47 protein-coding genes (2 of these 47 only partly in view) are annotated in these 57,671 nt (G+C 60.3%); 19 read left to right on the top strand and 28 right to left on the bottom strand.

The genetic code is table 11. From position 1 onward, the window contains the following. The 4 genes from AC0IYN_RS26745 to AC0IYN_RS26730 form a co-directional block, all read left to right on the top strand. On the top strand, positions 1-832 hold the 3' portion of the coding sequence (locus tag AC0IYN_RS26745; RefSeq protein WP_078048281.1) for a 2,5-dihydroxypyridine 5,6-dioxygenase. It extends 221 nt beyond the left edge of the window; only the last 832 of its 1,053 coding nucleotides appear in the window; the start codon falls outside the window, past its left edge; its stop codon occupies positions 830-832. Positions 833-992: 160 nt separating this feature from the next. Next, entirely contained in the window at positions 993-1,427 is a 435-nt protein-coding gene (locus AC0IYN_RS26740) for a MarR family winged helix-turn-helix transcriptional regulator (protein ID WP_471844117.1), read from the top strand. Between the two features lie 288 nt (positions 1,428-1,715). Then, on the top strand, positions 1,716-2,198 hold the full coding sequence (locus AC0IYN_RS26735; protein WP_471844115.1) for a (2Fe-2S)-binding protein: 483 nt from the start codon (positions 1,716-1,718) through the stop codon (positions 2,196-2,198). A gap of 5 nt (positions 2,199-2,203) precedes the next feature. Next, entirely contained in the window at positions 2,204-5,731 is a 3,528-nt protein-coding gene (locus tag AC0IYN_RS26730; protein ID WP_471844113.1) for a molybdopterin cofactor-binding domain-containing protein, read from the top strand. A gap of 121 nt (positions 5,732-5,852) precedes the next feature. Here AC0IYN_RS26730 and AC0IYN_RS26725 read toward each other — a convergent pair whose 3' ends face one another. Further along, the gene (locus AC0IYN_RS26725) at positions 5,853-6,500 is read right to left on the bottom strand and encodes a TetR/AcrR family transcriptional regulator (protein WP_458375198.1); all 648 of its coding nucleotides are present in this window, start codon (positions 6,498-6,500) and stop codon (positions 5,853-5,855) included. A 161-nt stretch (positions 6,501-6,661) separates the two neighbouring features. On the opposite strand from AC0IYN_RS26725, the gene ggt reads away from it, so the two are divergent. Further along, positions 6,662-8,386 carry a gamma-glutamyltransferase gene (ggt, locus tag AC0IYN_RS26720; protein WP_471844111.1) on the top strand — a complete coding sequence of 575 codons (1,725 nt, stop codon included), beginning with the start codon at positions 6,662-6,664 and terminating at the stop codon, positions 8,384-8,386. Between the two features lie 86 nt (positions 8,387-8,472). Beyond that, a complete protein-coding gene (locus AC0IYN_RS26715; protein ID WP_457249165.1) occupies positions 8,473-9,267 on the top strand; it encodes an exodeoxyribonuclease III in 795 nt (264 codons plus the stop codon). Here the strand turns inward: AC0IYN_RS26715 and AC0IYN_RS26710 are convergent. The 4 genes from AC0IYN_RS26710 to AC0IYN_RS26695 form a co-directional block, all read right to left on the bottom strand. Then, positions 9,264-10,769 (bottom strand): FAD-dependent oxidoreductase, encoded by a 1,506-nt coding sequence (locus AC0IYN_RS26710; protein ID WP_471844109.1) that lies wholly within the window; start codon positions 10,767-10,769, stop codon positions 9,264-9,266. The genes AC0IYN_RS26715 and AC0IYN_RS26710 overlap by 4 nt on opposite strands. A 69-nt stretch (positions 10,770-10,838) precedes the next feature. Further along, positions 10,839-11,360 carry an AAA family ATPase gene (locus tag AC0IYN_RS26705; protein ID WP_471844832.1) on the bottom strand — a complete coding sequence of 174 codons (522 nt, stop codon included), beginning with the start codon at positions 11,358-11,360 and terminating at the stop codon, positions 10,839-10,841. Further along, complete coding sequence (gene pnuC, locus AC0IYN_RS26700; RefSeq protein ID WP_252994129.1) at positions 11,357-11,920, bottom strand: nicotinamide riboside transporter PnuC; 564 nt, start codon at positions 11,918-11,920, stop codon at positions 11,357-11,359. Before pnuC ends, AC0IYN_RS26705 begins: the two co-directional genes overlap by 4 nt. Positions 11,921-12,068: 148 nt before the next feature. Continuing rightward, positions 12,069-13,703 carry a methyl-accepting chemotaxis protein gene (locus AC0IYN_RS26695; RefSeq protein WP_406599494.1) on the bottom strand — a complete coding sequence of 545 codons (1,635 nt, stop codon included), beginning with the start codon at positions 13,701-13,703 and terminating at the stop codon, positions 12,069-12,071. Between the two features lie 220 nt (positions 13,704-13,923). Here AC0IYN_RS26695 and AC0IYN_RS26690 point away from each other — a divergent pair, with 220 nt between their 5' ends. Beyond that, positions 13,924-14,754 carry an undecaprenyl-diphosphate phosphatase gene (locus AC0IYN_RS26690; protein ID WP_078050914.1) on the top strand — a complete coding sequence of 277 codons (831 nt, stop codon included), beginning with the start codon at positions 13,924-13,926 and terminating at the stop codon, positions 14,752-14,754. Continuing rightward, positions 14,751-15,134 carry a DUF1294 domain-containing protein gene (locus AC0IYN_RS26685; RefSeq protein ID WP_471844106.1) on the top strand — a complete coding sequence of 128 codons (384 nt, stop codon included), beginning with the start codon at positions 14,751-14,753 and terminating at the stop codon, positions 15,132-15,134. The genes AC0IYN_RS26690 and AC0IYN_RS26685 overlap by 4 nt, the downstream gene beginning before the upstream one ends. Before the next feature lie 550 nt (positions 15,135-15,684). Here AC0IYN_RS26685 and AC0IYN_RS26680 read toward each other — a convergent pair. The 3 genes from AC0IYN_RS26680 to AC0IYN_RS26670 all read right to left on the bottom strand — a co-directional run bounded on the left by AC0IYN_RS26680 (position 15,685) and on the right by AC0IYN_RS26670 (position 18,439). After that, positions 15,685-16,041 carry an MmcQ/YjbR family DNA-binding protein gene (locus AC0IYN_RS26680; RefSeq protein ID WP_406596596.1) on the bottom strand — a complete coding sequence of 119 codons (357 nt, stop codon included), beginning with the start codon at positions 16,039-16,041 and terminating at the stop codon, positions 15,685-15,687. Next, entirely contained in the window at positions 16,038-16,946 is a 909-nt protein-coding gene (locus tag AC0IYN_RS26675; protein ID WP_078050915.1) for a LysR substrate-binding domain-containing protein, read from the bottom strand. Before AC0IYN_RS26675 ends, AC0IYN_RS26680 begins: the two co-directional genes overlap by 4 nt. A gap of 113 nt (positions 16,947-17,059) precedes the next feature. Next, positions 17,060-18,439 (bottom strand): NAD-dependent succinate-semialdehyde dehydrogenase, encoded by a 1,380-nt coding sequence (locus tag AC0IYN_RS26670; RefSeq protein ID WP_406596595.1) that lies wholly within the window; start codon positions 18,437-18,439, stop codon positions 17,060-17,062. Positions 18,440-18,596: 157 nt separating this feature from the next. Between AC0IYN_RS26670 and AC0IYN_RS26665 the strand changes: the two genes are divergently transcribed. The 3 genes from AC0IYN_RS26665 to AC0IYN_RS26655 all read left to right on the top strand — a co-directional run bounded on the left by AC0IYN_RS26665 (position 18,597) and on the right by AC0IYN_RS26655 (position 21,540). Further along, complete coding sequence (locus tag AC0IYN_RS26665) at positions 18,597-19,523, top strand: AraC family transcriptional regulator (RefSeq protein WP_078048293.1); 927 nt, start codon at positions 18,597-18,599, stop codon at positions 19,521-19,523. Between the two features lie 160 nt (positions 19,524-19,683). Then, positions 19,684-20,295 carry an FMN-dependent NADH-azoreductase gene (locus AC0IYN_RS26660; protein ID WP_406596594.1) on the top strand — a complete coding sequence of 204 codons (612 nt, stop codon included), beginning with the start codon at positions 19,684-19,686 and terminating at the stop codon, positions 20,293-20,295. A 207-nt stretch (positions 20,296-20,502) separates the two neighbouring features. Further along, on the top strand, positions 20,503-21,540 hold the full coding sequence (locus AC0IYN_RS26655) for an alpha/beta hydrolase family protein (protein ID WP_078048295.1): 1,038 nt from the start codon (positions 20,503-20,505) through the stop codon (positions 21,538-21,540). On the opposite strand, the gene AC0IYN_RS26650 is transcribed toward AC0IYN_RS26655, so the two are convergent. The 3 genes from AC0IYN_RS26650 to AC0IYN_RS26640 all read right to left on the bottom strand — a co-directional run bounded on the left by AC0IYN_RS26650 (position 21,534) and on the right by AC0IYN_RS26640 (position 25,834). Then, on the bottom strand, positions 21,534-22,709 hold the full coding sequence (locus AC0IYN_RS26650) for an MFS transporter (RefSeq protein WP_406596593.1): 1,176 nt from the start codon (positions 22,707-22,709) through the stop codon (positions 21,534-21,536). The two genes, AC0IYN_RS26655 and AC0IYN_RS26650, sit on opposite strands and share 7 nt — an antisense overlap. 157 nt (positions 22,710-22,866) lie before the next feature. Beyond that, positions 22,867-24,453 carry an ABC-F family ATPase gene (locus AC0IYN_RS26645; RefSeq protein WP_406596592.1) on the bottom strand — a complete coding sequence of 529 codons (1,587 nt, stop codon included), beginning with the start codon at positions 24,451-24,453 and terminating at the stop codon, positions 22,867-22,869. 142 nt (positions 24,454-24,595) lie between these two features. After that, positions 24,596-25,834 carry an MFS transporter gene (locus AC0IYN_RS26640; RefSeq protein WP_457238500.1) on the bottom strand — a complete coding sequence of 413 codons (1,239 nt, stop codon included), beginning with the start codon at positions 25,832-25,834 and terminating at the stop codon, positions 24,596-24,598. A gap of 154 nt (positions 25,835-25,988) precedes the next feature. Between AC0IYN_RS26640 and AC0IYN_RS26635 the strand changes: the two genes are divergently transcribed. After that, positions 25,989-26,801, top strand: coding sequence for a class I SAM-dependent methyltransferase (locus AC0IYN_RS26635; protein WP_471844100.1), 813 nt, complete (start codon positions 25,989-25,991; stop codon positions 26,799-26,801). Positions 26,802-27,072: 271 nt separating this feature from the next. On the opposite strand, the gene AC0IYN_RS26630 is transcribed toward AC0IYN_RS26635, so the two are convergent. After that, on the bottom strand, positions 27,073-27,459 hold the full coding sequence (locus tag AC0IYN_RS26630) for a TIGR03067 domain-containing protein (protein WP_406596590.1): 387 nt from the start codon (positions 27,457-27,459) through the stop codon (positions 27,073-27,075). A gap of 367 nt (positions 27,460-27,826) precedes the next feature. Between AC0IYN_RS26630 and AC0IYN_RS26625 the strand changes: the two genes are divergently transcribed. Then, the gene (locus AC0IYN_RS26625; RefSeq protein ID WP_406596589.1) at positions 27,827-29,143 is read left to right on the top strand and encodes a Wzz/FepE/Etk N-terminal domain-containing protein; all 1,317 of its coding nucleotides are present in this window, start codon (positions 27,827-27,829) and stop codon (positions 29,141-29,143) included. A 252-nt stretch (positions 29,144-29,395) separates the two neighbouring features. Further along, complete coding sequence (lpxO, locus tag AC0IYN_RS26620) at positions 29,396-30,295, top strand: lipid A hydroxylase LpxO (protein ID WP_406596588.1); 900 nt, start codon at positions 29,396-29,398, stop codon at positions 30,293-30,295. A gap of 15 nt (positions 30,296-30,310) precedes the next feature. On the opposite strand, the gene ligD is transcribed toward lpxO, so the two are convergent. Both ligD and ku read right to left on the bottom strand, forming a co-directional pair. Continuing rightward, positions 30,311-32,797 (bottom strand): DNA ligase D, encoded by a 2,487-nt coding sequence (gene ligD / locus AC0IYN_RS26615; RefSeq protein ID WP_471844097.1) that lies wholly within the window; start codon positions 32,795-32,797, stop codon positions 30,311-30,313. A gap of 3 nt (positions 32,798-32,800) precedes the next feature. Further along, positions 32,801-33,634 carry a non-homologous end joining protein Ku gene (gene ku, locus AC0IYN_RS26610; protein WP_099491154.1) on the bottom strand — a complete coding sequence of 278 codons (834 nt, stop codon included), beginning with the start codon at positions 33,632-33,634 and terminating at the stop codon, positions 32,801-32,803. A 186-nt stretch (positions 33,635-33,820) separates the two neighbouring features. Here ku and AC0IYN_RS26605 point away from each other — a divergent pair, with 186 nt between their 5' ends. Together AC0IYN_RS26605 and AC0IYN_RS26600 are read left to right on the top strand one after the other, a co-directional pair. Beyond that, positions 33,821-34,135 carry a hypothetical protein gene (locus AC0IYN_RS26605; RefSeq protein WP_406596586.1) on the top strand — a complete coding sequence of 105 codons (315 nt, stop codon included), beginning with the start codon at positions 33,821-33,823 and terminating at the stop codon, positions 34,133-34,135. Between the two features lie 12 nt (positions 34,136-34,147). Beyond that, positions 34,148-35,305 (top strand): PQQ-dependent sugar dehydrogenase, encoded by a 1,158-nt coding sequence (locus tag AC0IYN_RS26600; RefSeq protein ID WP_406596585.1) that lies wholly within the window; start codon positions 34,148-34,150, stop codon positions 35,303-35,305. A gap of 71 nt (positions 35,306-35,376) precedes the next feature. Here AC0IYN_RS26600 and AC0IYN_RS26595 read toward each other — a convergent pair whose 3' ends face one another. Then, on the bottom strand, positions 35,377-35,856 hold the full coding sequence (locus AC0IYN_RS26595) for a nuclear transport factor 2 family protein (RefSeq protein ID WP_078048375.1): 480 nt from the start codon (positions 35,854-35,856) through the stop codon (positions 35,377-35,379). Positions 35,857-35,910: 54 nt separating this feature from the next. After that, a complete protein-coding gene (locus AC0IYN_RS26590) occupies positions 35,911-36,474 on the bottom strand; it encodes a TetR/AcrR family transcriptional regulator (protein ID WP_471844093.1) in 564 nt (187 codons plus the stop codon). Between the two features lie 125 nt (positions 36,475-36,599). On the opposite strand from AC0IYN_RS26590, the gene pssA reads away from it, so the two are divergent. Together pssA and AC0IYN_RS26580 are read left to right on the top strand one after the other, a co-directional pair. Beyond that, positions 36,600-37,943 carry a CDP-diacylglycerol--serine O-phosphatidyltransferase gene (gene pssA, locus AC0IYN_RS26585; protein WP_406596583.1) on the top strand — a complete coding sequence of 448 codons (1,344 nt, stop codon included), beginning with the start codon at positions 36,600-36,602 and terminating at the stop codon, positions 37,941-37,943. A 272-nt stretch (positions 37,944-38,215) separates the two neighbouring features. Further along, the gene (locus tag AC0IYN_RS26580; protein ID WP_471844090.1) at positions 38,216-41,311 is read left to right on the top strand and encodes a hypothetical protein; all 3,096 of its coding nucleotides are present in this window, start codon (positions 38,216-38,218) and stop codon (positions 41,309-41,311) included. 51 nt (positions 41,312-41,362) lie between these two features. Here AC0IYN_RS26580 and efeO (AC0IYN_RS26575) read toward each other — a convergent pair whose 3' ends face one another. The 5 genes from efeO (AC0IYN_RS26575) to AC0IYN_RS26555 form a co-directional block, all read right to left on the bottom strand. After that, positions 41,363-42,181 (bottom strand): iron uptake system protein EfeO, encoded by an 819-nt coding sequence (gene efeO / locus AC0IYN_RS26575; RefSeq protein WP_025854632.1) that lies wholly within the window; start codon positions 42,179-42,181, stop codon positions 41,363-41,365. 28 nt (positions 42,182-42,209) lie between these two features. Further along, a complete protein-coding gene (gene efeB, locus AC0IYN_RS26570) occupies positions 42,210-43,514 on the bottom strand; it encodes an iron uptake transporter deferrochelatase/peroxidase subunit (protein WP_078050918.1) in 1,305 nt (434 codons plus the stop codon). A 14-nt stretch (positions 43,515-43,528) separates the two neighbouring features. Then, positions 43,529-44,731 (bottom strand): iron uptake system protein EfeO, encoded by a 1,203-nt coding sequence (efeO, locus tag AC0IYN_RS26565; RefSeq protein WP_457248261.1) that lies wholly within the window; start codon positions 44,729-44,731, stop codon positions 43,529-43,531. Positions 44,732-44,741: 10 nt separating this feature from the next. After that, entirely contained in the window at positions 44,742-45,587 is an 846-nt protein-coding gene (efeU, locus tag AC0IYN_RS26560) for an iron uptake transporter permease EfeU (RefSeq protein ID WP_457238439.1), read from the bottom strand. A gap of 106 nt (positions 45,588-45,693) precedes the next feature. Then, positions 45,694-47,088 carry a J domain-containing protein gene (locus AC0IYN_RS26555; RefSeq protein WP_471844086.1) on the bottom strand — a complete coding sequence of 465 codons (1,395 nt, stop codon included), beginning with the start codon at positions 47,086-47,088 and terminating at the stop codon, positions 45,694-45,696. 130 nt (positions 47,089-47,218) lie between these two features. Between AC0IYN_RS26555 and AC0IYN_RS26550 the strand changes: the two genes are divergently transcribed. Then, a complete protein-coding gene (locus AC0IYN_RS26550; protein ID WP_471844084.1) occupies positions 47,219-48,235 on the top strand; it encodes an AraC family transcriptional regulator in 1,017 nt (338 codons plus the stop codon). Between the two features lie 19 nt (positions 48,236-48,254). Here the strand turns inward: AC0IYN_RS26550 and AC0IYN_RS26545 are convergent, their stop codons facing one another. The 7 genes from AC0IYN_RS26545 to mexE form a co-directional block, all read right to left on the bottom strand. Continuing rightward, the gene (locus tag AC0IYN_RS26545) at positions 48,255-49,466 is read right to left on the bottom strand and encodes an MFS transporter (RefSeq protein WP_471844082.1); all 1,212 of its coding nucleotides are present in this window, start codon (positions 49,464-49,466) and stop codon (positions 48,255-48,257) included. Beyond that, positions 49,463-51,064, bottom strand: a complete 1,602-nt coding sequence (locus AC0IYN_RS26540) for a carbamoyltransferase C-terminal domain-containing protein (protein WP_471844080.1) — start codon at positions 51,062-51,064, stop codon at positions 49,463-49,465. Before AC0IYN_RS26540 ends, AC0IYN_RS26545 begins: the two co-directional genes overlap by 4 nt. A gap of 3 nt (positions 51,065-51,067) precedes the next feature. Beyond that, positions 51,068-52,147 carry a SagB family peptide dehydrogenase gene (locus AC0IYN_RS26535; protein ID WP_471844078.1) on the bottom strand — a complete coding sequence of 360 codons (1,080 nt, stop codon included), beginning with the start codon at positions 52,145-52,147 and terminating at the stop codon, positions 51,068-51,070. Between the two features lie 61 nt (positions 52,148-52,208). Further along, entirely contained in the window at positions 52,209-52,373 is a 165-nt protein-coding gene (locus AC0IYN_RS26530) for a hypothetical protein (RefSeq protein ID WP_471844076.1), read from the bottom strand. Between the two features lie 362 nt (positions 52,374-52,735). Then, positions 52,736-54,151, bottom strand: coding sequence for an efflux transporter outer membrane subunit (locus tag AC0IYN_RS26525; protein ID WP_457238444.1), 1,416 nt, complete (start codon positions 54,149-54,151; stop codon positions 52,736-52,738). Beyond that, positions 54,148-57,327 carry an efflux RND transporter permease subunit gene (locus tag AC0IYN_RS26520; RefSeq protein WP_406596575.1) on the bottom strand — a complete coding sequence of 1,060 codons (3,180 nt, stop codon included), beginning with the start codon at positions 57,325-57,327 and terminating at the stop codon, positions 54,148-54,150. Before AC0IYN_RS26520 ends, AC0IYN_RS26525 begins: the two co-directional genes overlap by 4 nt. A gap of 15 nt (positions 57,328-57,342) precedes the next feature. Further along, positions 57,343-57,671 carry the 3' end of a multidrug efflux RND transporter periplasmic adaptor subunit MexE gene (mexE, locus tag AC0IYN_RS26515; protein WP_406596574.1) on the bottom strand. 913 nt of this gene lie beyond the right edge of the window, so the window shows 329 of its 1,242 coding nt (coding positions 914-1,242); the start codon falls outside the window, past its right edge; it ends in the stop codon at positions 57,343-57,345.

Here is a 57,671-nt window from a genome sequence, read left to right as displayed (position 1 = left end):
CTACTGCGGCGACACCGCGCTCACCGGCAATATCGCGGCGCAACGCGCACTGGAAGCCGCCGACCTGATCGTCGACACCATGATGCTGCTGCACTCGCCGGAGCAGGAGCAGATCCTCAAGACTGGCACGCGCATCCTGCTGGCCGTGGAGCCGCCGGAAGTGCTGGCGCGCATGCTGCCCACCGAAGAAGACAAAGTGCGCGTGCTGGCGGCCGAGCAGTTGCTGAAAAAGGCACGCTCAATCCACGTGAAATCCCGCGCCGGCAGTGATTTTCGCGCTGCCCTGGGACAATACCCGTCGGTGACCGAATACGGCTTTGCCGACGAGCCAGGGCGCTGGGACCATTGGCCGAGCGGCTTCCTGTTCTCCTGGCCCAACGAAGAAACCGCCGAAGGCGTGCTGGTGCTGGACATCGGCGACATCCTGCTGCCGTTCAAGACTTACACCCGCGAGAAGATCACCCTGGAGATCGAGAAGGGCTTCATCACCAAGATCCACGGGGGATTCGAGGCCGAGTACCTGCGTGACTACATGAAGTACTTCAACGACCCCGAGGTGTACGGCATCTCCCATATCGGCTGGGGCCTGCAGCCACGGGCGCAGTGGACGGCGATGGGCCTGCACGACAAGAACGATGGCATGTGCATGGACGCGCGGGCGTTCTATGGCAACTTCCTGTTCTCCACCGGGCCGAATACTGAAGTGGGCGGGACGCGCAAGACGCCGTGCCATATGGACATCCCGCTGCGTAATTGCGATGTGTACCTGGATGATGAAGCGGTGGTCATCGCCGGTGATGTGGTTGCGCCGCCAGCCTCCCTGGCCCGCTGACATCCCCCTGTAGGAGCCGGCTTGCCGGCGATGGCGTCCCTGAGCCTAGCGCAAGATTCAGGGCCCTCATCGCCGGCAAGCCGGCTCCTACATGGGTAGGTGTTTGCGGCACATCCCGTTATCATGCCTCCCCATCGCCAGCCATCTTTCGAGCTCCGCCGTGACAGATTCCTACGTCTTTTCTGAACAAGTCGGCCACCTGCTGCGCAAGGCCTACCAGCGCCACCTGGCGATCTTTCAGCAGAATGTCGGCGATTCCCAGCTCACTGCCGTGCAGTTCGTGACCCTGTGCGCGCTGCGCGATCACGGTGCAAGTTCGCTGACCGAGCTGGTCAAGGCGACGGCCGTGGACCAGGCGACCATTCGCGGCATCGTCGAACGGCTCAAGGCCAAGGAACTGATCAGCCTGGAACCGGACCCGCAGGACAAGCGCAAAGTGGTGGTGGACTTGTCCCCGGCAGGCGCCGAACTGGTGGCCCAGACCGCACCCCGCGCCGCGCAGATCAGCGAATTGACCATGAGCAACCTCAACCCCGCCGAACGGGTTGCGGTGCTGTTCCTGCTGCGCAAAATGATCGACGACCCGCAGGAATAATCGTGTTGAGCGGGCTTGCCCCGCGCTGGGGCGCGAAGCGGCCCTGAAACTAGACACCGCCATTCATCTGGAAGCACTCGGTGGCATTATTGGGGCGGCTTCGCCACCCAGCGCGGGGCAAGCCCGCTCACCACAGGGTATCTATCCGCCTTCTGGCACCGCTTTTGCTTTGAGTTCATGTAGTAGCCACTTCATCCGTCAAGTGTGTCGTGAGACCCCAGGTCCGCGACGCTTTTTTTTGACTATTTGATGTAGTGACCACTTCACCAACTGTTACGGGCGAAGCGAATGATCAGCCAGCACATCACGGTAACGCTTGAGGTCAATGGGCAAAAAAGCGACGTCAGCGCCATGGCGGACACGCCGCTTTTGCTGGTGCTGCGCAATGACCTGCAACTCAATGGCCCCAAATACGGCTGCGGCCTCGGGGAGTGTGGTGCATGCACTGTGATCATCGATGGGGTGGCGGCCCGTTCCTGTGTGTTTCCGTTGTCGGGCGCCGCAGGCCGCGAGATTGTCACCCTGGAAGGCCTGGGCACGCGCCAAGTGCCACACCCGGTGCAGCAGGCCTTTATCGATGAGCAGGCGGCGCAATGCGGCTACTGCCTCAACGGCATGATCATGACCACCAAGGCCTTGCTCGACCGTAACCCCAACCCCAGCGAAGCCGAGGTGCGCTACGCGCTGTCGGGCAACCTCTGCCGTTGTGGCACCCATATCGAAATCCTGCGCGCCGTGCTGCGTGCGGCCCGCCTGATGACTGTGGATTGATGACCATGATCGACACACCGCTTTCCCGTGACCAGTGGCTGGCCAAGGCCGGCGTATTGTTGATCGTCGATGATGTGCTGCCGCCTTCGGGGCCGGTGGCCAAGGGTGGCACCCCCACCGTGAAACCCAAGGAACTGGGGCTGTTCATTGCGGTGAACGACGACGGCCTGGTGTATGCGTTCAATGGCCATGTGGACCTGGGCACCGGCATTCGCACCGCGTTGGCGCAGATTGTCGCCGAAGAACTGGACCTGGCGATGGACCAGGTAAAGATGGTGCTCGGCGACACTGAGCGCGTACCCAACCAGGGCGCGACCATTGCCAGCGCCACGCTGCAGATTTCCGCAGTGCCCCTGCGCAATGCGGCAGCCGAGGCGCGGCGGTTTCTCCTGGCGCGGGCGGCGGGGCGCTGGGGCGTGAGTACCGGCAGTCTTAAGGTCGACGCCGGCGTTATCCAGGCCGCTGACGGGCGCACCACCACCTACAGCGAACTGGTCAGCGGCCAGCATGACCAACTGCGCATCAGCGGCGATGCCCCGCTGAAAGCCGTCGAGGACTACCGCCTGGTAGGCAAGGGCGCCGCACGCGTGGATATCCCCGGCAAAGCCACTGGCGAGCTGACCTACGTACATGACATGCGCGTGCCGGGCATGCTCCATGGCCGGGTGATTCGCCCGCCGTATGCCGGGCTTGATTGCGGCGACTTTGTCGGCAACACCCTGTTGAGTGTGGATGAAGCGTCCATCGCACACATCCCTGGCGTGGTCGCGGTGGTGGTGATCCGCGATTTCGTGGGGGTGGTGGCGTTGCGGGAAGAGCAGGCGATCAAGGCGGCCGCCGACCTGCAGGTGCAGTGGAAACCCTGGAACAACGCCTTGCCGGACATGAGCGATGTCGAGCAGGCCATCCGCGACAACCCCCGTGTGCGCCGCACCGTCCTCGACCAGGGCGACGTGGATGCAGCCCTGGCCAATGCCAGCCAACGCATGGCGCGCAGTTACCTATGGCCGTACCAGATGCATGGCTCGATCGGTCCGTCTTGCAGCGTGGCGGATTACTCGCCGGCCGGCAGCCGGGTATGGTCGGGCAGCCAGAACCCGCACCTGTTGCGCGCCGACCTGGCGTGGTTGCTGGAATGCGAAGAAGGCCTGATCGATGTGATCCGCATGGAGGCTGCCGGCTGTTATGGGCGCAATTGCGCCGACGATGTGTGCGCCGATGCCTTGCTGTTGTCCCGTGCGGTCGGCAAGCCGGTGCGTGTGCAGCTGACCCGCGAGCAGGAGCATCTGTGGGAGCCCAAGGGCACCGCGCAATTGATGGATGTGGACGGCGGCCTCAACGCCGATGGCAGCATCGCCGCCTACGACTTTGAAACCAGTTACCCCTCCAATGGCGCGCCGACCCTGGCACTGTTGCTGACCGGCCGCGTCGAGCCGGTGGCGGCGATGTTCGAAATGGGCGACCGCACCTCCATCCCGCCCTACGACATCGACAACCTGCGCGTGACCATCAACGACATGGCGCCCATCGTGCGGGCCTCGTGGATGCGTGGCGTATCGGCCTTGCCCAACACCTTTGCCCACGAATCCTATATTGACGAGCTGGCCTTCGCCGCCGGCGTCGACCCGGTGGAATACCGCCTGCGTTACCTCAAGGACGAGCGCGCCATCGACCTGGTGAAATCCACCGCCGAACGCGCCAACTGGGCACCGCGCACCGCGCCGATGCAAACCGACAACGAGGACCATCTGCTGCGTGGCCGTGGCTTTGCCTACGCGCGCTACATCCACAGCAAGTTCCCGGGGTTCGGCGCGGCCTGGGCAGCGTGGGTGGCGGATGTGGCCATCGACAAGCAGACCGGCGATGTGTCGGTGACGCGTGTGGTGATCGGCCACGATTCGGGGATGATGATCAACCCGACCGGGGTGCAGCACCAGATCCACGGCAACGTGATCCAGTCCACCAGCCGTGTGCTGAAGGAGCGGGTGACGTTTGAAGAGTCGACGGTGGCGAGCAAGGAGTGGGGCGGCTATCCGATCCTGACCTTCCCCGAAGTGCCGAAGATCGACGTGATGATGATGCCGCGCCAGGACCAGCCGCCGATGGGCGCCGGTGAGTCGGCGTCGGTGCCCAGCGCGGCGGCAATCGCCAATGCCATCTACGACGCCACCGGCATTCGGTTTCGCGAATTGCCGATCACCCCGGAGCGCGTGCTGGCGGCACTGAATGCCGCGACCCTGGGTGAACCGGCCAAGTCGCCGCAAAAACGCAGGAAGTGGTGGTTCGGCGCGCTGTTCGCCACCCTGGGCGCGGTGCTGGCGACAGCCTGGCCGTTCCACAATGAAATCGCTCCGATTGCTCCGCCCGGTGCCGGCACCTGGTCCAAGGCCACCCTGGAGCGCGGGCGTTTACTGGCGGCGGTGGGGGATTGCGCGGTGTGCCACACGGCGCCCGGCGGTGCGACCAATGCCGGTGGGCTGGCCATGGAAACGCCGTTCGGCACGCTGTACAGCAGCAACATCACCCCGGACGTGAAGACCGGAATCGGCGCCTGGTCGTACCCGGCCTTCGAGCGGGCGATGCGCGACGGTATTGGCCGTGACGGGCGCAACCTGTACCCGGCGTTTCCCTACACGGCGTTTCGCAATATCAATGAGGCGGACATGCAGGCGCTGTATGCCTACCTGATGTCCCAGGCGCCGGTGAGCCAGGCGCCGACGCCAAATGCCATGCGCTTTCCGTTCAATATCCGGCCATTGATGGCGGGGTGGAACGCCCTGAATCTTCGGCGCGGTGAAATCACGCCGCAGCCTGAACGCGGCGAGCAATGGAACCGTGGGAATTACCTGGTCAATGGCCTGGGCCACTGCGCCGCGTGCCATTCGCCACGTAACCTGCTGGGCGCGGAGAAGGGCGGCAAGGCGTTCCTGGCGGGCGGCAGGGTCGACGGCTGGGAGGCGCCGGCGTTGACGGGGCTGTCGAAGGCGCCGACGCCGTGGACCGAAGATCAACTGTTTACTTACCTGAGCACTGGCTATTCCGATGCCCACGGCGTAGCGGCAGGCCCGATGGGGCCGGTGGTGGGTGAGTTGTCGAAATTGCCCAAGGCGGATATCCGCGCCATGGCGGTGTACCTGGCGTCGCTTAACAGCGAAGCGGCGGCCGAGGCCCAGGTGGCCGCTGCCGTTACCGTGCCAAATCCCAATGGCCGGCGGGTGTTCGAAGGCTCATGCAAGGCCTGCCATGCCGACGGCCTGGGGCCGAAATTGTTTGGGGTAAGCCCGTCGTTGGCGACCAACACCAATGTGCACAGCGATCAGCCGGATAATTTGATCAAGGTAATTCTGCAAGGCATCAGCAACCCGGCGACCAAGGACCTGGGGTATATGCCGGGGTTCAAGGACAGTTTGTCCAATAGCCAGGTGGCGGATTTGGTGGCCTACCTACGCGGCAAGTTCGCGCCGAATGCGCCACAGTGGAGTGGCTTGGAACAGAAGGTCGCCCACCTGCGCGCCAACCCCGGTACCCACTGACACTGCGCGATAAAAACTGTGGGAGCGGGCTTGCTCGCGAATGCGGTTGTCCAGTCAACCTCTGCAGCGACTGGCACTCCGCGTTCGCGAGCAAGCCCGCTCCCACCTTTGGATTGCGTTTCTACAGGGGGAGGGGAGATACCCCACGCACCACCAAATCACTGATAAACCCCAGCCAATCCTGCTGCTGCCCCTTGTCCGCCAGGTCTTCTCCAAGGAACGAACTCAGCGTGTGCCGGTTGGAGTTATAGAAGTAGCACAGTGACGCAATCATCAAGTACACGTGCTTGAGGTCCACATCCTGGCGAAACACGCCCTGGGCCTGGCCGGCTTCGATGATCGGCTTAAGCACGCCCACGGCTTCCCCCGACAACCTGCGCATCTCGCCAGACTGCTGGGCATGTTTGCCCTGGTGCAGGTTCTCGATGCTCAGGATCGCCACGAATTCCGGGTGTTTGACGTAGTAGTTCCAGATAAACGCCACCAGGTCACGCAGGGCCTGCTCCGGTGCGTCGAGGTTGAGCTTGAGCTTGCTTTCGGCTTTGTTGAACTGCTCGTAGGTGTGTTCCAGCACGCAGACAAACAGGTGTTCCTTGCTGCCGAAATAGTAATAGAGCATGCGGTCGTTGGAGTCGGCTTCCTTGGAGATGGTGTCGACGCGCCCGCCGGAATAACCGTCGCGGGTGAACACCTTGACCGCCGCCTGGAGGATGCGCGCGCGGGTCTGGTCGGCCTGTTGGGCACGGATGCCGGTCTTCTTGATCGCCATGTCAAAGGGGCCTTGCAAGACAGTCTGGGCGCGAAATATAGCATGGGGTTTTTCGGGTCCGTTCTGTGACCGACAAGTTCTGTAATAAAAACGCCATTGCGCTGGGGATTCAATCCGCGCCGGGCTATTTTGGTGCGTCTTAATAACTAGAGTAGCCATGGATGAAATACCAACCCTTCAGCCGTACCTTGATTGCCACCACCCTGGTGTTGACGGTCAGTGGTGTACACGCCGCGTCCCAGGCCCCGGTGGCCGGTGAAAATGGCATGGTGGTAACGGCCCAGCATTTGGCAACTCATGTCGGCGTGGATGTGCTCAAGGCCGGCGGCAATGCGGTCGATGCGGCCGTGGCCGTGGGTTACGCACTGGCCGTGGTCTACCCTGCGGCGGGTAACCTGGGCGGCGGTGGCTTTATGACCGTGCAACTGGCGGACGGGCGCAAGACCTTCCTCGACTTCCGCGAAAAAGCCCCGCTGGCGGCCACCGCCAATATGTACCTGGATAAAGACGGCAACGTCATCGAAGGCCTCAGCGCCAAAGGCCACCTGGCCGTGGGTGTACCGGGCACCGTGTCGGGGATGGAACTGGCCCTGAGCAAATACGGCACCCTCAAGCGCGCCCAGGTCATCGCCCCGGCGATCAAACTGGCCGAAAACGGCTTTGCCCTGGAGCAGGGCGATATCGACCTGTTGCACACTGCTACCGGCGAGTTCGAAAAAGACAAGGACATGCGCGGCATCTTCCTGCACAACGGCCAGCCAATGCAGGTGGGCCAGAAGCTGGTGCAGAAAGACCTGGCCAAGACCCTCAAGGAAATCTCGGCCAAGGGCAGCGACGGTTTCTATAAAGGCTGGGTCGCCAAAGCCCTGGTGGACTCCAGCCAGGCCGGCAAGGGCATCATCACCCAGGCTGACCTCGACAAGTACAAGACCCGCGAGTTGGCGCCCATCGAGTGCGACTACCGTGGCTACCACGTGGTCTCGGCACCGCCTCCGAGCTCCGGTGGCGTGGTGATCTGCCAGATCATGAACATCCTCGAAGGCTACCCGATGGCCGACCTCGGCTATCACTCGGCCCAGGGCCTGCACTACCAGATCGAAGCCATGCGCCACGCCTACGTGGACCGCAACAGCTACCTCGGCGACCCGGACTTCGTGAAGAACCCGATCGAGCACCTGCTGGACAAAAACTACGCGGCAAAACTGCGCGACGCCATCGAACCGCAAAAAGCCGGTGACTCCCAGGCGATCAAGCCGGGCGTGTCGCCCCATGAAGGCAATAACACCACCCACTATTCCATCGTCGACAAGTGGGGCAACGCAGTGTCGGTTACCTACACTCTCAATGACTGGTTCGGTGCGGGCGTGATGGCGAGCAAGACCGGGGTGATCCTCAACGATGAAATGGACGACTTCACCGTCAAGGTCGGCGTGCCGAACATGTACGGTCTGGTCCAGGGTGAAGCCAACGCCATCGCACCCGGCAAGGCGCCGCTGTCGTCGATGAGCCCGACCATCGTGACCAAGGACGGCAAGGCCGTGATGGTGGTCGGCACGCCGGGTGGCAGCCGCATCATTACCGCGACCTTGCTGACCATCCTGAATGTCATCGACTACAAGATGAACATCCAGGAAGCCGTGGATGCGCCGCGTTTCCACCAGCAATGGATGCCGGAAACCACCAACCTGGAGACCTTCGCGGTCAGCCCGGATACCCAGAAGATCCTCGAAAGCTGGGGCCACAAGTTTGCCGGGCCTCAGGATGCCAACCACCTGGCGGCGATCCTGGTCGGTGCGCCGTCCCTGGGTGGCAAGCCGGTGGGTAACAACCGTTTCTATGGGGCGAATGATCCGCGTCGCAACACCGGGCTGTCGCTCGGCTATTAAGGCCTGACGCAGTAAAAAAACTGTTGGATTGAACATCCGTTCCTCTCCAGGGCTCTACCCCAAGAGCCCTGGAAGGACCGGACCCCATGAAAGCCCTGAAAATCGCCACCTTCAATATCAACGGCATTCGTGCCCGGCTGCCGAACCTGCTGCAATGGCTGGCGCGGGAACAGCCCGATGTGGTGTGCCTGCAGGAGCTAAAGGCCCCCGAAAGCTTATTCCCCTATGCTGACTTCGAAGCGGCCGGCTATGGAGCGATCTGCCTGGGGCAAGCGTCCTGGAACGGGGTAGCGATCCTGGCGCGGGATGCCCAGCCGCTGGAGAGTCGGCGCGGTTTGCCCGGTGATGACAGCGACACGCAAAGCCGCTATATCGAGGCCGCCGTGCATGGCGTACTGGTCGGCTGCCTGTATTTGCCCAACGGCAACCCGCAACCCGGGCCGAAGTTTGAGTACAAGTTGGCGTGGTTCGAGCGCTTGATTGCCTATGCAAAAGCGCTGCAAGCCAGTGAGCATCCGGTGCTCCTGGCCGGGGATTTCAATGTGGTGCCCACTGACCTGGATATCTACAACCCGCGTTCCTGGCTCAAGGATGCCTTGCTCCAACCGCAAAGCCGCGAGGCTTACCAGCGCCTGCTGGACCAAGGGTGGACCGATTCGGTGCGCCACCTGTACCCCGAGGCGCGCGTCTATACCTTCTGGGATTACTTCCGCCAGCACTGGCAAACCAATTCAGGCCTGCGCATCGATCACCTGTTGCTCAACCCGGCGCTCGCGCCTTATCTGAAAGACGCCGGCGTGGATGCCTGGGTGCGCAACGAGCCCCACGCCAGCGACCATGCGCCGACGTGGATTCAACTGGGCACACGTAAAAAACGCTAACGGCTGCGGATCAGTTCGAGGGCTTCGGTCTTGCCCAGGGGCTGCTGCATGCGTTGTGACAGGCGCGCCATCGCTTGCGGGTGTGCGCAGGCGATCACCGCTTCCACCTGGTCGTCATGGCAGAGCAGGGCGATGAAATCATGCTGTTGCAGGTCGCCTTCCAGGTGCAGTCGGTTCCAGTGCTGCGGGTGGCCGAGCACCTCGAAGGTCTTGTCGAAGTGATAGGTCCAGAAGAACGGCACGTCGGCGTACACCTGGGTGTCACCGAGCATAGTGCGCGCCGCCAGCACGCCGAGCTGTTGGGCCAGGCGCCAGTGTTCGATGCGCGTGGGTTGGTGCTGCCAGGGGAAGGTCACGTTGTCGCCGGCGGCCCAGAGGGCCGGCGCAGCCTGCAGTTGATCATCGACGACAAGTGATTGGTCCTCGGCTTTGGTAACGCCGTCGATAAAACCTGTGGCGGGTGTTACGCCGACGCCCATCAACACCAGGTCGGCCGCCAGGCGATTGCCGTTTTTCAACAGCACCGTACTGACGGCGCCATGCCCGTCCAGGCGTTCGGGCTCGGTGTTGCTGTGAAAGATCACGCCGTGGTCTTCGTGCAACTGGCGCAGGGCGCCGCCGATGCGCTTGCCCAGTTGCGCTGCCAGCGGGATGGTGTGGCGGCTGACCACCTGCACAACCAGGCCGCGTTGACGCAGGGCCGACGCCGCCTCCAGGCCGATAAAACTGTCACCGATGATCACCGCGCAGGTGGCGTGTTCTGCGGCCGCGCTGATACGCGCGGCGTCTTCGCGGCTGCGCAGCACGAACACGTTATTGAGCTGGGCACCGGGGATATCCAGGGGGTGTGCGTTGCCACCGGTGGCGACCAGTGCGGCGTCGTAGTCGAACTGGCGGCCATCAGCCAATTCGATGCGCTTGCCGATGGCGTCCAGGCGCTGCACTTCGCCGTGAATGTTCGCGCTCTCGTCCAGCAGGGGCGGGGTGTCCTCGGCTGCCATTTCACCGGCAATCACGAATTTGCTCAGGGCGGTGCGATCGTAGGCGGGCTGCTGTTCGCGGTCGATCCACAGCAAGCGCCCGGCAAACCCGTGGCGTTTGAGGGTGGCCACGGCGGCGGCACCGGCGGCGCCTGCACCGATCACGGCAAAACAGCGGGTGTCCTCGCGGGGCTGCGTGGGCTCGGCGCTGATGGGCTCGTCACCGACACTTACCACGCCATCGTGAACCTGTACCGGGTATTGCCTGAGCCCGACCAGCGCCGGCGGTTCCTGCACGGCGCCGCTGTCCACGGCGAACGCGGCCTTGTGCCAGGGACACACGATGCGGCCTGCGCAGATCACGCCTTTTTCCAGCGGCGCACCCGCGTGCGGGCAGTCGGCCTGGAAGGCCCGGACCTGGTCACCGACGCGGACCAGCAACATGGGGTGCGTCGCGGTCTCGACACGCACACCCCGGTTTTCAGGCAGGTTGATCAGGCGGGCAACGATACGCATATTCATGGGCCAGTCTCCTTTAGAAGGTTGACTGACGGGCAGGGCGATGAACTGCGTCGGCCCGATGGTCGGTCGCTACGCCAATAACTTCGCCACAGCCGCGAAGGCCATGACGCGGCGCTGTGCCCAATCTCCACCGATCACCACGCACGGTTGGTGGTGATGCCGCATCCAGTCCAGGCTGGCCTGGAAAAACGCCTGGCGGTCCGCCAGTTCCGGTTGGCAGCGTTGGCCGTCGGCGGTCCACTCCACATCCTCCGGCGAGAGCAGCAGGTGCAGGTCGTAGTGACGTGCCAGCAGTTCACTGTCGAGCCAGGCCGGGCAGTCACCGAACAGGGTTTGGCTCCAGAGTCTGTTGGTCAGCAGGTGCGTGTCGAGGATCAGCAACTGCGGCTGCTTGGCGCGCGCGGCGTCTTCCCAGGCCAGTTGGCCACGGGCGATGTCCGGGATGTCGGCCAGGGTGGTGTCGCGTTGATGGTGATCGATGAAGTGCCGCACGTATTCGCCCACCATCAGCCCGCCGAACTGCGCGTGCAGCTGCGCCGCCAGCCAGCTTTTACCGCTGGATTCCGGGCCGGCCAGTACCACCACCTTCATGCGTGCAGCGCCGGGTCGGTGCGCCATTCACGCCAACCTTGCACGGCAATCACAGTAAACAGCGCGTAGAGCGCGGCGGTAAGGTAAAGGCCTTTGTAGAGGAACAGCCCGACGAAGATCACATCCACGGCAATCCACAGCGGCCAGCACTGCACGCGCTTTTGCGCCATCCACATTTGCGCCACCAGGCTGAAACCGGTGAGGGCGGCGTCGAGCCAGGGTTGCGCGGCGTCGGTCCAGTGCGCCATGGCGGCGCCGAGCAACAGGCTGCCGAGGGCGCCCACCGCCAGGCTGGCGAGGATGGCCGGCACGCCCAGACTGGTGACCTGCCGGCCCTGCTTGACCGCGCCGGCGCGGGTCCACTGCCACCAACCGTAGACCTGCAGCGCGGCATAGACCACCTGCAAGAGCATGTCGGAATAGAGTTTCACGTCAAAGAACACCCAAGTGTACAGCAACACCATTACCAGCCCGATGGGCCAGCACCATGGGTTCTGCTTGACCGTCAGCCAGACGGCGATCACCCCAAGGGCGGCGGCGAACAGTTCAAGCCCGGACATGAGGGTTCCTTGGGAGCGTGGGAGAGGGCGGGGATTGTAACCAAAGATGATCATTTGTAGCAGCGGGCTTGCCGGCGATGGCGGCCTTGAGTGTTGCGCGGGTCTCAAGGGCCTTATCGCCGGCAAGCCGGATCCTGCAAGTGGAGTGTCAGACTTTGAATTGGCGCAAGAGCCCATCGAGTTGGTCGCTCAGGCCGCGCAAATGCGCACTTGCCACGCTCGACTGTTCCGCCGCCAACGCGGTGCTGTGGGACAGACCGGCGGCTTGGGTGACGTTCTGGTTGATGTCTTCGACCACATGGGCCTGTTGCAGGGTGGCGCTGGCGATCGAGGCGTTGAGGCCGTTGAGGTTGCGCAGGGCCTGGCCGATGGCAGTCAGGCTGGCACCGGCCTGGCCGGCCTGTTCGATGGTCAGTTGCGAGGCACTGTGGCTGTCGCTGATGACCTTGACTGCCGCTTCCGAGTGGCCTTGCAGGCGTTCGATCATGCCCTGGATCTCGGCAGTGGATTTTTGCGTGCGCTGGGCCAAAAGCCGCACTTCATCGGCCACCACGGCAAAGCCACGGCCTTGTTCACCGGCGCGGGCGGCTTCAATCGCGGCGTTGAGGGCCAGCAGGTTGGTTTGGTCGGCAATGGAGCGGATCACTTCGAGTACGCTGCCGATCTGGGTGCTTTCGGCGGACAGGGTGCGGATCACCTCCACCGCCTGGCTGATGGTGCCGGAGAGCTGGTCGATCTGCTGCAGGCTGCCGTCGATATTGACCTGGCCTTGTTGCGCCTGGGCCTGAGCGTCGCGCATTTCGCTGGCGGCGTGTTCGGCGTTCTTGGCCACGTCCTGCACGCCGTAGGTGACTTCATTGATGGCGGTGGCCACCAGCTCCATCTGCTGCGATTGTTGCTGGCTGCGGTCGTGAGCCTGGGTGGCGTTGTTGCCCAGCTCCTGCGAGGACTGGCCCAGGGCGTTGGCGCACACCTGCAATTGGCTCACCACCTGGCGCAGCTTGGCGGTGAAGCTGTTGAAGTGTTGGGACAGTTGGGTGACTTCGTCCCGGCCATGGGTGTCGAGGCTGCGGGTCAGGTCACTTTCGCCGCTGGCAATGTTGCCCATGGCGTTCACCGCATCCTGCAAAGGCCGCACGATACTGCGCGCGATCAGTGACACCAGCAACGCCATGACCAGCGCGATCCCCAGGCCGATGAACGAAGCTTTCCACACCTGGCCGCTGAACTCGGCCTGCACGTCATCCACATACACGCCCGAGCCGATAATCCAGCCCCAGGGTTCGAACAGCTGGATATACGAGGTCTTGGCCACTGGCGCGTCGGCCCCGGGCTTGGGCCAGCGATAATTGACGATGCCGGCGCCCTTGGCCTTGGCCAGGATCACGAACTCATTGAACACGGCAAACCCGTCCGGGTCGCGGATGGCCGAGAGGTTCTGGCCATCGAGCTTGGGGTTGGCCGGATGCATGATCATCACGGGCGTGAGGTCGTTGATCCAGAAATAGTCGTCATGGTCGTAGCGCAAGCCGCGTACCGCGCTCAAGGCCTGCTTCTGGGCAGCGTCGCGGGTCATCACGCCGGTGGTTTCGAGGCTGTGATAAAACGTCAGGATCCCGCTGGCGGTCTGTACCACGTGTTGGGTCTGCTGGCGCTTGGCCTGGTACAGGTCGTCATGGATCTGCTTGAGCATCAGCAAACCCAGGGCCAGCAGCATCAGCACGGCGACTATCAGGATCAGCCACAGGCGCCGGCTGATCGACATATTGCGCAAACTGTTCATCGTCCTGTCACTCCGTGCTTTTTATAATTGTGGGGGCTGCATCGACTTTTCCGACTTGTCTGATAGGCTTTCGGCCTGTAATCGCAAAACCTGAGTACCGTCTGATTTTTCACGAAATTTTTGCAGGCCGGCGTTGAAAATCAGCACCGGCCTCTGTCGTCAGTGAACCACTAAAAAAGATTAATAAGGCATGCCGTTGAGCATGACCTTTGGGGGAAGCATGGATTTTTGGACCGCCATTCAGGCATTGATTCTTGGCATTGTGGAGGGGCTTACCGAGTTCCTGCCGATCTCCAGTACCGGCCACCAGATCATCGTCGCCGACTTGCTCGACTTTACCGGCGACCGTTTCAACGCCTTCAACATCATTATCCAACTGGGCGCAATCCTGGCGGTGGTGTGGGAATTTCGCGGCAAGATTTTCGAAGTGGTCAGCGGGCTGCCGACCCAGCGCAAGGCCCAGCGGTTTACCGTCAACCTGTTGATCGCCTTCCTGCCGGCGGTGGTGTTGGGGGTGATATTCGCCGACCTGATTCACCACTACCTGTTCAACCCGATCACCGTGGCCACGGCGTTGGTGGTGGGCGGCATCATCATGTTGTGGGCCGAACGCCGCCAGCACGAAGTACACGCCGAAACCGTCGACGACATCACCTGGAAAGACGCGCTCAAAGTCGGCCTGGCCCAGTGCCTGGCGATGATCCCGGGCACCTCGCGTTCCGGCTCGACCATCATCGGCGGCCTGCTCTTTGGCCTGTCCCGCAAGACCGCCACCGAGTTCTCGTTCTTCCTGGCAATGCCGACCATGGTCGGTGCGGCGGTGTATTCGGGCTATAAATACCGTGACCTGTTCCAGCCCGCGGACCTGCCGGTGTTCGCCATCGGCTTCGTGACCTCCTTCATCTTCGCGATGATTGCCGTCAAGGGCCTGCTCAAATTCATTGCCAGCCACAGCTACGCCGCGTTTGCCTGGTACCGCATCGCATTCGGCCTGCTGATCCTGGCGACCTGGCAGTTCGGCTGGATCGACTGGGCGGCCGCCAAGGCATGATGATCCAGCACCCCCGCCTGAAAGCGGCGATCTTCGCGCTGCTGTGTGCTGCGCCGTTGCTGGGCTCGGTGCTGGTGTGGCAACGCGGCGAAACCGTTATCCCACTGGCGGCCTATGGCCTTGTCAGCGTGATCGCGTTCTTCCTTTACTGGAGCGACAAACGCAAGGCGCGCACCGACAGCTGGCGCACGCCGGAAAACATTCTCCACGCCGTCGAACTCGCGGGCGGCTGGCCAGGAGCGCTGATTGCCCAACAAGTATTCCGGCACAAGACGCGGAAGGTGTCTTATCAAGTGCTGTTCTGGGTGATCGTGCTGTTGCATCAAGTGTTCTGGTTGGACCAACTGTTCCTGGGCGGCACCCTGTGGTCAGTCCTATAACTACAACTTCGTAGCAACCAACGCCAACCACGCCAACCACGATGCGAAGCGAGCCGCTCTTGATGTTGATCTGGCTTTTGATCTTAAGCGCCCCATCAAACACGCTGGCCGGAATTCGACAGGGATTTGGGGGGTAAACCGGCAGGGATGCCGGTTTAGCCGCCCCGCGCCATGGATGGCGCGTGGCGGCGGCCCCCCAAATACCTGTCGGATTACGGGCACACCGAGCGTGAGCGAGGTGCCGAGTGTTGGGGCAAGAGCCTTTTGGTTACTTTTGGGCTCTTTTCAAAAGTGACCCGCCGTAAGGGCGGAACCCATAGCAGCCGTTACCCAAGTAACGGATATGTACCCGGTCTGATCCAACATCCAGGTCGGCTGCCAGGCCGCCTTCGCAGGCAAGCCAGCTCCCACATTTGGACCGCGGGGCAACAGTTAGAGAGTGGTCGGCTGTCAGGCCGCCTTCACAGGCAAGCCAGCTCCCACATTTTTGGATCGCGGGGCAACAGTTAGAGAATCCTCGGCTGTCAGGCCCCTCGCCATACCCAACTACCTACGCCTCCAACAACAACCCAACCTGCGTACGCTTAGGCAACTTACTCACCACCAACTGATGTGACCGCCGCAACAAACCCCGCAACTCCTCAGCCCCCAACGGATAGGGCGTATTCATAATCACCCACTGCGCCCGCGCCAGATACGGCGCCGGGTGAATACCTGGGCGATCCACATGCCCCAGGAACAACTCCTTGTCCACCTTGAACGCCAACGACTCACCGCGCAGATTCTGCAGCGCAAACATCTTATTGCCCGCAATCGAAAACACCCGCACGCCACCCCACTTGTAGTCTTCCCGCGCGCCCGGCAGGCTCAGGCAGAACGTCGCGACTTGGGCTTCATTCATCTTCATAACAGGCGGTCTCCACACCCTTTGAACCCTTCTTCCAGGTAATCGATCCAGGCACGAATGGCCGGCAACACGCCACGGCGATGCGGGTACACCGCTTGCAGCCAGCCACCCGGCAAGGACCATTCCGGCAGCAATTGCACCAAGCGGCCACTGGCCAGTTCCTCTTCACAGTACATCATCGGCAAGACGGTAAAGCCCAGGCCCATGATGGCGCTGGCCTTGCGCACAATAAAGTCGTCAATCCCCAGCCGAGCCTCCATCGCCAAATCGTGAGCGTTGCCCTGGGGATCGAGAATGCGTTGATGCACCAAGCGGTCCGCCTCCAGTGCACCGAGGATCGGCAATTGCTTGAGGTCATCCAGGGTTGCCACCTGGCGACCGAGCATCAGCGCGGGGCTGGCTACCAGCACGGTCTGTGCCTGACGCAGGCGTTTGGTGACCAGCAGCGGGTCTTCATCGCCGAGTTCGCGTACCCGCAACGCCACATCAATGCCTTCGGCCACCAGGTCGACGCGGCGGTTGACCAGGGTCATCTCCAATTGCACCTGCGGGTGGGCGGCGAGAAAACCTGCGACCAACTCCGGCAGGATGTGCTGGGCCATGCCCACCGGGCAGCTCACCCGCAGTCGCCCACGGGGTTCACTGGACATGCTGGCCACCGCCTCATCGGCCATTTCCGCCTCCAGCAGCATCGCCTGGCAATGCCGCAGGTAGCGCTCGCCGACGGCGGTGAGGGTCAACTGGCGGGTAGTGCGTTGCAGCAGGCGTGCACCGAGACGTTCTTCGAGCTCGGCAATGCGCCGCGACAGCCGCGACTTGGGAATCCCCAGCAGTCGCCCGGCTGCGGCGAAGCCACCGGCTTCCACGACTTTGGCGAAATAGTAGAGGTCGTTGAGGTCTTGCATGATCAACCTATTGTCCTGTCAATGGGACGAACTATCCGCGCCTGGCGTGTGCAAATCCACCAGAAAAAAAGCCAGCACCTTGTGGGCGCTAGCTTTTTTTTCGGCGGAACTGCCTAGAACTGTGCGCCCGCCATCAACACATACTTCACATGCACATACTCTTCGATCCCGTAATAGCTGCCTTCACGGCCATAACCCGATTGCTTGATCCCACCAAACGGCACCGAGGCAGTGCCCACCGAGCCGGAGTTGAGAATCACCATGCCGGCTTCCAACTGGCGCGACAGGCGCAACGACCGCCCCAGCGCGCTGGTGTAGGCATAGGCGACCAGGCCGAATTCGGTCTGGTTGGCACGGGCGATCACTTCGTCTTCGTCCTTGAAGGAATAGATCGCAAACACCGGCCCAAAGATCTCCTCGGTCGCGAGCGCAGAATCGTCCTGCAGGCCGGTCAACACCGTCGGCTCGTAGAACAGGCCGCCTTTGGCGTGAGGCTTGCCCCCCATCAAGACCTTGGCGCCGGCGGCCTTGGCGTTTTCCACCAGGCGCACAACCTTGTCAAAACCCAGTTGATTGACCAGCGGGCCGACCACGAAGCCTTCGCGCAGGCCCTGGTCCACTTCGATCTCGGCCACGGCCTGCTTTACGCGCTTGATGAAGTCTTCAAGGATGCTGTGCTGCACAAAGATCCGGTTTGGCGAGATGCACACTTGGCCGGAGTTGCGCAGCTTGGCGCTGACCAGTCCCTTCACCGCCTCATCCAGATTGGCGTCCTGGAACACGATAAACGGCGCGTTGCCGCCCAGCTCCAGGGTCATCTTCTTGATGCTCGCCGCGCATTGTGCAGCGAGCAATTTGCCGACGCCGGTGGAGCCGGTGAAGGATATCTTGCGGATGCGCGGGTCGCCCGTGAGGATCAGGCCGATTTCCTTGGGGTCGCCCACCACCACCTCTAGCACACCTTCCGCGATACCGGCCTGGCGGGCGTATTCGAGCAGCTTGAGGGCGGTGAGCGGGGTGTCCTCGGCGGGTTTGATCACCATGGTGCAACCGGCCGCCAGAGCAGTGGCGACCTTGCGGGTGATCATCATGAACGGGAAGTTCCAGGGTGTGATGGCGGCCACCGGGCCGATGGCTTCCTTGGTCACCACCACATTGGCGTTACGGTCGTGGGTGGGGATTGTGTCGCCGTAGACGCGCTTGGCTTCCTCGGCGTACCACTCGATAAAGCCCAGGCCGTAGTCGATTTCGCCGCGGGCTTCGCTGAGGCATTTGCCGTTTTCGCGGCAGAGCAGTTCGGCGAAGGCTTCTTTGTCAGCCTTCACCGCGTCATGCCAGCGGCGCAGGAGCTCACTGCGCTCCTTGGCGAGCCTGGAGGACCATTCGGGGAACGCGGCGCAGGCACGGTCGACGGCGGCCTTGACCTCGTCTGCGCTGTTCTTGGCGACGCGGCCGATTTCTTCACCGGTGGCAGGGTTGTAGACGATAAGCATGGGGGATCTCCGAGGGCTGAACGTACGGTTTCAGGCTACGGGCATGCGGTGTTCGAGCGAATATCCATTCCAATGTGCTGATTGCCTATTCCTATAAGTCCGTAGCGTCGCTGCCGGTCACGGGGTACCGTGGCGCTTTAACCAAGGGCCCGTGACCATGGACCGTACAGACAGAATCATCGAGCTGATGGGCACCCTGGCGCCTGTCGAAGGCTATAACCTGAGCGCATTGGATGACGTGCGCTTCCTGCGGTCCAACCGCCCACTGCACCGCGTGCCGGTGCTGTACGACCCTGGCATTGTGATCGTCTGCCAAGGGCGCAAGCGCGGTTTCCTGGGGGATGAGATTTACCTGTACGACGCCCAGCACTATCTGGTGGTGTCAGTGCCGGTGCCCTTCACCATGGAGACCGACGCCAGCGAAGCCGAGCCGATGCTGGCGGTGTACCTGCGCCTGGACTTCACCGTTGCGGCAGAGTTGATGGTGGCGCTGGATGACTTTCCGGCGTTGGTCGAAGCCAAGCCTCGGGGCATGTATTCGTCGCCCATGGATGACTTGCTCAGTGAGTCGTTGTTGCGCTTCCTGGAGGCCATGAGCGTGCCGATGGATGCGCACATTCTCGGCCCGGCGCTGATGCGCGAAATCTACTACCGGATCATCACGGGCGAGCAGGGCGGTTCGATGCGCGCCGCGTTGAATCGCCAAGGCCAGTTCGGCAAGGTGGCGCGGGCGATTCGCAAGATCCATGGGTGCTATGAGCAGCACCTGGACGTAGAAGAACTGGCCAAGGAAGCGATGATGAGCGTGCCGAGTTTTCACGCGCATTTTCGCACGGTGACGGACACCTCGCCGATGCAGTACCTCAAGTCCACTCGCCTGCACCAGGCGCGGTTGCTGATGCTGCGCAGCGATATCACCGCCGCCTCGGCCTGCGCCAAGGTCGGCTATGAAAGCGCTTCGCAGTTCAGTCGCGAATTCAAGCGCTTCTTCGGCCGCACGCCCCAGGAAGAGATCCAGTGGATGAAGCGCACCTATGCATTGCCGGCGCCTACGTCGGCGTCGATTTACGTGTCGTCCCACTGAGCAGGGTGAGTTGGGAGTGCATTGCAATCTGCCCGCTGGTTGGATTGTCTCATCAGCGGGACAAACAGTCGCATTTTGGCCCTCTAATCGTTTATTCGGATCATCTGTAGGATCAACTCCACTTGATCGCCACGTCGCGATCCTCACTTGGAGTTCACCCATGAAACTGTTGCATATCGATTCCAGCATCCTCGGCGACAACTCGGCCTCCCGTCAGCTCAGCGCGGGTGTGGTCAAGGCCTGGCAAGCGGCGGAGCCGGGCCTGGAAGTGACTTACCGCGACCTGGCCAGCGAAGGCATCAACCACTTCTCCGGCGCGACCCTGGGCGCCCTGGGCACCGCTGCCGAACTGCGTGATGCCGCGCAGAAACACGAAGCCGAACTGAGTGCATCATCGCTGGCTGAATTCCTCGCCGCCGATGCCGTGGTGGTCGGTGCGCCGATGTACAACTTCACCATTCCAACCCAGTTGAAAGCCTGGATCGATCGCATCGCTGTCGCCGGCCAGACCTTCCGCTACAGCGAAGCCGGCCCCGAAGGCCTGTGCGGCAACAAGAAAGTCATCATCGTGTCCACGGCCGGTGGCCTGCATGCCGGTCAAGCGTCCGGTGCCGCCCATGAAGGCTACCTGAAGCTGCTGTTCGGCTTCCTCGGTATCACCGACATCGAAATCGTGCGTGCCGAAGGCCTGGCCTACGGTGACGAAGTGCGCAGCAAAGCCCTGAACGACGCCAACGTACTGATCAACGAACAATTGTTCGCCGCCGCGTAAGGCTTGTGTAAATTTCGCCTTTCCTCGGTTTCAATCTGAAGCCGGGCGCCTAAACTCTGTATTCTGCTCGCCTCAAAACGACCGGAGTACGGAGTTTTTTCGTTTACCCGCTGTCATTACTTTGGCCCAGGTTGTGCAAGCATGGGTTTAACAACCTGGACGTTTCTCCGATATGTCGGTTCTCACGCAGCAAAGGTGGACATCCCCATGATGCGTCTTTGTGCTGTTATGGTTCTTTCCCTGCTCGGCAGCCTGATTTCAGTGCACGCTGCACCCGCGCCGCACCCGCATTGGAGTGTGGGCTTCCATCGCATGACGTTTCTTGATCCGCTGGACCTGCAGCCGATGAAAGCCGTGGCCTTTTACCCGTCCACCGGGCTTGAGCACACCACGCAACTGGGCGCGTACCACGTCGCCGCCACCGAAGATTCGAAGATCGCCATCGGCCGTTTCCCAATGCTGATGTTGTCCCACGGCAACACCGGCACGCCCCTGGCCCTGCACGACCTGGCTACATCGCTGGCGCGTAAGGGTTTCGTCGTGGTGGCGGTGCTGCACCCTGGCGACAACTACAAGGACCACAGCCGACTGGGCACGGTGAGCAACCTGTATGGCCGGCCGATCCAGATTTCCGAAGCGATCACCGCCACGTTGGGCGATCCGATGCTGTCGCCGTTCGTCAACGTCGACCAGGTGGGGGTTATCGGTTATTCAGCCGGCGGCGAAACCGCATTGATTCTGGCCGGTGCCAAGCCGGATTTCGACCGCTTGCGCCGTTACTGCCAGGAGCGCCCGGAAGACCGCGACGCCTGCACCACCAAGGGCGAACTGGTGGTGGACCGTGACGACCTGCAACCGCAATCCGACCCGCGTATTCATGCCTTGATGTTGATGGCGCCATTGAGCCTGATGTTCGGTCGCCACACCCTGGCCGACGTGCATGTGCCGGTGCTGCTCTACAGCGGTGACGGCGACAAGCTGGTGGCCGTGGACAAGAACGCGGCGGCCCTGGCGCGCAAGCTGCCGGAACCGCCGGACTTCAAACTGCTGGCCGGGGCAGGGCACTTCGTGTTCATGGCGCCGTGTGACAGCGATCAGTTGGCGGCCATGCCCGCGATTTGCACCGATGCCGATGGTGTCGACCGCGAAGGCATTCACCGTGACCTGATTTCCGAGGCGGGGCGTTTTTTCAGCCACACCCTCGGCCAATCCACCCGCGCCGGAATGCAGACGGCTGATCAGTAAGCGCGACGCTTGAGCAGAACGGTCACGCCCAAGGCAGTCACTGACAACAACGCGGCGCAGAAGAAGATCCAGCCATAGCCGAGGTTCAGTGCCACGGCGCCCATCAGCGGTCCTGCAATCGCCAGGGCCAAATCAAAGAAAACCGCGTAAGCACTCAGGCCTGCACCACGGCTGCTATTGGGCACCTGCTTGATGGCTTCTACGCCGAGCGCCGGGTACACCAGCGACAAGCCAAAACCGGTCAGCCCTGCGCCAATCAACGCCACGCCCGTCGACGGCGCCAGCCATAGCAGCGTCAGGCCCAGGGTCTCGATGGTCATGCAGGCGATGGCGGCACGGAAGCCGCCAAACCGGCTGATGGCAGAGATAAACACCAACCGCGACAGGATAAAGCACACGCCAAACACCGTCAGGCAGTACGCCGCACCGGCCCAGCCGCGATTGAGGTAGTACAGCGTAATAAAGGTGGTAAGCGTGCCGTAGCCAATGGAGGCCAGGCACAGGCTGGCGCCAAAGGGCGCGATACGCCCGAACACCGCCCAGAACGGCAAACGCTCACCGCGCACTACCGGCACTGAGGGTTTATTGCGGATCAGTACCAGGCCCAGCGCGGACAATACGGCCAGTGCAATGCCGAGGCTGTTGTAGCTGTATTCGGCCACCATCACCACGCCCAACGGCGCACCAATGGCGATGGCGCCGTAGGAAGCGATGCCGTTCCACGAAATCGAGCGCGCCGTGTGTTCCGCGCCCACCGCGCCCATGCACCAACTGATGGTGCCTACGCCGATCAGCCCTTGAGCCACGCCCAGCAACAGTCGGCCGACGATCAGAATGCCCAGGCTCAAGGCGGGCATGCTCTGTAGCAATGTCGCAAAGAGCGTCAGCACACCGCTGACCAGAATTCCCGCCAACCCCAACACAATCGCGCGCTTGGTGCCGACGTTGTCCGACATTCGCCCGGCCATGGGACGGCTGAGCAGGGTGGCAAGGTATTGCGACCCGATCGTGACCCCGGCCACCACGGCGCTGAAACCCAGTTGCTCATGCACATAGCCTGGGATGACCGCAATCGGCAGGCCGATGCAGATAAACGCGATGAAGGTATAGAAGACGATGGAGACGATCTGCAGGGTGATCGACAGGGAGCTGGGGGCGGCGGCAGACATGGGCACTCGTTCGCGGGCGGGCGGTGAGGGCATCATGGCAAGGGGAGGAGAGAAAAGGAAGCTGCCTAACGATAAACTCGGGTGGGCTCCTACAGGGCATGCATTCCCAATAAAAAACCCCGTCGTAGGACGGGGTTTTTTATTCGGCGCGCGGTGCTTAGAACACCACGCCCTGGCTGCGCAGGTAGTCGTCATAGGTGCCGCTGAAGTCGATCACGCCAGTAGCGCTCAACTCGATGATGCGGGTAGCCAAAGACGATACGAACTCGCGGTCGTGGCTGACGAAGATCAGCGTGCCCGGGTAGTTCTCCAGCGCCAGGTTCAGCGCCTCGATGGATTCCATGTCCAAGTGGTTGGTCGGTTCATCCATGATCAGCACGTTCGGCTTTTGCAGGATCAACTTGCCGAACAGCATGCGGCCTTGCTCACCACCGGAAATCACCTTGACCGACTTCTGGATCTCGTCATTGGAGAACAGCATGCGGCCCAGGGTGCCACGGATCATCTGCTCGCCTTGGGTCCACTGGCCCATCCAGTCGAACAGGGTGACGTCGTCTTCGAAGTCATGCGCATGGTCCTGGGCGTAGTAGCCCAGTTCCGCCGCGTCGGTCCACTTGATGCTGCCGGCGTCCGGGGACAGTTCGTTGACGAGGGTGCGCAACAGGGTGGTCTTGCCGATACCGTTCGGGCCGATGATCGCCACGCGCTCGCCGGCTTCAACCTGGAAGCTGAAGTCTTTGAACAGCGGCTTGCCGTCGAAGCCTTTGGCCATTTTTTCGACCATGACTGCCTGACGGTGCAGCTTTTTGTTCTGCTCGAAACGGATGAACGGGCTCACGCGGCTCGATGGCTTGACTTCGGCCAGCTGGATCTTGTCGATCGCCTTGGCGCGGGAGGTGGCCTGCTTGGCTTTGGAGGCGTTGGCCGAGAAGCGGCTGACGAAGGATTGCAGTTCGGAGATCTGTGCCTTCTTCTTGGCGTTGTCCGACAGCAGTTGCTCGCGGGACTGGGTCGCCACGGTCATGTACTCGTCGTAGTTGCCCGGGAACAGGCGCAGCTCGCCGTAGTCCAGGTCAGCCATGTGGGTGCACACGCTGTTCAGGAAGTGACGGTCGTGAGAGATGATGATCATCAGGCTGGAACGCTGGGTCAGGATGTTTTCCAGCCAGCGAATGGTGTTGATGTCCAAGTGGTTGGTCGGTTCGTCGAGCAACAGCACTTCAGGATCGGAGAACAGCGCCTGGGCCAGCAATACGCGTAGTTTCCAGCCTGGGGACACTTCGCTCATCGGGCCGAAATGCTGTTCCAGGGGAATGCCCAGGCCCAGCAGCAGTTCACCGGCACGGGATTCGGCGGTGTAGCCGTCCATTTCGGCGAACTCGGTTTCCAGCTCGGCCACGGCCATGCCGTCTTCTTCGCTCATTTCCGGCAGCGAGTAGATGCGGTCGCGCTCGGCCTTGACCTTCCACAGTTCTTCGTGGCCCATGATCACGGTGTCGAGCACGGTGAATTCTTCGTAGGCGAACTGGTCCTGGCGCAGTTTACCCAAGCGTACGTTCGGCTCCAGCATGACCTGGCCGCCGGACGGGTCGAGGTCGCCGCCAAGGATTTTCATGAAGGTCGACTTGCCGCAACCGTTGGCACCGATCAAACCATAACGGTTGCCGGCGCCGAACTTGACCGAGACGTTCTCGAAGAGCGGCTTGGCGCCGAACTGCATGGTGATGTTAGCTGTGGAGATCAATTACTTTACCTATCAATGGGTTGCGAGCGTGACGGCAGGAGCCATCAGGCATGCGTCAACAGCGACATCAAGGCGCGAAACCCGGTCGCTGAGCAGAAAATTGGGGATGTGTGTTGGAATTTGGCGCGCATTGTCGCATATGTCAGGCGACAGTTGTATGTCCGGCGAAGGATGGTTTCGCCAAGGTCTCTGGCATCGCCAGCCACAGCAGCGCCAACGCCAGCGCCGCCACGCCGGCCAGGGTCAGGAATGCCGCGTTGTAGCCGGCCTGTTGCACCACGAAACCGGCCAGGCTGCTACTCAACGCGGCGCCTAGGCCGAAGACGGTGGACAGGGCGCCCAGGCTGACGTTGAAACGTCCGGTGCCCTGGGTCAGGTCCTTGACGATCACCGGGAACAGCGCACCGAAGATCCCCGCACCGATGCCGTCGAGCATCTGCACGGCCACCAGCCAGTACGGATCGCTGGACAGCGTGTAGAGCACGCCCCGCAGCGGCAGGATCATGAAGCCAGCCATCAGCAAGGGTTTGCGTCCCCAGATGTCGGCCTTGAGCCCGACTAGCCAAGCCATCGGTACCATCACCAATTGCGCGGCGACGATGCATGCCGACGTCAGCGGCGTGGCCATCTGCAGGTTGATCTGCGAGAGTTTCTGGCTGACCAACGGCAGCATCGCCGCATTGGCCAGGTGGAACAGGGCGCAGCAGATGGCGAACAGCAGCAGCGGGCGGTTAGCCAGCAGTAGCCGCATGCCGGAAGGTTGTTCCTGATCGCTGTGATGCGCCGGGTCGAAGCCGCGTGCGACGTCATGGTCGATCGCTGAAGCCGACACGCAACTGATCGCGAGGATACTGGCCGCCGCCATGAAGGCCATCAGGTAGAACACCACCACAGGCCCGAACAGGTAGGCCAGGCCCCCGGCCAACAGCGCCGCCACGGCATTGCCGGCGTGGTTGAAGGTCTCGTTGCGTCCGGTGCGGCGCGTGAACGCACGCGGTCCGGTAATGCCCAGGGAGATTGCGCTGATCGCCGGTGCAAACACGGAGGCGGCGACGGCACTGGCGGCCTGGGTCAATGCCACCAGGCTGAACGAGCTGACAAAGGGTAGCAGCAGGCAACTGCCGGTCACTACGATGGCCGCCAGCGCGATCACGGCGCGCTTGCTGCGGGCGCGGTCGATCAAAGCGCCCGCCGGGCCCTGGGTGAGCAAGGCGGCGATACCGGCCAGGGTCATGACCACGCCGATGCTGGCAGGGTCCCATTTGTGCACGGCCAGCAAGTAAATGGCCAGGTAGGGGCCGAGGCCGTCGCGCACATCCGCCAGGAAGAAATTCAGGCTGTCCAGGGACAGGGTAGTGCGCAAGTCGGAATGATTGGCCACGGCAAAGGCTTCGCAGGCGGCGTCCAAGGGCTGGACACGCATGCGTTAATGACCCCCGGGGCCTGCGTTAAGTTTCGCCTGCCTGGTGGGCTTTTAATCCGTGGGCACTTGCCTTATTTTCTCCACCCCGCTGTATTGAATATCTGGAGACGCAATGGACATGCCCTCAGCTCAACAGGCAATCGCCAGTAACAAGGACGCCTGGGACCAATCCGCCAGCCTGCACAAAACCACCGACACCTGGAACGCGCTGCTCAACCGCGTGGGTGCGGCTGATTTTTCCTGCCTGGACCCGACCCTCACCGGCGTACTGCAAGACGTGGGGGTGGCCGGTAAAGATGTGGTGCAACTGTGTTGCAACAATGGCCGTGAGAGCCTCTCATTGTTTGCCCTGGGCGCACGCTCGGTGGTGGGGGTGGACCAATCCCGGGCCTTTCTCCAACAGGCCTGCGAATTGGCGGCTGTCTCGCCCCACAGCCCTGAATTCGTTGAAAGTGATATCCACCACCTGCCGCCGCAGTTGCATGAGCGCTTTGACATCGCGCTGGTGACCATCGGCGTGCTGGGCTGGATGCCGGACGTAGCGTTATTCATGCGCCACGTGGCCAGCACCTTGAAGCCCGGCGGTACGCTGGTGATGTATGAAACCCACCCGTTCCTGGAAGTGTTCGATCCTCGTGCGCAAAACCCCTTCCTGCCGGCCAGTTCCTACTTCCGGCGCGAGCCCTTTGTGCTGCAGGAATCGATTGTCTACGAGGGCCAGGGCGAGGTGGCCGGGCCGACCTCCTATTGGTACGTGCACACCTTGGGCGACGTTGTCAGTGCCGCGATCTGCGCGCACTTGCAGATCAGCCATCTGCAAGAGTATGCCCATTCGAACCGCGAAGAGCTGTACGACCAGTACGAGCATCAGCCGGCGCAATTGCCGATGTGTTTTACCTTGACCGCCACCAAGCGTGCCGAGTGACGCGCTACCTGTGTAGGAGCCGGCTTGCCGGCGAAACGACTCAAGGGCGCTGCCGTTGTCCTGATAGTACGCATTATCGTTGACGACCATCGGCGGCAAGCCGCCCCCTACGGGGCTGGTGCTTGTTTCACAGTCGGGTTTCCCGTAGGCAAAAAAAAGCCCGCGAGGGGAGGCGGGCTAAGGGATTCACTGGAGTAGGTAGGCTTCACCCTATAGACCCGAAAGTGAAGGGTTTGTGAAAATGTGGTCACAAATTCGGATGGCGCATTGATCAGGTACGCCGCACGAAAGTGCGCATGGTTTGACCTGGGCCAGTATTGAACTCGATTGGCCTGGGCATACTTTCATCTGCGGCAATGAACACGAATTCGTCCCCTTCGAGGCGATAACTGGCGGGCAGTTGCTTGCCTGCGTCCTCCCCTATGGCGTCGATCCAGGTGATGCTCTTGGGAACGGTGCTGCTGTCCAGGAAAAACCGGCCAGCCAGCAACACCTCACCGTTGACGGTCTTCACTTCGAAACGATCGCCGGTGATAGTGGTGAGTGCCCCAGGGGCACTGTGCGCATCGATGGGGTTGAGCACGCCACTGTCTTCGAGTGCGGTTTGCTCCCAGGCACCTTGAAGGGCTTGAACATCTGGGTCGGAAATGGATGACATACAAATTCCTTTTTGCTGAAGGGTTGATCGCCTGATGCGTAATCAAGCGTAGGAAGAGTCTTATTTTTTGATTTTTTATGCGATTTTTCGTTATTACGACAGGCAATTGGCGTTATTTTGCCTGCCCGCTGGGTAACGTCTTGTAACGGACCGTCTATGCTCTGGGTGCCTGTCAGTAAGGGCACCCGTGTAACTGAAATGAAACCGTCCACTGCTTAGGTATGAGGGTTCAGTGATCTGGGTGGTCCCTATGCCGACAGTGGGCCGCTTATATCGAGCGTCCTGACGTTGCCCCCTGTTTATTTGGTTGTTATTCAGGTCTGAGTTGTTTGGGCGCTGAATTTCAATTCATCAGGGTGTATGAACTTTGAATAACACTCCCCAGCTACATCAATATTTACCGTCGGATGAAGTCGATCTTTTTGAGCTGTTTCATGCAATCTGGAAGCAAAAAAAATGGGTCATCGGTTGCACGATTCTGGCGGGCCTTCTGGGAGTAGGCTACGCGTACCTGTCGCCGAAGGTTTACCAAATCAGCAGTGTGTTGCGGCCTGCGGCGATCAATGAGCTAGATGCCCTCAACCGGTCTGAAGTCTACAAGCTGCCACCCGCCGATGCACTGGCCAAAGTTGGCTCTCAGCTCGAATCGTATGAGGCCCGCTTGGATTTCTTCAGGGCTAATCCTGCGCTGTTCGAGGCCTTTCAGCAGCCCGGACGCAGCCTGGAGCAGAGCTTCGAGGCGTTTAATGGCTCCGCCATCAACCTGGTGCTCCCGGATCCGAAGAAATCCGATTCGCCCAACAGCTACTTGCGCCTGGAGATGCAGTACCCCGACGGCCTTGACGGAGTGGCAATTCTCAATGGGTTCGTAGCCTACGCCATCGCGCGGCAACGCAAGCAGGTGGGGGCGGACCTCAAGGTAATCGTCAATAACCGCCTGAACGAGCTCAAGGGTAAGATCGATGCGGCGCGTGCCAATTATGAAACAGGCAAGGCGTCGAAAATTGCCCGGTTGCTGGAGGCGGACAAGATCAAGCGTGCGCAGTTGCAGGACGAACTCACCGCCTTGCGCCTACAGATGAAATTGCAGCGCGGCAGCCGCCTGGCAGAATTGGATGAGGCGATCTCGATCGCCAAGTCCATCGGCATCAAGAACCCCACCACGCCGTCAGCCATGGGTGCTGATGCGTTCAATGGTTCCAGCCCGGTGGTGCGCACTGAGGTCACCAACCAGAAAGTCCCCTTGTACTTCTTGGGCACCGAGGCATTGGAGGCCGAGCGAGCGGCTCTGGTACGCCGCACCAACGACGACTTCACCAATAACCGCATCGCGGAGATTGGCAAGGAATTGCGCATGCTTGACGTCAATCGTGAGGTGGAGGTGCTCAACGGTCGCAAGGATGAGGACATGTTCCTGCAAGACGTTGAGCCACTCTGGGCGGAGGAAGCCCGGCTGCGCGGCCTCAATATCGACATGAGCATGCTCAAACTGGTGACCGTGGACCGGCTGGCGCTGGAACCCCTGGGCCCGATCAAACCACGAAAGTCCCTGATCATCGCGTTAAGCCTGGTGGCAGGGCTGATGTTCGGTATTTTGCTGGCGCTGACGCGACATTTCGTGCACTTGCGCAGGCAAAACGGACCCTTTGCGGTGCTTGATGAACGCCGGTTGCCAGGCCGATAGTCCGCAACAAACTCCCCGCGGGCCTGCCACTAGGCAAGCCCGCTCAACACATTCAGAAGACAGCTTTTCACAATTCTTAGTTAACTTTTGGTTACAACCTGTGGCTAAATAACTGCCAATGGCCATGAACCCGTCGTGACTTAACGGGCAGTGCCGACTGTGTGAATTGTGATTTCAGGTGCTGCTATCCAACCTCGGCCGTCGTGGGCACGCAGGAGCAGCCTGTTCTCTTCTGACGTGTGACGAAATCCCTTGAAACTCATCATTGTTGTTCTCTACGTTGCCTCGATTGCGTATGTACATCTGCGTGGCCGGGTGCGACACAAGCTGGGCCGCCAGCTCAGTGACCATTCCACCTTCCTGGCACCGGTCAACTGCTTTCTCTACCTCTTCTCAAAGCTGCCCAGCCGACCGTACCTGTCGCCCAGCGAATTCCCCGACCTCAGCCCGCTGCAAGAACACTGGGAAGAAATCCGCCAGGAGGGCCAGAACCTGATGCGTGCCGGTGAGATCAAGCGCTCGGACCAATACAACGACGTGGGTTTCAACTCGTTCTTCAAGTCGGGCTGGAAACGCTTCTACCTGAAGTGGTACGGCGACAGCCACCCGTCGGCGATGAAGCTGTGTCCGCGCACTACGGAGCTGGTGCAGGGCATCGGTTCGATCAAGGCCGCGATGTTCGCCGAGCTGCCACCGGGCTCCAAGCTAGTGCGCCACCGTGACCCGTATGCCGGTTCATACCGCTATCACTTGGGCCTGGATACCCCTAACGATCCTGGCTGCTATATCAATGTGGACGGCGAAAACTATTACTGGCGTGACGGCGAACCGGTGATGTTCGACGAGACCTACATCCACTACGCCGAGAACACCACGCAGCAGAACCGCATCATCCTGTTCTGCGACATCGAGCGTCCGATGAAGTACCGCTGGGCTGCGGCCTTCAATCGCTGGTTCAGCCGTAATGTGATGGCAGCTGCCGGCTCGCCCAATGATGCTGGCGACAAGACCGGCGGGCTCAATCGTGCCTTTACCCGCCTGTACAAGATTCGCCTGCGGGGCAAGGAGCTGAAAAAGCGCAACCGCACGCGTTACTACCTGGAAAAGTGGGCGATCTTCGCCGGTTTGGCAGCTATCTTCCTGCTGATCTGACCGCTTCGGGCGCCTTCACTCCGGTGGGTGGGCGCCCAGTTTGTCCCACATCTTCTTGCTGATTTTCTGTCGATTGGCATAGCCGTCCCAAGGATCGGCCTTCAGGCCGTCCAACCGCTGCTGCAGATTGGCGACTGTCCACTGCTGTGCACTGCGTAACCCCTTCAATTCCTCACGACTGATCGGCACCGAGACCGGCAAGCCCGGCCGCGCCCTTACCGAATACGCCGCCACCGTGCTGGCGCCCCGCGCATTGCGCAAATAGTCGATGAATATCTTGCCGACCCGGTTCTTGGGGCCTGAGGTCGCGGTAAAACGCTCCGGCAATTGTGCGGTCATGAATTGGGCGATGGCCTTGGCGAACGCCTTGACGGTGTCCCAGCTGTCTCGGCGCGCCAGTGGCACGACCAGGTGCAAGCCCTTGCCGCCGCTGGTCTTGACGAAGGCTTGCAGGCCTATTTCATCCAATACCGAGAGGGTCAATTGCGCCGCTTCGAGCATGGCTTTCCACGGCAGCGCCGGGTCCGGGTCGAGATCGAGCACAAACAAGTCAGGGGTTTCGATCTTGTCCGAGGTGGCGCCCCAGGTGTGAAACTCCACGGAGCCCATCTGCACGGCCCCGATCAACGCCTTGACGCTGTCGATTTCCATCAGGCGCGCATGCCCAGGGTCGAGGGCCTGATCCAGTTGCTTGATATTGGGAATGGCCAGGCGCTCCGAGTGTTTCTGGAAGAACTGCTCGCCGTCGATGCCTTCAGGCGCCCTGAGCAGTGAAACCGGGCGGTGGTGCAGGAAGGGCAGGATCCATCGGCTGATCCCCGCGTAGAACTGCGCCAGTTGCTGCTTCTGCGTGCCGCTTTGCGTGTCGATCACGCGGTCGGGGTGGGTGATGTTCACCCCGGCGCTGGGTTTTTTTGCCGGTTTCATGGATTTGGCCGTACGCGGTTGCTCATGAATGATCTGGGCTGCGGGTTTGTCGGTGCGCATCCCCACGAACGCCGCCTGGCGCACCACGCCTTCGCGGGTCCATTCGGCAAATTGCACCTCGCCGACCAATGTCGGCTCCACCCAGTGCACGCCACGGGCCTGGGCGCTGGTTAGCGGTTTTGCCAAGGGGGATGCCTTGCACTCCAGCGGCGTGAGTTGCGCGTAGATGGCTTTCAGCGCCGCTTGATCAAAGCCCGTGCCCACACGCCCGGCATACACCAGCCCTGTGTCGTCGTTTACCGCCAGTAACAGCGCCCCGAAACCACTGCGCGAACCCTGCGGCCGGGTGTAGCCGACGATCACGAATTCCTGGCGCAGGCGACATTTGAGCTTGATCCAATCGGCGCTGCGACTGGAAGCGTAAGGGCTGCCCAGGCGCTTGCCGATCACGCCCTCTAGGGATAGGTCACAGGCACTTTCAAAAATATCGCGATGGTGCGCGGTGAACGCTTCCGAGAACCGCAATAGCTTGCTTCTGCTGCGAGCCAACGCTGCCTTGAGTGCCGCACGGCGATCTTCGACCGGTGCCTGGCGCTGATCCTGGCCATTGAGGAAGGGCGCATCGAACAGGTAATAGACAATGTCCAGGCTGCGGCCGATATCAAAAGCGTTTTGCAGCGCCTGGAAGTCCGGCAGGCCGTCGCCGTTGAGGCTGACCACCTCGCCGTCGAGCCAACTGTCCTTGAGCTTCAGGGCTTGCAGAGCCTTGGCCTGGCGCGGCAGGCGTTCGGTCCAGTCATGGCCGTTGCGGGTGAACAGGCGCACGTCGCCATCGCGTATGCGTGCGAGCATGCGGTAGCCGTCGAACTTGATCTCGTAGTGCCAGTCGCCCTCGGGGGCGCGGTCCACTAACGTGGCCAACTGCGGTGCGAATTGCTCGGGGAGGGCGGACGTCGCGGCTTTTCTGGGCTTGGCCTTGGTTTTCGCCTGGGGCTTGGCATCGGGCGCGCCGACCGATGCGTCGCTGACCACGCTGTTCGGCTGGGCCTGCACGATATCGTAGTCGTCGGCCGGGCGTGCCTGCGGGTCCTTTTCCTTGATCAGCAGCCATTGTTCCTTGTCGCCGCTGCCTTTAAGGCGGGTGCGCACCAGCGTCCAGTCACCGGAAAGCTTTTCACCGACCAGGGTGAATTTGAGCTTGCCAGCGGCGTAGGCCTTGCGCGGGTCGTCATGGGGTTGCCACACGCCACGGTCCCACACGATGACATCGCCCGCACCATACTGGCCGGCTGGAATACTGCCTTCGAAGCTGCCGTAGCTGAGGGGGTGATCCTCCACGTGCACGGCCAGGCGCTTCTGCGTCGGGTCCAGGCTCGGGCCTTTGGGCACCGCCCAACTGAGCAACACGCCATCGAGTTCCAGGCGAAAGTCATAGTGCAGGTTGCGCGCGTCATGTTTCTGGATCACGAAGGACAGCGCCGATGCTTTGCGCTTGCCGGCGGGCGCACTGCCTGCCGGCTCGCCGGTAATGCCGAAGTCGCGCTTGCGGTTGTACTCGCTGAGGGGCTTTGGCATGACTTAAGAGGCCTTGGTGGATTTTTTCGCCGCGGGCTTCTTGGCGGGTTTGCCGGCCAGGCTGCGCTTGAGCAGTTCCGTCAGGTCGATCACATCAGCGGATTTGCGCTCTTCAGTGTCTTTGCTGGTTTCCACGTCTTCGATCTTGCCGGCCTTGGCCTTTTTGGCCACCAACGCCATGATTTTTTCCTGGAAGCTGTCGCGGTAATCATCGGGCTGCCAGTCGGCGCTCATGTCCTCCACCAGACGCTTGGCCATGTCCAACTCACCCTTGGCGAGGGTGGGTTTGGTCACGTCGCTGCCCAGTTCCAGTTCATCCAGGCTGCGCACTTCGGCGGGCCAGCGCAGCATCACCAGCACCAGCGCCGAGTCCAGGGGCATCAAGGCCGCCAAGTGCTGCTTGGTGTGCAACACCACGTTGGCCAGCGCAACCTTGCCGGTTTTCTTAAGGGTTTCCCTTAGCAATGCGTAGACCTTGCCCCCACGCTTGTCCGGGGCGAGGAAGTAGGGGGTGTCGATGTTCTGCAATGGGATCTGGTCGCTGGCGACAAACGCGATGATCTCGATGGTCTGGGTCGACTTGGGGTGGGCCGAGCGGATTTCTTCTTCGCTGAGCACCACATAGCGACCTTTCTCGAAAGCCACACCCTTGACGATATTTTCTTTGGTGACTTCCTTGCCGGTGGTCTTGTTGATCCGCTTGTAGCCCACCGGGTCCATGCTGCGCTTGTCCAGCCAGTCGAAGTCTACGCCCTGTGATGACGTGGCCGAGACCAGCGACACCGGGATATGCACCAGGCCAAAACTGATGGCGCCTTTCCAGATTGACCGTGGCATATATGCGATTCCTTAAGTAGAGGCTGTGTTCTGGTGACTCGGACGCTGCGTGAAAAGTTTCCCCAGGCAGATGCGCGGACAGATCGTGTTACACCTGATGAGAAAGTATTTAGTGTCGAAAGCCGAACCCAAGGCGTAGCGTGTTATCGAAAGCAGGTACTCCTTGGCCCCCAGAGAGGCTTTGTCATGAATAGCTGTGTGCGTCACGTTGCTGCGTTGGTCCTGAGTCTGGCCCTTGCGCCTCTGGCCCTTGCGCAAAACCTGCCCGGCAACAACAACTCCAACAACAGCCCGATCCACCGGGCCAACCCGAACAGCATGCAGGGTACGCAGCCCAATGCGCCGGCCATTCGCGGTATTCAGACCGGGCCGACCACACGCACACCCACCCTGGAGAACGGTGGCATTGGCAATAGTTACCCCAAGCGCGACGCCGCCCCCAGTCGCCCAGCGACTCAAACCCAGTCCCCCACCTATGATGCCAACGGCAATCGCCGGTAAGGATCCCGCCCTATGTTGCTACGCAAAACCCTTCTCGCCGCCTTTTGTGCAACCACGCTGCTGCCGATGACGGCCGCTTTCGCTGCCGACGCCCAGCAGTTCCCCAGTGAACAAGGCAGCATCACCGCCACCCCGATCGCCAAAGGCCTTGACCACCCTTGGGCGGTGGCTTTTCTGCCGGACAAGCAAGGCTTCCTGGTCACCGAACGCCCTGGCCACCTGCGTTTTGTCAGCCCGGACGGCAAGCTTTCGGCGCCACTGACGGGCGTGCCTGAGGTGTGGGCCAAAGGGCAGGGCGGTTTGCTGGATGTGGTGCTGTCGCCGGACTTCAAGCAGGACCGCCTGGTCTACCTGTCCTACGCCGAAGGCGGTGGCGAGGGCGGCAAGGCTGGTACTGCCGTGGGGCGTGGGCGTCTGGCCGCTGACCTCAGTGGCCTGACCGACTTCAAGGTGATCCTGCGCCAGGAGCCCAAGCTGTCTACCGGCAATCACTTCGGCTCACGCCTGGCCTTCGACCGTGATGGCTACCTGTTCGTGACCCTGGGAGAAAACAACGACCGTCCGACGGCCCAGGACCTCGACAAGTTGCAAGGCAAAGTCGTGCGCATCTACCCGGATGGCCGCGTGCCGGATGACAACCCCTTCGTCGGCCAGCCAGGCGTGCGCCCGGAAATCTGGTCCTACGGCCAGCGCAACCCCCAAGGGCTGGCCTTGAACCCCTGGAGCGGCACGATCTGGGAAAACGAACACGGCCCGCGCGGCGGTGACGAGATCAACATCATCGAGCGCGGCAAGAACTACGGTTGGCCGCTGGCAACCCACGGTATCAACTATTCCCTGACGCCGATTCCCGAAGCCAAGGGCAAGACGGCGGAAGGTACGGTGCCGCCCCATCACGTCTGGGAAAAATCACCGGGTATCAGCGGCATGGCGTTTTACGATGCAGACCGCTTCAAGCCTTGGCAGCACAACGTGTTCATCGGCGCGCTGGTCAACCAGGAGCTGATCCGGTTGCAGTTCGACGGTGACAAGGTGATCCACGAGGAGCGTTTACTCGGTGGTTTGAAAGCGCGGATTCGCGACGTGCGGCAGGGGCCGGATGGCTTCTTGTACGTGCTGACGGACGAGGACAATGGCGTGCTGTATCGGGTCGGCCTGAACCAGGACTGAAGGTCCATGCACGCCGCAGGCACCCGGCTTGGCGGCGATGGCGATTTCATCAACGCCATCGCCGCCAAGGTTTACAGGCCTAGTTCAGACAGCCCCGGATGATCATCCGGGCGTCGCCCCAGCGGCCAATGGAACTTGCGTTCACTCGCTTTGATCGGCAGATCGTTGATGCAGGCAAACCGATTGGCCATCAGGCCGTTCTCGTCGAACTCCCAGTTCTCGTTGCCATAGGAACGGAACCAGTTGCCCGAGTCGTCGTGCCACTCGTAGGCATACCGCACCGCGATGCGGTTATCGGTAAATGCCCACAACTCCTTGATCAATCGATAATCCAGTTCCTTGGCCCATTTGCGGGTAAGAAAGCCCTTGGCGTCTTCACGGTTGTAGGCGAATTCGGCGCGGTTACGCCATTTTGTATCCAGGGTATAGGCCAGGGACACCCGCTCGGGGTCGCGGGAGTTCCAGCCGTCTTCGGCCAGGCGAACTTTTTCGATGGCCGACTCGCGTGTAAACGGCGGCAGCGGCGGGCGTGTTTCTGCGGCAGATGACATGGGGCATTTCCTCAAAAAAATAAGGTTTAATCGAAAGTTGCGCTGACCTGTGCGTCACAGTCCCAATAACGTTCGCGCCATGCATTGCGCATTATCGGCGGCTGTTGAATCACCCATCACCAGGGCAACGGTAATGGCGCCATCGATCAGGATCAGCAGTTGCGCGGCCTGCCGTTCGGGGTCGGGGGTGCCATGTGCTTGACACAGTTCAAGTGCGTACTCGAACAGTTTCTGTTTATGGGCCTTGGCCAGCAGGCGCACCGGGTCTTGCGGGTCGCCGGTTTCGCCACTGGTGTTGATAAAGGCGCAACCGCGGAAATCGGCTGTGCCGAACCAGGCCTTGAGCGCGCTGAACAGCGCCAGCAAGCGTTCGCCCGAGCCTTCACTGCGTTCCACTTCATTGCGCAGCCACTGCATCCAACGCTCGTCACGGCGTTGCAGGGCTGCAATTACCAAGTCGTCTTTATTGGCGAAGTAACGGTAAATGCTTTTTCTCGAGACGCCGGCGGTTTTCACCAGGAAGTCCATGCCCGTGGCGGCGATGCCATGGCGATAGATCAACTTCTCGGTCACATCGAGGATGATGTCGCGGGTTTCATTTTGAGTAATATTGTTCATGTGGCGAACAGTAGAACGATCATTCTTCTTGGTCAATAAGATTTTTTCCATGCGCCACAGCGAGACCTGGGCACCCCCATGGTGTAAGCTCGGGGACTCTTTGGATTCGACCCACTGCGAGCCTTATGCCGTCGTTCTTCAAACGCTCCCTGTTGCCCAAACTGCGCGGTTTCCCTCTTACTCCAGACGCCCTTGAGGTGTTGTCCGGCGCCGACGCCTATCGTCGTTGCCTCCTGGAGAAGATTGCCCACGCCACCCGGCGCATCTATATCGTCGCGCTGTACTTGCAGCACGACGAAGCGGGGCAGGAGATCTATGACGCCCTGCACGCAGCCAAGGCTGCGCGGCCGGAGTTGGACATCGTGGTGGTGGTCGACTGGCTGCGCGCCCAGCGCGGCTTGATCGGCGCCGGCAAACAACCGGGCAACAGCGCCTGGTACCAGGCCATGACCCAAAGCCACAGCAGCGAGGTGCCGGTGTATGGCGTGCCGGTGCAAACCCGCGAGCTGTTCGGCGTGTTGCACCTCAAGGGCTTCGTGATCGACGACAGCGTGCTGTACAGCGGCGCGAGCCTGAACAATGTGTACCTGCACAAGTTCGACAAGTACCGTTTCGACCGTTATCACCTGGTCCACAGCAAAGCCCTGGCGGATTCGATGCAGCACCTGGTGGAACACGGGCTGGTCGCCTCCAAGGCGGTCAATCGCCTGGACCTGCCCAACCCGCCCACCACACGCAGCTTGCGCAACGATATCGGCGACTTGCGCAGCCGCCTGAAACACGCGACCTATGACACCACCGCGGGGCAATTGCCCAACGGCCATCTGTCGGTCAGCCCATTGCTCGGGGTCGGCAAGAACAACCCGCTGAACCGGGTGATCCTCGAACTGATCGCCAGCGCCCAGCACCAGCTGACCATCTGCACGCCGTACTTCAACCTGCCGCTGCCGGTCACCCGCGAAATCAACCGCGCGTTGGCGCGTGGGGTGAAGATCGACATCATCGTCGGCGACAAGACCGCCAACGACTTCTACATCCCGCCGAGCGAGCCGTTCAAAGTCATCGCGGCGCTGCCGTACCTATACGAAATCAGCCTGCGCCGCTTCGCCAAGCGCCATCAGCCGATGATCGACAGCGGCCAGTTGAACCTGCACCTGTGGCGCGACGGTGACAACACCTACCACCTCAAGGGCCTGTGGGTCGACCTGCGCTACACCTTGCTGACCGGCAATAACCTCAACCCACGCGCGTTCCGCCTTGACCTGGAAAACGCCTTGTTGATCGACGATCCCCAGGGCCAGTGGCTTGAGCCGCGACGTACCGAGCTGGCGCAGATTTTCCAGCACACCACGCGTATCGAGCGTTACCAGGACTTGCAGACACTGCCGGACTACCCCGAGGCGGTCGGCAAGTTTCTGCGGCGGGTCAGCCGTGTTCGGATCGAGCGGTTGCTGTATCGCATTTTGTGACGCTTATGGCGAGGCGAGGCCTGTTCAAGCTTCGTTCGTAGGATAATCCTCATCCAGTGGCGCTGACTGTCAGCGTTCACGGGTGCAGGCTAAGCAGTTGCCTACAGATAGCCCTTGTTGACTGTTCTCAAATGGCCGCCCCAGTTGTTCATGGAAACCGGGTGCTTTCCGACTGGGGCCTGCCAACTAAGGACAATTCGATGCTGCCAAACTCAATCCCTCCCTTGCCCAGTGCCTCTTCTTCCGTTTATCCAGCGTCACCCCAGGCGCCGATGCCTGACGCGTCCACGCCGGCTCTCGTTCGGGCAAAACGCGCTGCTGAACCCGTCATCGCAGGGCCGTCCTGGAGCCTGTCGCCGCCTACGAACGCCGATACCGCTACCGGCGATGCCGTCCTGGCGAATCGGCTGGCGACCGCGATCGACGATGGCAGTACCCACCTGCTTGTGCCGGAAAACAGCAGCCTGGGCGGCATAGTGGCACTCTACGGGCAGTTGCTGGACCGGCCTGAAGTTCGTGAATGGCTGACACTCAAGGGCCTTGCTGCAGACTCCCTGATACTGCGCAAAAACAGCATTGAAGGCTTCAGCACTGTAAATGGCCTGCGCACCGCCGTGAAGTTCAGCGCCACAGACGACAGTGGCTGGTGGCAGGCATCCGTAAGATTGCGGGCAATGCGTGATGTGCTCGATCCCGAAGACAAGGGCATGCCGTACCTCGCTACCCGCGAACAGCGCGTGCCGCTGCACGTGGTGCTGCACGCTTACGGTCTGCAGGCTGATACGCCTGGGCACGTGGCAACCCTCAAGGTTCAGTTGGGCGCCCAGGCCGTGGCGCTGACCGCTGGCCTGGCGTCGGCAGTCAATGGCATCAGGCAAACAATCACCGATCTGGATGAACGCGACTACTTGGCGAGCGTGTTGGAACAGCATGTGCGGGACCTGCCGGATAACCGCGCCACTGACTGGTCGACATGGCCGACGCTGGTGTCCCAGGCATCTGCCGAAACGATCGGTGTGCCAGCGCCCCATACCATTGCTCAGTTGCTTGAATCCAAGGGGCTCGGTTCGCCCCGCACGGTCGAGGCGACCCGGCATGTCATTCAATGGCTGCGCATTTCACTGCCACCGGCTCCAGCGATGGGCGACTATACCGATCTGATCAGCAGCGAGGTGGTTGACCCCGACTATCGCGCCCTTGCCACGTTGGCCGCGCAGTCGCCACAAAGCCTGCGACTTGATGTCGAGGCTCAGCTTGATCGCCTGCGCAACAGTACCGACGCGGCGGCATTCAGCCAACAACTGACTGCAGCCTTGAACGGGCCGGCCGGGACCCTTGGCGGTTACGAACCCTACCAAGCCGCCAACATGGGACGTTCCCTGGGTGAGGTGCGCGAAGACCTGGAACGCTACTTGCGCGAACACAAAGGGCTGGCCCCCAATGTTGCGGCGTTGGTGGCGCATATCGGACTGGCCCGGACAGCCCCCGAGTTTCTGGTGCGGGATATAGCGGATGAAGTAGCGATCGGTACGCCGGCCTGGATGACACTCCGGCTGGGCTGCGCCATAGCGGAAACGGTGGCGCCTGGGCTGTCGAGGGTGATGAGCGGGGCGCAAATCGCTGCATTGACCACGCTTGCGCCGACATCCGATGAACAACGCGCGATAATGCAGGTGCACGGCATGGGCTTGCTGCTGGACTGGGCAGTGCTCAACGGCGTGCTGATCGCCAAGCCCCAGGGGCAACACACTCAGGAAGAGATCAAGAAGGCCTCGCAGGTGTTCAACCGGCAACGCACCTTGGCCACCCGTGCGTTTGAGGCCGCCTGCACACCGCTGCCAACGCGCAAGGGCCTGGCGGTGGAGCAACTGCTCAAAGTATTCCCGAACACCAACGCCACCCAGTTAGAGGCCATGACGGTCTTTCTCGCCGACTCGGATGAGCGCAGGAACCTGAGGGCGTCCGAGCCACGCACGCGTTCGCTGATCGAGGCTTACATGACCGGCGACCTGGTGCCGGGCAAATGGGTTCTCAGCAGCGAGGTCACGGACACTGGGAATCCCACTGCGCGTACGCCGTTTCAGTTCCAGTCCACCGTGCAGATACCGGCGCACCCACGCCAGGCCCTGGACGCGAAAATCCGGCGCCTGCCCGTGTTGAATGAGCTGTTGGAAAAGGCTGTTGCCACCCACCATCGCAAACAGCAGATGGGTTACGTCACGCAACTCAAGCTGAGCTTTTCCAGGTTGCCGCTGGCCGATCGACAGCGTATCGAATGGGGTGCGGTGGACCTTTTCACGCTGCGCAAGAAAACCAGCAAGCAATACGTATGGGAGTCGCAAGAGGATCGGGCCGCGGTCACCGGCCGCCAAGGCTCGCTCCTGCGGGTGCTGCATGAAGGTGCCGTGACGTATTACGAGGTCTTCAGCAGCGGCAAGGTCATCAAGCACGACAACCCGCACGTAACCCAAGCGTTGGATGGTGTCGTCCGGGATAAGCGCTACCTGGGCCAATACAAGCTGCAAGGTGAACGTTATATCCGCAGCGGCCATGAAGTGCCGCTGGATTTTGAAGCCTATGCCAGTGGTGCCGCGCCGCGTGCGGGCATGACGTCAGCCGATGTCATTATCGATCGCCTCGGGCGCAGCGACCCGGCTCGCCCGCTGCCCGCTAACATGCCGTCGGCAACGTTGGTGCCCGACAGCTATCAGTCGGACCGTATCGAATTCATTGCCTGCGAAATCGCTGAGAATAACTTCTACGAACCTGTGGAAGAGATGCTGACGCGGGCCAAGGGGCAACTGCCGGTGGAAAGGAGCCGCGACGCGCATGCACGTGACGTTAACCTGCTCACGTCACTTGTACCCTTTGTGGGGGCTTATCGGGACTTTGCTGCGGGCAATATTGGCAAGGGCCTGCAGAGCCTGGCTTTAGATCTTGCCGGGCTGACGATTGGCGCCGGTGGACAGGCACATGCATTGTTCCGCTCTGTCAAAAACCTGGGGCAGGTGGGGTTGCAAACTTCACTGCGACAAGTAACTACGCGCGTAACACCGATCGTGTCCAAGCCAGCCTGGACATTGACGGCGCCGAAAGTGAGGTTCAGGGATGCAGCCTTTGATGTCAGCAAGCAGACCGCGCAGTTTTTCAACGCAGCCTTCAACCCGCTTGAGGGTTACCCGCGCTTGATCAATGCCGTTTCACGGGGAGGGAGTAAATTACCAGCACTGCTGACGACAGGCGGACACCTGGGGCTGGGTAAGGCGATGCCTCACCTGAAGACCGCCGAGGAAAAAATGCGCGGTTATTTCCTGATAGCGATGGGGCAGGCGGACCCCACCCAATCTCCTGCGTCGCCCGCCACTTGAATTCGTGAGCCGCTCACACCGTTTGGGGTAAGCGGCCCCGTACGCAACAGGTCAGTTCAGACCCAACTTGCCACGCAGGGTGGACAGGTCTTCCGCCAAGGTATTGACCGGACCCACCAAGGCCTTGCGGTCGTTTTCCTTGACCTTGTCGTAGGTCTCGAAGCCGCCGTCCTTGGTCTTGTACTTGGCCAGGATCTTGTCCACGGTGGCGAAGTTCTTGTCGACTTTGGCCAGGAAGGCCTTGTCTTGCTTCTCGATCTGGCCACGGAACAAGTCGACGATTTTCTTCGCGCCGTCGATGTTGCCCTGGAAGTCATACAGGTCGGTGTGGCTGTAGCGGTCTTCTTCGCCGGAGATCTTGGTGGCGGCGACTTCTTCCAACAGCGCGGCGGCACCGCCCACGACTTTCTCGGGTGGGAAAGTCAGGCCGTCGACGCGGGTCTTGAGGTCGTTGACGTCGGTGTTGAGCTTGGCGGTCAGGGTTTCCAGGCCCTTGGTGCTGTTCTGCGAGAACAGCGCGTATTCGATGCGGTGGAAACCGGTGAAGTCTTCGGCGGTCACGCCTTTTTCATGGTCGTCGACGCGGGAGTCGATGGATGCATCAAGGTCGCTGAACAGCTCGGCGATCGGCTCGATGGACTCATAGTGCACACGGGTCGGTGCGTAGAGCTTCTTGGCGGTGGCCAGGTCGCCTTTGTTGATGGCATCGGTGAACGCCTGGGTCTGGGTGACCAGCTCGCCGATTTCTTCAGTGACGTAGATCTTGTAGTCCGAGACCGGGCCTACCAGGTCCAGCGGCGCGGTAGCGGCGAACGCTGCCAACGGCGAAAGGGTCATTAACAACGACAACGCAATAGTCGACTTTTTCATGGGACGGTATCCGCTCTGGGTATGTTTATCAGGTGTTGGCAGTGGTTTGAGGGTGCGTTGCAGCGAGTAGCGTGCGCCCGATGAAATCCTGGGCCCCGGTGACGCCGGGCAAGGTGAAGAAATACCCGCCGCCAACCGGCTTGAGGTATTCCTCCAGGGGCTCGCCGTTGAGCCGGGTTTGCACGCTGATAAAGCCTTTCTCCAGGTCAGCCTGGTAGCAGATGAACAACAGCCCCATGTCCAACTGACCGTTTTTGTTGACGCCGTTGGAGTAGTTGAACGGCCGGCGCAGGATCAGGTTGGCCTGAGTCTGCGGGGTGCGCGGGTTGGCCAGGCGGATGTGGGCATCGAGCTTGGTCAACTTGCCTTCCGGGTCCTTGCTGTAGTCGGGTACCTGGGTTTCCTTGTCGCCATCCATGGGCGCGCCGGTCGGCTTGATGCGGCCGATGATGCTTTCCTGCTCTTGCAGTGGGGTACGGTCCCAACGCTCGACGAAGTTACGGATGATGCGCACGGCCTGGTAGCTGCCGTTGGCCGCCCAGGCCGGTTCGTCGCTGCCGGGCTGCACCCACACAATCTGGTCCATGGCCTTGGCATCGTTGGAGTTCGGGTTGGCCGAGCCGTCACGGAAACCAAGGAAGTTGCGCGCGCTCTGGGCCGGCTCGCCAGGTTTGGCCGGCGCCTGTGGCGGCACGCTGCCTTCCTGCTTCCAGCGCACCAGCAACAGGTCGGGCAGGTTTTTCACGATGTCGCGCAGGGCGTGGATATTGGTGTCCGGGGTGTTGGAACTGAATTGCAGGCTCAAGTCGCCGTGGCACTGCGCCGGTTCCAGCGCATCGTTGGGGAAGCCGACCATGCGGCTCAGGCGCTTGGGCTTGACTGCCGTGAGACCGAAGCGCTCATCGAACAGCGATTCGCCGACGGACACGGTGATGGTCAGGTTGTCTGGCGTGACCACCGGGCCGAGGATGCCGGAGTCGGTGGGCGGCAGCTTCGGGTCGACTTGCGGCACGGTGCCGCCGGTCATCAGGAAGGCGATGCGCTCGTTCAAGGTGCGGAACAGGCGCTCCAGGTCTTCGCGGTCGCTGGCCAGCACATCGAATGCCACGAGCATGCCGCAGGCTGGGCGTGGGGTGACGATACCGCTCTGGTGCTTGCCGAAAAAATCGTGGTGGTCCTGGGTCTTGTCGCTGCGTGGCGCGGTGGTGACTTGCTCGGCAGCGGCGGCCATGGCCGGGCAGGTCAGGGTGCTGCCAGCAATCGCGGCGCCGGTGGCGGCCATGCCCAACAGGACACGGCGGCGTTGGAGGTCAAATTGTGCGGAATCACTCATGTGTGCGGTCGTCTTCACTGCAGGCCGGAAAGGCCAAGGGCGGGGTCGATTCCATCGAGTGCTGCGGCCAGAGCCTTGGCCTTGTCGGCGATCTGCTTGCGCTGATCGGCGGTCACGCTGTCATACGTGGCGTAGCCCTTGTCGACCTTCAAGCCTTGGAGCTCGGCATCGAAGGCGGCGAGGGTGCTGTCGACCTTGGGCAGCAGGTCGGCGGCGGACTTGGTCAGCAGCGGGCGCATCAGTTCGACAACCTTGTGGGCAGCCTCCAGGTTGGCGGCAAAACCATTCAGGTCGATGTGGCTGTAGCGTTCCTCTTCACCGCTGATGGCGCGCACATCGGCCAGGCTGTTGAGGTTGCGCACCACGATGCTCACCAGTTGCTCCGGCGGCAGCGACTGGGCCAGCAATTGTTGCTTGAGGGTGGTGACGTCGGTCAGCAAGCGCTGGGCAACCGGTGCCACGCCGTCGAGGCTGCGTTGCTGGAACAGGCTGTATTCCAGGCGATGGAAGCCGCTGAAGGCCGGGTCCTGTTCGCGTTTTTCAAAGTAGTCGGCGCGGGCGTTGATGGCATTGTCCAGCTCCGCCAGGCGTTGGGACGCCGGGGCCAGTCGCTGGTAAGCCTCTCGCGCAGGCACATAGAGCGCTTGTGCCTGGGCCAGGTCGCCGCTGTCGATGGCCTGCTGCAAGGCGGTGACTGCCTTGACCAATGCACTGCCTTGGCTGCTCAGGTACACGCGGAACTCCGACAGTGGCCCGATAAACGCCACCATCGACGGCTTGGCCTTGGCCTGCGCCTCGGACTCGGCGGTGGGCGTTACGTGCAACGTGCCACGCGGGTTGCTCAGCAGGCCGCAGGTGATCGCATAATCACCGGGCAGCAGGTTGGCGTTGATCACTTGGCTCAAGCCGGGGGCGATGTTTTCGCGTTCCTCGACCACTAGCACGCCGTCGAGGATTTCCCATTCCACCGCACGGTCGGAGCGGTTGATGATGCGAAAGCTCGCACGGCCGGCGGGGACTGTCAGTTCATTCGGCTCACAGGCGTGGCCATGAATGGTCACGGCTATTTCATTGTGGTTGGTCTGGCGCTTGCTGGCCGCCAGTTGCGAGGCGTAATAGAACAGGCCACCGGCGGCGATCATCACGACCACCGAGCCCGCCACGGCCCAGCGCAGGGCGCGGGGTGGCGATGCCGGTTGAGGGGTTGGGTTGGACAAGGGACGGTCCTTACTGGCTGGAAACGGAAGAAGGTACAGCGGCCGGCTTGGACGGCGCGGCGGGCAGGAAGAACATCACCAGGGCCACCACCAGGTAAATCAGGTAGGCGCCGAGGGTGCTGAGGGTGGGGGCTTCCTGATAGCCGAACATACCGGCGAGTACCGAGCCCAGCGGGCTGTCCATGGGCAAGGCGGCGCTGAAGTCAAACAGCACGGTTTGCAGGTGGTTCCAGACGCCGGCTTCGTGCAGGGCCTGTACCGAATTGGCAAGGATGCCGGCGGCCACCACAAGGATAAACAGGCCGGTCCAGCGGAAAAACGCACCGAGGTTCAGGCGCATGCTGCCGGTGTAGATCAGGAAGCCAACGATGATCGCCAGGACAAGGCCGAGCAGGGCGCCTATCGGTGCGCCTGGGCCTTCGCTCTGCTGGAACACCGCGAGCAGGAAGAACACGGTTTCCAGGCCTTCACGGGCCACGGCGAAAAACACCATGAGGATCAGCGCTGTGACCTGGTGCTTGGACCCAGCCAAGGCGTGATCGAGGGATTCATGCAGGGAATGCTTGATGGACCGCGCCACTTTGCGCATCCAGAACACCATGGAGCTGAGGATGCCCACGGCGACCAGGCCGACGATACCTTCGAACAGTTCCTGCTGTTTTTGCGGGAATTCGGCGCTGACCAGTTCCAGCCCACCACCGACCAGCAGGGCCAGTGCGGCGGCAAGGAAAACGCCGATCCAGACGGCGGGCATCCACTGGCCACGGCCGGTCTGTTGCAGGTAGCTGGCGATAATGCCAACGATCAATGCGGCTTCAATGCCTTCGCGCAGCATGATGAGAAAAGGAACGAGCATTCGGCACCGCATCACAACTAGATAGGAACCTAAGTTGTAACATAATGATACTCATTACTAAACAAGCAATCTTGACGTTTGCTGAACCCTGGCTGAACGGCGCGCGTCAGCCACGCCGGCCGAACAAACGCTGTGCGATCCCCAAGGCTTGCAGCGACACCCCATAGCCGATAAAGGCATAAGGGCCAAGAATGACCCAGATCAGCGCACCCAACAGCCAGCACGGCAAGATCTCCCGGATGAACAAGGGCGAGGGTCGGCGAAAGCTCAGCCAGCGCGACAGCGGGGCGAGCTGGTCGTCGATTTCGCCGTAGCCATCGGTGGCGGGGCGCCAGATTGCCAGGATCATCAGTGCCGGTATCGCAATGAGAAAGGCCCAGGTCGGCGCCATGCCGAGGGTTTCCATCAACGTGTGGTCGGTCACCTGCTGGTCGTGCACAGCCCAGCCGGCGGCCATGCCCAGCAGTGCCAGGAACATCGGCCAGGGGCGGGTGGCACGTTCCCAGTCGCGCCAGAAGTACGGGTCACCGCCGGGCGTCAGGGCACAGAGTGACGGGAATTGGTTCAGCAGGGTTTCGCTGAGCGTGCGGCAGGCGTTCCAGTCGGGCTCGCCAAAGCGTCGGGCGAAACGCTGGCGTTGTTCCAGCGGCATGTCGCCGAACAACAACCTTGCGGCGCGACACTGGGCATCGCGCGAATCCAGGCTGGCCTGGGCGAACGTGTGCGCCTTGAAGCGCTCGAGTGCATTGCGCGCCTTGAGTTGCGACCACTCGGGCTCGGGGCAGGGGTTGTCCAGCTCTTTGTCGGACCAGGCCTGTTGGGCACATAGGGTGTCGAACAATGCCTCGGACCAAAACCGGCTCGCCAGCAGGGTGCGGGCCAGCAGGTCGTTGATTCGTGCGTGACGGGCCAGCGGCTTGAGCCATTCGGTGTGGTTCAGTTCGGTCAATGCGGCCTTGAACGCCTCGACCTGTTGTTGATCAAGCAACCCGACCAACCGCTGCTCGACGTGCGTAAACATCTGCTCCAGCAGCACGCCGAGGCGGTACTCGGGTAGGCGAATCGGTGCTTCGCGTTGCCAGGGGCTGAGCCAATGCAAGTGGGTGACGGCCCATTCGCTGAACGCCGGGTCGGCCGATATCACGCAGTGCTGCAGCAATAGGGCCTCGAATGCATCGACGCATTCAGCGTCCGTGGCCTGCCGGTAGCGGTTGGCGAGATCGCTGGCAGTGGCGCCTGCGATCAGGACTTGAGCTTGTTCGACACGGGTGTCGTCTTCGTCCATGGCCGGTTGCACGATATCGACAGGCAATGGCTGTGACGTATCAGCGGGCGCCTCGAAACGGCTCCACTCCAGGGCGTGCTCGTAGGCCTCACGCAAGCGCTGGAAGCCGCTGGGATCCTCGTCCGGGCGATACTGCTTGAGCAACACCGCGTACTGGCGCTTGATTGTGCGGGTGTCGGCGTCGCGCGTCAGCCCAAGTACTTCCCAGCAACTCATCGGTTCAACATCCTGTCAGTAAAAACCCGCGCGCAGAATACCCGAGACCCGTGACGCGGCGCCTACTCTTTTATCGCGTGACTGCCTAAGATGGCGGCATTTCACCCCACACAGGGCACGGACCGCGCCAATGTCGGAAAAAGACACCATCTCCCTCCACCTCGTGCGCGAAGCCTTGTTGCAAAGCTGCGCCCCCGGGGCGGGCACTGCAGAAGTGCTGCTTAAAGCCGGGATTGACCCGGCACTGTTGGCCGAGCCCAATGCACGGGTCTCGGCCACCACCTACGCACGTCTGTGGCGCCTGTTGGCGCGGCGCATGGACGATGAGTTCTTTGGCATGGACCCGCGCAAGCTCAAGTCCGGCAGCCTGGCGTTTTTCTGTCGCGTCGCGATGGCGCAACCCACCCTGGCCACCAGCCTGGAAACTGGCTTGGGGTTCCTGTCACTGATGCTGGAGCGACTGCCCGCGGAATTGGTGCGTCAACAGAGTTTGGCGGAGATCGTATTGCTGGAACCCGAGTCCGAACCCCATCGGGCGTTCACCTACTTTACCTACTGGATGATCGTGCACGGCGTCGCGTGCTGGCTGGCGGGGCGACGGATCCCGATCCTGGCGATTGAGCTGCGCTGCCCAAAACCGGACTTCTGCGATGACTACCAGGTGATGTTCTCTGACAACCTGCGTTTCGATCGGCCGCGTACCCGCATGATCTTCTCCGCCGACTGCCTGGACCTGCCGATCAAGCGCAGCCCGGAGGAGCTCAAGCGCTTCCTGGCCCACGCGCCGGCCAACATCCTGGTCAAATACCGCGACCCCGACAGCCTCGCCACCCGCATCAAGCACGACCTGCGCCAGATGCCCCCCGATACCTGGCCGGAAACCGACGGCCTCGCCGCCAGCCTGTGCATCTCCGCTTCCACCCTGCGTCGCCGCCTGGCGGAAGAAGGGCAGACCTACCAAGGACTCAAGGACAGTGTGCGCAAGGAATTGGCGATTGTGTGGCTGGCGGAGCCGCAGATCAGTTTTGCCGAGATTGCGGCGCGGCTGGGGTTTGCTGATACGAGTTCGTTTTATAAGGCGTTTCGTAAGTGGGCGGGGTCGAATCCGGGGCATTACCGCAGTCTGATTTTGGACGATGCTAAATAACTAAGCCGGCAGGGTTCAGTTAAAGATCGTCGACAGGTTTTCTGTGGGGGTAGTAATAGATTACAAGTGAAATAGAGGCGGTGAAAAACGTTACGGCGGCTGCCGTAACAAACGGGGCTTGCCGCCCATATGTATTGATAAGTAGTGTCCCTATTGCAGGGCCTGTAACGATGCAGAGCATCTGAATACTTCTAAAAGAAGTTGAGACTCTTCCAATGTTTTCGGCAGGGCAAAGTTGTTGGAGGATTATGTTTGAAGAGATGATCAAAAGTTCGTAGCCGAAGCCGTTGATAAACCAGGCGATTGGATAAAGCATTTTTTTGCCGGGCGGGTCAAAAAACACTATCAACGAAGTTAATGTTAATGCAGAGGAGAACAAGATAAGTGCATATGATCGAAGCAGAATTTCATCGGTGTTGTTGAGCTTGTACTTTACCAGTGCGGCAGCGCACACGGCCCCTCCTGCAGTTGCTGAAACAATCTGTGAAAACACGATAGGAGAGTAACCCTCATGTGCCAGGAAAGAAGCCAGGTGGGGGTCGTAGACACCTAAGGCTAACGAGGTAATCAAGGAATATAGAAGACCAATGCGTAATTGAAATGGCAAAGACTTAAAGATTGAGAGCCCTCTCAGTAAGTCGCGATATAATGACAAAATTTTCGATGGAGAAGACACTGGCGTGGTTTCGATTTTTGCGCAAAGGGTTATTAAAAAAGGCAGTGTGCAAAACACGGCAGCCGCAGAAAAAAAGAAGCCGTATTTAATAGGCATTGCAAGGGTAAGGAGCCCGGCCAACAACGGTACCGTGATTTTCGAGACTTGATCAAATAGGCTGGTGCAGCTAAAGAACGACTTATGCTCTTCCTTATTAACCAGCTTTCGTACTGCTATAGTGATTGAAGGGAAGTAAATTAGGTTAGACAGTCCCTTGAAAATCACTAGAACTAAAAACACATCAAAACTTGGGGAGAAGACTAACGTAACTGTAGATGCAGTGCGGAGCAGGACTCCAAGTAATAATGTTTTTCTGACGTCCTGCCGATCAATCAGTGTTCCAACTATAGGCCCCAGAAGCAATATGGGCGAACCTAGACAGAAAGCCAATAGTGCTACCGAGGGTGGGGAAATACCCCACAAGTATACAGGCACCGTAAATATCAGAAAAATATCTAGCCACAATGCCAAGCTGGACAGCGCTTGGACGATGACAAGCTCTCGTGAAGCTCTCATTGTTTTGACCCGATATTTAAAAATAGCGTATCGTTAAATATGAATCCGTCTAGCCCATGTTCAAGTGTAAATCGACAGAGGTCACTTAATCGGTTTATGAAGCCGCGACCGTGGAAATTCAGTGAGGTATTGCAGAGCACGCCGATACCTGAGACTTTTTTGTACTCAGTCAGCAATTGATGCATTCGAGGATTTTGAGATTCGTTAACCGATTGAGGACGAGCTGAATGATCAACGTGCGTCACCGCCGGTATGACGTTAGAAATCACTTTTCGAAACTCAAGCATATAGGGTGATGGGTGCGCTGGGTGAAAGTAATCTCCCATATATTCTTCCAAACATAAAGGGGCGATGGGGCGAAATCCTTCTCTGTTCTTGATTCTGTTCAAGCGTATTAAATTTCCCCGTGGATAAGGCGCGGCCAATATTGATCGATTTCCCAGTGCCCTAGGTCCCATTTCGTACCTGCCTTGCACCCAGCCCAGGACGCAGCCATTGTCGAGCAATTCTGCTACGCGGTGAGGACTATATTGCTCTTGAGAAAAGTGGCTAGGGTTTTCAATATCGTCGTATGCAGACTCGCCTGCATAGGGTGTCCACCTAATCTTCGCAATTCCTTTGGTATGAAATAAGGCATCAATGGCGGTACCTATCGCAGACCCGCTATCGTTTGAGCAGGGAGGGACAAATATATCAGAGAACAGCGCCGTCTCAATCCATTTGGTATTCCAGTCACAGTTCAGTCCGCAACCGCCGACAATCAATAACGGAGCGCGATCAAAGATTACGTCTTTTGCAAATTGGTAAAATATTTCGAATATTGCATTTGAAAAATGGTATGCAAGAGTAGCGAATCGAGAATGCTCAATGCCTATATTGTAATACGGGCTACTTTGAAAAAGTTCTTTGCTGATTGTCCTAAAGTCTATGTGTTTATCAAGTAGCACGTCAATTATGTGTTGACCGTCCTCATCAATTTTGTCCGTTTTTCCATAGGCAGCAATTGCCATTAGTTTGCCGGCATCGCTTAAGCGTATTTGGCCTGGTCTCAGGTTAAAAGTAGGGTCTGCGAGCCCGTAAAGGAACGCGAATCTATCACCGGGACTGTCGATAACTCTGCCCAGGCTTGTAATGTTCACATCTTTATCGATTCGGTAAAATTCCCCGAATTGACCCTCCCAGATTAGCGCGTAACAGGGTTGGCCTTGAGGGAATGGAGAAAGTCCGTAAGCGCACAAAAGATGGGAGCGCTCATGGGAGGAAGTGAAGTAAGAAACTTTTTGACCCATCATCATGCATGGAGAATAAATGATACTGTCCAGTCCGGCATAACCTGCGCCAATGTCATCGCAATCAGAGTCTACGGCTCTACGCCATCCACTTTGCGCAATAACGTCCAATGGTCTATCGATCATCCTCATGACCTTTAGCAAGACATCAGGTGTAATGCTCGAGTAACGGAATCCATTATCCTTTTCTGCTTCAATACAAAAAGATAAATGGTTGCCCACAATCAAGGCTAATGCCCCATCATGGCCATCTTTAATGCCAAGAATAGTAATCTCTTCACTTTCGGAATTCACCATCAGCATGCTCATTTTCTATCGAGTTCCTTCTAGCAGTGATCTAGTTTCTTTCGTGTAGGAGCTCCCGCTTCCGTGGCCCGCGCCAACTAAAAAGATGAAGTGCTCTGCGGGAGCGTCCAGTGCTAGTAGCTCATTGATTTCTTTGTCGTGGAAGTAGCCGGTTAGCCAAGGTTGTAATCCCTGTGCTGTAATCAATAAGTTCGCTGTCTGTGAGAGATGCCCTACATCAATAAGCATGGGCCGATATGCGCGGGAGTGTGGGTATTTCCACCAAAGTTTGTCAAATCGAGAGGTGAAGAGTATCGCGAAGCTTAAGTTGTTTGCCCAATGCTGTCCGCATAAATAAGAGGAAATCGGTTCTTGCGGGAGGTCTCGTACATATTCAAGAATATGTTGTTCGCTTATGTAGTGATAAAGGCCGGGCGCTAAATTTTCAACATTGCGTACCCATATATATCCTTCTGTAGCTTGAAGGCCACCTGCGGAAGGTGAAGTTCTTCTGAAGCCAAATTTCTGTGCGCCCACTGGCGCATCATAATCGGTTTCTTTTTTGTCAGCCAAAGTCCCGTATAATATGGTTGCCAGCGCCAACAGCGATGACGGGATATCATGAAATTCCCTGCATGTACGACGTGCCAATAGCGTGCCCCAGAGGCTTGCACTCTGAATGGATTTAATGTCGGGTGAGGGAAGTAATGTTTGCTGCCCGCCCCTGATTGATGATATTACGGGTTCGTCTTTATGGAGTGATTTACAAAATTCCAAGTAGCTCTTTGCATATTCTATATACATTTCTGGGTTGTCAGGAGAGGGTGGGTTAGGATGGCACGTACCTACATGAAATATCTTGGATAGTACGTCCCAACCCCAATCATCAATCGGCTTGGCATCTAGTAGCACGCCAGACCGAAGGATAGATCTATCTTCTGCTGTGTCCGTTATACAATCACCGGCCGAGAACGTTAAGAGTCTCTTAAATTCATCAGTGCTTATTTCATGCTGGGTGTGATTTTTATAATCCCATAAATACGCCGATCCTTCTTTGAGAATCAAAAAAACTTCACTGGAAAGCCATTTTTTTGTTTTGATAATCATGACGAGTGTTCCTCTGAAGTTGTTGATTTGTGGATGCCTGGGCCGCGGCCCAGGCGATGAATCAACGACTGATTATTGAGGGTCGACGCTCGATTGCTGCGGTGACACGCGGCGTAGGTGTGAATGAATAAGCAGGGGTAGTGATCATCTTAATAGTGAAGTGTGGGTTGGTGTAAGCATCATTGGATTGATTTTTTAAGGTCGGCTCCATCATTACTTTTTTCATGATTAGTTCCTCAATTAATATTGTCGCCGCAGCAAAGTCGCTAGGCGCAAGAAACGGTAATTTTGTTTGGTTTTGCTGTCAATCGAAGAAGGCTGAGATGTTGTATTTTTGAATTTAGAATCTGTGATTATGAGTGTGAAATTGTAGGAAATAATCCGATGTTTTTTCCTACACTCTTTTATGGGGTTGTATTTTTGATGTTTACGACATGGTCAATCGCCAGGCATGTAACCATGCATTAGGTCCAAACTAATTCTTATCAAATTATTGCAAGATTCAACGTGCCAAAAAAAGCCCCGTGACCGAATGGACCACGGGGCAAAAAATTGGCTGGATGCGACCAACCAAAGGAGCTCTTTACATCACTTGGCGGTAGCGACCACCGTATCCGGCTGCCAGCCACCCCCCAGTGCCTTGTAGATCGCGACGATGCCGCGATACAGGTCGACTTCGGCCTGGGCCTGGGAGTCTTCGGCGGCCAGGCGTTCGCGTTGGGCGTCGAGCAGTACCAGGAAGTCCACGGTGCCTTCGCGGTAGCGGATTGCCGCGAGGTCGGCGGCGGCGCGGCTGGATTCGCTTTGGCGGATCAGCGATACCAGGCGCTGTTGGCGCTTGCCGTAGTCACTGAAGGCGTTTTCGGATTCTTCCAGGGCCAACAGCACTTGTTGCTCGTAGGTGGCCAGTGCGCCATCGGCCTCGGCATCGGCGCCGCGCAAACGGGCGCGCACGCTGCCCAGGTCAAAGGCGGCCCAGGTGATGCTCGGGCCAAGGGCCCACGCATTGGCGGCGGACGAACCGATCTGCGAACCGCGCCCGGCAGTAAAGCCGAGGAAGCCGCTGAGGCTGACCCGTGGGAACAGGTCGGCCTTGGCCACGCCGATACGCGCGGTGGCGGCGGCCAGTTTGCGTTCGGCGCTGAGGATGTCCGGGCGCCGCTGCAGCAGTTGCCCCGGGTCGCCAATCGGCAACGCCTTGGCAATCGCCGGCAGGTCTTTAGGGCCCAGGTCGACGCTGAGCTTGTCGGGACGCTGGCCGAGGAGGGTGGCGATGCGGTTACGCTCACGCACTTGTTCGGCTTGCAGTTGCGGCACGCTGGCTTCGACTGCCGCGAGGCGTGCGTCGGCACGCTCCACGTCGAGTTGGTCGCCCACACCGGCATCCCGCAGGCTGACCGTGATGGTGCGCGATTCCTGCTGGTTCTTCAGGTTGTCCAGGGCAATGCGTTCACGCAGTTGCGCGCCCCGCAATTGGCCGTAGGCGTCCACCAGTTCGGCAATCATGGTGACTTGCAGCTGGTACAAGTCAGCCTCGGCAGCCTGCTGGTCGGCGTCGGTGGCTTCCAGGTTGCGCTGGATGCGGCCGAACAGGTCCAGTTCCCAGGCCATGTCCAGGCCGAGGTCGTAACGCTCGGTCTTGACGCGGCTAGTGGTCTGGCCCGGGATCTGGCCTTTGCCCTGGTCACTGCTGACCCGGCTGGTGATGGTCGGCATGGCGTCATTGCTGGCGTCATCACGGATCGCACGGGCCGCCCGCAGGCGGGCAAAAGCGACGCGCAGATCACGGTTACCTTGCAGCGATTGGGTCACCAACTGGTTGAGGGTCGGGTCCTCGAACTGCTGCCACCAGATGCCTTCGAACTTGGCGTGGTCATACTGCTTGGCATCCGCAGCGGCCGTGATGTTGGCCGCCTCCGGGGTCTGGGCTTTGTAGTCCGGGCCTACGGCACAGGCGCTCAGCGCCAGTACCAGCAAGCTCGGCAGGAATACTTTCACACTCATTGCTGTGTCTCCAGCTTCAAGGCCTTGGCCGCTTTGCGTGCCTCTTGGCGCTCCACATAGCGACGGATCAGTACGTAGAACACTGGCGTCAGCAACAGACCGAAGAAGGTCACACCGATCATCCCGGAGAACACCGCCACGCCCATGGCATGACGCATCTCGGCACCCGCACCGCTGGACAACACCAGTGGCACCACACCCATGATGAAGGCGAACGAGGTCATCAGGATCGGCCGCAGACGCAGACGGCAGGCTTCCAGCACCGCAGCGAGCGGGTCGAGGCCTTCCGCCTGTTTATCCTTGGCGAACTCGACGATCAGAATCGCGTTCTTACACGCCAGGCCCACCAGTACGATCAAGCCGATCTGGGTGAAGATGTTGTTGTCGCCGCCCGAGATGATCACCCCGGTAATCGCCGACAGCAGCGTCATCGGTACGATCAGGATCACCGCCAATGGCAGGCTCCAGCTTTCGTATTGGGCGGCCAGTACCAGGAACGCCAGCAGTACGCAGAGCGGGAACACGAACAGCGCAGTGTTGCCCGAGAGGATTTGCTGATAGGTCAGGTCGGTCCACTCGTAGGTCATGCCGTTGGGCAGTTCCTCTTTCAGCAGTTTCTCGATCGCCGCTTCAGCCTGGCCCGAGCTGTAGCCCGGTGCAGCGTTGCCGTTGATTTCAGCGGTGATAAAGCCGTTGTAGTGCATCACGCGGTCCGGGCCGGAGGTGTCGCTGACCTTGATGAAGGTCGCCAGCGGGATCATCTCGCCCTTGTTGTTGCGCACTTTCAGCTGGCCGATCTGGTCTTCATCCAGGCGGAACTGCTGCTCAGCCTGCACGTTGACCTGGTAGGTCCGGCCAAAGCGGTTGAAGTCGTTGGCATACAACGAGCCCAGGTAGATCTGCAGGGTGTCGAAGATGTCGCTGATCGCCACGCCGTGGGTCTTGGCCTTTTCGCGGTCGATAGCAGCATCGACCTGGGGCACGTTGACCGTGTAGCTGGTGAACAGGCCGAACAGCTCCGGCGTGGTACGGCTCTTGGTAATGATGTTCTGCACTTCTTTGTACAGCTCGTCGTAACCCAGGTTGCCACGGTCTTCGATCTGCAGGCGGAAACCACCAATAGTGCCCAGGCCCTGTACCGGCGGCGGTGGGAAGATCGCCATGTAGGCTTCCTGGATGCTGCTGTACTTGCCATTCAAGGCACCGGCAATCGCACCGGCGGACATGCTCGGGTCCTTACGCTCGTCGAACGGTTTCAAGGTCACGAACACGATGCCGCTGTTCGGGCTGTTGGTGAAACCGTTGATCGACAGGCCCGGGAACGCTACGGCGCTTTCCACGCCAGGTTGTTTCAGCGCGATGTCGGACATGCGCTTGATCACGTCTTCGGTGCGATCCAGGCTAGCGGCGTCCGGCAACTGGGCGAAGGCCACCAGGTATTGCTTGTCCTGGGCCGGTACGAAACCGGTCGGCGTGTGGGCAAAGCCCAGCCAGGTCAGGACCATCAGGCCGGCGTACAGGAACAGTGCGATACCACTGCCACGGATCACGCGGCGCACGGTGCCGACATAGCCATGGCTGGCCTTGTCAAAGAAGCGGTTGAACGGTTTGAACAACCAGCCGCCCAGCAACTTGTCGAGGAACTTGGAGAAACCATCCTTCGGCGCGTTGTGGCCCTTGAGCAATACTGCCGCCAGGGCGGGGGACAGGGTCAGCGAGTTGAACGCCGAGATCACCGTCGAGATCGCAATGGTCAAGGCGAATTGCTTATAGAACTGCCCGGTCAAGCCGCTGATGAAGGCCGCCGGTACGAACACCGCACACAACACCAACGCGGTGGCGATGATCGGGCCGGTCACTTCGCTCATGGCCTTTTCAGTCGCCGGGAACGGTTCCAGGCCCAGTTCGATGTTCCGTTCGACGTTCTCCACCACCACGATGGCGTCGTCCACCACGATACCGATGGCCAATACAAGGCCGAACAGCGACAGCGCGTTGAGCGAGAAGCCAAACAGGTGCATTACCGCAAACGTACCGATCAACGATACCGGCACCGCCACCAACGGAATGATCGAGGCGCGCCAGGTCTGCAGGAACAGGATCACCACCAACACAACCAGGATCAGCGCTTCAAACAGGGTGTGTACCACCGCTTCGATGGAGCCGCGCACGAAGATGGTCGGGTCATAGACGATGCTGTAGTCCATGCCTTGCGGGAAGCTCTTTTTCAGCTCTTCCATTTTGCCGCGCACTTCGTTGGAGATTTCGATCGCGTTGGAACCAGGGCGCTGGAAGATCGGGATGGCCACGGCCGGCTGGTTGTTGAGCAACGAACGCAGGGCATACTGGCTGGAGCCGAGTTCCACCCGTGCGATGTCGCGCAGGCGAGTGATTTCACCGTTATCGCCGGAGCGAATAATGATGTTCTCGAACTCTTCCTCGGTCACCAGGCGACCTTGGGTGTTCACCGACAACTGGAACGCGGTAGCGGTTGGGGCAGGTTGTGCACCCAGGGCGCCGGCGGCCACTTGACGGTTCTGCTCGCGGATCGCAGTGACCACATCGGTGGCGGTCAGATTACGCGAAGCGGTCTTGTTCGGGTCCAGCCACACCCGCAGGGAGTAGTCGCCCATACCGAACAATTGCACGTCGCCGACACCGCCCAGACGCGCCAGCTCATCCTTCACGTTGAGCAAGGCGTAGTTGGACAGGTACAGCATGTCGTAGCGCTGATCCGGGGAGGTCAAGTGCACCACCATGGTCAGGTCGGGGGAGGCCTTGTCCACGGTGATACCGATGCGGGTCACTTCCTCAGGCAGTTTCGGCTGAGTCCGGGTCACACGGTTTTGCACTTGCACCTGCGCGTTGTCCAGGTCGGTGCCCAGGGCGAAGGTGATGGTCAGGGTCAGCTTGCCGTCGGCGGTCGACTGCGAGGACATGTACAGCATGTTCTCGACGCCGGTGATCGCCTGCTCCAGCGGAGCGGCAACGGTCTCACCGATGACTTTAGGGTTGGCGCCCGGGAAGTTGGCGCGTACCACAACGGTCGGCGGCACCACTTCCGGGTATTCGCTGATCGGCAGTTGGAACAGCGAGATCGCACCGGCGATCAGGATCAGCAGCGAAAGCACCGCTGCGAAGATCGGCCGCGAAATGAAGAACTTGGAAAAATTCATCTTGAGTCGTATCCCTTAACCGCGTGGAGTCGCAGCGCTGGCAAGTTTCGGCGCGGCTTTATCCGGCGTTACTTGTTCCAGGTTGCTGGCTTCAAGCGCTTGTCGTTGTTGGGCCAAGGCGGCGAGGGTTTCCTTGCTGGCCATCGGAATGGTTTCCGGGGCGACCGGCGACCCTGGGCGCACGCGCTGCAGGCCCTTGACGATAATGGTGTCGTCCTTGTTCAGGCCGCTGCGCACAATGCGCAAACCTTCGATCTTCGGCCCCAGTTCCACCGCGCGATAGGCCGGCTTGTCGCCGTCCATCACCAGCACGAACTTCTTGCCCAGGTCGGTGCCGACAGCTT

The sequence above is a fragment of the Pseudomonas sp. AC112 genome, assembly GCF_979253545.1.
The sequence above is the reverse complement of the archived record's forward strand: the minus strand, read 5'-3'. Positions and strand labels throughout refer to the sequence as shown.

Excerpts from the sequence above, each read along its gene's own strand:
- AC0IYN_RS26735 (WP_471844115.1), top strand. The coding sequence starts at position 1,716 with ATGATCAGCCAGCACATCACGGTAACGCTTGAGGTCAATGGGCAAAAA.
- AC0IYN_RS26730 (WP_471844113.1), top strand. The coding sequence starts at position 2,204 with ATGATCGACACACCGCTTTCCCGTGACCAGTGGCTGGCCAAGGCCGGC.
- AC0IYN_RS26725 (WP_458375198.1), bottom strand. The coding sequence starts at position 6,500 with ATGGCGATCAAGAAGACCGGCATCCGTGCCCAACAGGCCGACCAGACC.
- ggt (WP_471844111.1), top strand. The coding sequence starts at position 6,662 with ATGAAATACCAACCCTTCAGCCGTACCTTGATTGCCACCACCCTGGTG.
- AC0IYN_RS26715 (WP_457249165.1), top strand. The coding sequence starts at position 8,473 with ATGAAAGCCCTGAAAATCGCCACCTTCAATATCAACGGCATTCGTGCC.
- AC0IYN_RS26710 (WP_471844109.1), bottom strand. The coding sequence starts at position 10,769 with ATGAATATGCGTATCGTTGCCCGCCTGATCAACCTGCCTGAAAACCGG.
- AC0IYN_RS26705 (WP_471844832.1), bottom strand. The coding sequence starts at position 11,360 with ATGAAGGTGGTGGTACTGGCCGGCCCGGAATCCAGCGGTAAAAGCTGG.
- pnuC (WP_252994129.1), bottom strand. The coding sequence starts at position 11,920 with ATGTCCGGGCTTGAACTGTTCGCCGCCGCCCTTGGGGTGATCGCCGTC.
- AC0IYN_RS26695 (WP_406599494.1), bottom strand. The coding sequence starts at position 13,703 with ATGAACAGTTTGCGCAATATGTCGATCAGCCGGCGCCTGTGGCTGATC.
- AC0IYN_RS26690 (WP_078050914.1), top strand. The coding sequence starts at position 13,924 with ATGGATTTTTGGACCGCCATTCAGGCATTGATTCTTGGCATTGTGGAG.
- AC0IYN_RS26685 (WP_471844106.1), top strand. The coding sequence starts at position 14,751 with ATGATGATCCAGCACCCCCGCCTGAAAGCGGCGATCTTCGCGCTGCTG.
- AC0IYN_RS26680 (WP_406596596.1), bottom strand. The coding sequence starts at position 16,041 with ATGAAGATGAATGAAGCCCAAGTCGCGACGTTCTGCCTGAGCCTGCCG.
- AC0IYN_RS26675 (WP_078050915.1), bottom strand. The coding sequence starts at position 16,946 with ATGCAAGACCTCAACGACCTCTACTATTTCGCCAAAGTCGTGGAAGCC.
- AC0IYN_RS26670 (WP_406596595.1), bottom strand. The coding sequence starts at position 18,439 with ATGCTTATCGTCTACAACCCTGCCACCGGTGAAGAAATCGGCCGCGTC.
- AC0IYN_RS26665 (WP_078048293.1), top strand. The coding sequence starts at position 18,597 with ATGGACCGTACAGACAGAATCATCGAGCTGATGGGCACCCTGGCGCCT.
- AC0IYN_RS26660 (WP_406596594.1), top strand. The coding sequence starts at position 19,684 with ATGAAACTGTTGCATATCGATTCCAGCATCCTCGGCGACAACTCGGCC.
- AC0IYN_RS26655 (WP_078048295.1), top strand. The coding sequence starts at position 20,503 with ATGATGCGTCTTTGTGCTGTTATGGTTCTTTCCCTGCTCGGCAGCCTG.
- AC0IYN_RS26650 (WP_406596593.1), bottom strand. The coding sequence starts at position 22,709 with ATGTCTGCCGCCGCCCCCAGCTCCCTGTCGATCACCCTGCAGATCGTC.
- AC0IYN_RS26635 (WP_471844100.1), top strand. The coding sequence starts at position 25,989 with ATGGACATGCCCTCAGCTCAACAGGCAATCGCCAGTAACAAGGACGCC.
- AC0IYN_RS26630 (WP_406596590.1), bottom strand. The coding sequence starts at position 27,459 with ATGTCATCCATTTCCGACCCAGATGTTCAAGCCCTTCAAGGTGCCTGG.
- ligD (WP_471844097.1), bottom strand. The coding sequence starts at position 32,797 with ATGCCAAAGCCCCTCAGCGAGTACAACCGCAAGCGCGACTTCGGCATT.
- ku (WP_099491154.1), bottom strand. The coding sequence starts at position 33,634 with ATGCCACGGTCAATCTGGAAAGGCGCCATCAGTTTTGGCCTGGTGCAT.
- AC0IYN_RS26605 (WP_406596586.1), top strand. The coding sequence starts at position 33,821 with ATGAATAGCTGTGTGCGTCACGTTGCTGCGTTGGTCCTGAGTCTGGCC.
- AC0IYN_RS26600 (WP_406596585.1), top strand. The coding sequence starts at position 34,148 with ATGTTGCTACGCAAAACCCTTCTCGCCGCCTTTTGTGCAACCACGCTG.
- AC0IYN_RS26595 (WP_078048375.1), bottom strand. The coding sequence starts at position 35,856 with ATGTCATCTGCCGCAGAAACACGCCCGCCGCTGCCGCCGTTTACACGC.
- AC0IYN_RS26590 (WP_471844093.1), bottom strand. The coding sequence starts at position 36,474 with ATGAACAATATTACTCAAAATGAAACCCGCGACATCATCCTCGATGTG.
- pssA (WP_406596583.1), top strand. The coding sequence starts at position 36,600 with ATGCCGTCGTTCTTCAAACGCTCCCTGTTGCCCAAACTGCGCGGTTTC.
- AC0IYN_RS26580 (WP_471844090.1), top strand. The coding sequence starts at position 38,216 with ATGCCTGACGCGTCCACGCCGGCTCTCGTTCGGGCAAAACGCGCTGCT.
- efeO (WP_025854632.1), bottom strand. The coding sequence starts at position 42,181 with ATGAAAAAGTCGACTATTGCGTTGTCGTTGTTAATGACCCTTTCGCCG.
- efeB (WP_078050918.1), bottom strand. The coding sequence starts at position 43,514 with ATGAGTGATTCCGCACAATTTGACCTCCAACGCCGCCGTGTCCTGTTG.
- efeU (WP_457238439.1), bottom strand. The coding sequence starts at position 45,587 with ATGCTCGTTCCTTTTCTCATCATGCTGCGCGAAGGCATTGAAGCCGCA.
- AC0IYN_RS26555 (WP_471844086.1), bottom strand. The coding sequence starts at position 47,088 with ATGAGTTGCTGGGAAGTACTTGGGCTGACGCGCGACGCCGACACCCGC.
- AC0IYN_RS26550 (WP_471844084.1), top strand. The coding sequence starts at position 47,219 with ATGTCGGAAAAAGACACCATCTCCCTCCACCTCGTGCGCGAAGCCTTG.
- AC0IYN_RS26545 (WP_471844082.1), bottom strand. The coding sequence starts at position 49,466 with ATGAGAGCTTCACGAGAGCTTGTCATCGTCCAAGCGCTGTCCAGCTTG.
- AC0IYN_RS26540 (WP_471844080.1), bottom strand. The coding sequence starts at position 51,064 with ATGAGCATGCTGATGGTGAATTCCGAAAGTGAAGAGATTACTATTCTT.
- AC0IYN_RS26535 (WP_471844078.1), bottom strand. The coding sequence starts at position 52,147 with ATGATTATCAAAACAAAAAAATGGCTTTCCAGTGAAGTTTTTTTGATT.
- AC0IYN_RS26530 (WP_471844076.1), bottom strand. The coding sequence starts at position 52,373 with ATGAAAAAAGTAATGATGGAGCCGACCTTAAAAAATCAATCCAATGAT.
- AC0IYN_RS26525 (WP_457238444.1), bottom strand. The coding sequence starts at position 54,151 with ATGAGTGTGAAAGTATTCCTGCCGAGCTTGCTGGTACTGGCGCTGAGC.
- AC0IYN_RS26520 (WP_406596575.1), bottom strand. The coding sequence starts at position 57,327 with ATGAATTTTTCCAAGTTCTTCATTTCGCGGCCGATCTTCGCAGCGGTG.